Raw genomic sequence first — 56,420 nt, forward strand, 5'->3', positions numbered from 1 at the left:
TCTACGTCACCCGCCCCGAACTCGAGGGCGCGCCGCTGCAACCGATGCATCCGGTCGAGATCGCGAGCCGCGATGGCCTCACCCTGCCGTCTTACCTGACCCTTCCGCCGGGATCGGATACGAATGGCGACGGCCGCCCCGAAAGCCCGGTGCCTATGGTGCTTCTGGTTCACGGCGGCCCGTGGGCGCGCGACGGATACGGGTTCAATTCGAACCACCAGCTGCTCGCCAATCGCGGCTACGCAGTGCTGTCGGTGAACTTCCGGGGCTCGACCGGCTTCGGCAAGAACTTCATCAATGCAGGCAACAAACAGTGGGGCCTCGCGATGCACGACGACCTGATCGACGCGGTCGAATGGGCCATCGCCGAAGGTATCGCGCAGAAGGACAAAGTCGCGATCATGGGCGGTTCCTACGGCGGCTACGCAACGCTCGCCGGGCTGACCTTCACGCCCGATGTCTTCGCCTGCGGGGTCGATATCGTCGGCCCTTCCAATCTCGAAACGCTGCTCTCCACCATCCCGCCCTATTGGGCACCTATGGTGAAGATCTTCCACGAACGCATGGGTAACCCCGGGACCGAAGAAGGTCTCGCAATGCTCAAGGCGGCGAGCCCGCTCTACAAAGCCGACAAGATCACCAGGCCGCTGCTGATTGCTCAGGGTGCCAACGATCCGCGCGTCAAGCAGTCGGAAAGCGACCAGATCGTGGGCGCGATGAAGGAGGCCGGGATTCCTGTAACCTACGTCCTCTATCCCGACGAAGGCCACGGCTTCGCCAAGCCAGCGAACAACATGGCGTTTTACGGTATCGCCGAGAACTTCCTTGCCGAATGCATCGGCGGAAGGGCCGAGCCGCTGGGCGAGGTGCTCGAGCCCTCGTCTGCCGAGGTTCCCGAAGGCGCGCCCCACGTGAAAGGACTGGAAGCCGCTTTGGGTGGATGACAAGCGCGCTCACGCTCTCTAAAAAGGGTTGCAAATCGCAATCGGAGAGGGATCACATGAGCGCATCGGATCAGCGCCGCAGCATTTTCATTTCGGGCGGAGCCTCGGGGATTGGCCGCGCCACCGCGCGCTATTTCGGAGAGCGCGGCTGGTTCGTCGGGATCGGCGACGTCAACGAAACGGGCATGGAAGACACGCTCGGCCTGATCCCGGGCGGCTTCAAATACGCCCACAAGCTTGATGTCCGCGACCGTGAGGCATGGGAAACCGCCCTCGCCGCTTTCGCCACGGCTGCCGGCGGGCGGATCGATGTCGTGGTCAACAATGCCGGGATCGCCACCGGCGGTCCGCTGGCCGGGCTTGAAACCGAAGAGATCGAGCGCTGCCTCGACATCAATTTGAAAGGCGTGCTGTTCGGCGCGCAGGCGGCCTATCCCTACCTCCAGAAAACCGCGCCGGGATCGTGCCTCGTCAACATCGCCAGCGCAGCCGGGATCAACGGCGGATCCGGGCTGAGCGTCTACAGCGCAACCAAGTTCGCGGTGCGCGGGATCGCCGAAAGCCTCGATGCCGAATGGGCGCCGGAAGAGATCAAGGTCTGCTCGATTTGTCCGAGCTTTATCGAGACTCCGCTGCTCGACGGGACCGGCAACCGCAAGTCGAACGAACCGGTGCGCGATCGGGTGAAAGCGGCAGGTCTCGAAATTACGCCGGTGGAGGAGGTCGCTGAAACGATCTGGAACGCGGTGCACGGCCACGATCTGCATTATCTCGTCGGCAAGACCGCTCGGAAACTGAATTTCGCCAAGCGCTGGATGCCGGGCAAGGTCCGCAAGCAGGGCCGTATGTCGGCTTCGCTCCTGGGCAAGTAGTTACTCCACGATCCGGTCGATCGCCCGCGCCATCTTCGCATCGCGCTGCGACAGGCCGCCGCTGGTGCCCGCGTCGTGTGTGGTCAGCGTGATCTCGACCTTGGCGTAAACGTTGAACCATTCGGGATGGTGATCGTGGCTTTCCGCGATCAGCGCCACCCGGCTCATGAAACCCCATGCTTCGGAGAAATCCTCGAACTGGAAGGTGCGGGAAATCGCCTTGCCCTCTCGCGCCAGCTCCCAGTCCGGATGGTCCTTGAGCAGCTCTTCGCGTTCTTTCTCGTCGAGTTCGGGGACATTCGCCATGGCAGGCTTCCTCTTCATCTTGTTGTGAGCGGGCGTGCTTTTGCCTAACGCGTGAATGCATGCAAGGTTCTCAGACTCCTTCCCTCTCTGCAAACGATCTCGCGTGCCGTCGCGGCGACCGGCTGCTGTTTCGCGGGCTGTCTTTCGCGCTTGGTGCTGGCGAGGCGATGCACGTGACGGGCGCAAACGGGACCGGCAAGACGACGCTGATCCGCGCGCTGGCAGGGTTGCTGACGCCGTTTGCCGGAAGCGTCTCTATCGAGGGCGGACTCGGATTGCTCGACGAGCGCACCGGGCTCGATCCCGATCTGCAGTTGGGCAAGGCACTGGCGTTCTGGGAGCGGATCGATGGCTGCGGCAATCCCGCTGGCGCGCTGGCAGTGCTCGGGCTGGAGCCGCTGCTCGATGTCCCGGTACGGTATCTATCGACCGGACAGAGGAAGCGCGCGGCAATGGCGGCCCTGCTCAATCGCAGCGTGCCAGTGTGGCTGCTCGACGAACCGCTTGCAGGGCTGGACACCGAGACGATCGCCAAGGTCACGTCGCTGATCCAATTGCATATCGGCGCCGGCGGGATTGCGCTGATCGCCTCGCACCAGCCGCTCGCAATCGAGGGTCTGAAGACCCTCGCTATCGAGGACTTCGCGCCTGCACAGGAGCATGCAGGGTGATCGCCGCGCTTCTCAAACGCGACCTCGCCAAGTTCTTCCCCTTCACCGGGAGCGGCGCGGCGCTGCCGGTGGTGTTCTTCGTCGCGGTGGCCATGCTCTATCCCTTTGCCGTCGGGCCCGATCCGGCGATGCTCGCGCGGTCCGGCGGCGGAGTGGTGTGGATCGCGGCGCTGCTCGCGGCGGTGCTGCCGCTCGAAAAGCTGGTGGCGCAGGATATCGAGCTTGGCGTGTTCGACCAGCTCAAGCTGCGCGGGCTGACCGAAGAGGTGATGATGGCGGTGCGGCTGCTCGCGCACTGGCTGAGCTTCGGCCCGCCGCTGCTGCTCGCAACCTTTCCCGCTGCCGCACTGCTGGCGCTTGATGGAGACGCGTTGCGCCTGCTGCTGCTCGGCCTGCTGGCGGGCACGCCGGGCCTCGCCGCCATCGGCCTGATGATCGCGGCGCTCACCGCAACCTTGCGCGCCGGAGCCGCGCTGTCGGGCCTGCTGCTGATCCCGCTAGCATTGCCGATCCTGATCTTCGGCGCAGGCGCGCTGGCAAGGAGCGATGCGGCGAGTTTGGGCTTTGTGGCAGCGATCAGTTTGCTGCTGGTGGCGATCGCGCCCTTTGCAGCGGGGGCGGCGATCAGGGCTGCTCGGGAGGTTTGAAGTGAAAGCACCCCGGCATCAGCGAGCGGCCAACGTGCTGCTGGGCCGGATTGCCCTTGGCCTGCTGGTTTTCACCGTGCTCGCTTTCGGCGCCAAGTCGCTGATTCACACGGAAGTGCAGGCGCGCTTCACGCCAATCGTGGTCGTTCATGCCGCCGCCATGATCGCATGGCTCGGCCTGCTCGTGAGCCAGGCCTATCTTGCCGCCGCTAACAGATTCGTCGTTCATCGCGCTTTGGGACGAGCCTCGATTCTGCTCGTTCTGGTGATGCTGACCACCGGGGTCCTCATCTCGATTAACATCGGCGAGGAATTGGGGCGTATCGAGGTTACGATCGTCAATGTCGCCGCCTTCGTCACGTTCGTGCCGCTGTATATTCTTGCGGTGCACTATGCGAGGGGCAAGCGTATCCATGAGCACCGACAGGCGATGCTGATTGCTACGCTTGCGCTGATGACGCCCGCTTATGCGCGGGTGGTGCAAGTGCTGGGACTGCCGGACCCGATCGCTATCGGCATCCAGCCGCCGATCACAATTGCTATCGCGCTAGCTTATGACTGGCTGGTGTTGGCGCGACTGACGCGACCGGTGCTGTCGATGCTGGCCTTCTCGGTCACCGTAGTGATCGTAATGGCCGCTGGCTTGCTGCTGCTTGTCGGCCTGCCTCAATAAGGCGGCTTGTCCCGCCCCGTCGGGCTGGCTGTAAAAATCTCGTTCCCGTCCTCGGTGATCGCGATCGAGTGTTCGAACTGCGCCGACAGCGATTTGTCCCGCGTCACTGCGGTCCAGCCGTCGCCCAGCACCTTCGCCCACGGCTTGCCGAGGTTGATCATCGGTTCGATGGTGAAGAACATGCCGGGCTTCAGCTCCGGTCCGGTCCCCGCCCTCGCAGCGTGGACCACTTCGGGCGCATCGTGGAACAGGCGGCCAAGGCCGTGCCCGCAGAACTCGCGCACCACGCCATAGCGAAATTGCTTGGCGTGCTCTTCGATCGCGGCACCGATATCGCCCAGCCGAGCGCCTGGCTTCGCCGCCTCGATCCCGAGCATCAGGCATTCGTAAGTGACGTCGACCAGCCGCTTCGCCTTCAGCGGGGGCTCGCCCGCGAAGAACATCCGGCTCGTGTCGCCATGCCAACCATCGAGCAATGGGGTGACGTCGACATTGAGGATGTCGCCTTCCTTCAGCACCTTTTCCGACGGAATTCCGTGGCAGATCACGTGGTTGATCGAGATGCAGCTCGAGTGCGTGTAGCCGCGATAGCCCAGTGTCGCAGGCACCGCTCCGGCATCGAGCATCATCTCGCGGATCGCGGTATCGATGCTCTCGGTGGTGACGCCGGGCTGCACGAGGTCGGCCACTTCGTCGAGGATGGTCGCGGCAAGCCGTCCGGCCTTCCGCATTCCCTCGTACCCCTCTGGGGTGTGGAGCTTGATCGTGCCGTCGCGATAGACGGTCTCGGTGCCTTCGATGAGCTGGTATTCGGTCATGCGGCGCTATTTAGCGATTACCGCATCGAAATGCTACTTGATCGCGAATGCCGCGCGATACCCCGGCTCGACCGCATCCAACACCGCTTGCGTGACCGGCAGGGTGAACTGGAAATCCCCCTCGGCGTAGGCGCCTGCGACATACGGACCGTAATAGACCTCGATGCTGTCGAAAACCTGCCCGTCGGACGATCCGAGGAAGATCCCCGTCTCTTCCATGCTCACGCACTGGTTGGGCCATTCGCTCGCTCCGTCGGGGACCGGTTCGCCGCGCCGCTCTGCCCGCTCCTCGTTAAGCGCGTCGCAGGCCGCCGCGCCGATCGCATCATCGAGCGCCTGCGACGTGGTGAAGAATTCGAGCGGATTCATGGAGCGTTCGGCCTCGCGGTCCCACACCAGCGCGCCGCGGCCATACATGCCGTGCGCGCCGCCCGAATAGGTGTACATCCCGTTAGAAAGGCTCAGGAAGCGCGGCGTATCGGCGACCACCTTCCATTCAAGCTCGAACTCGCTGTTACGACAAGCGATCGCATCTTCGGGACAGCTCTCGATCGCATCGGCCCAGTAGTCCTTCTGCTCGGCGAGCGCATTCTTGCGTCTTTCGTCGAGTTCGGCCGCAAGCTTCGGTATGTCTGCGACTGTCTTCGGCCAGGCGTATAGGAAATTGCGCTCTCCGCCCTCGACCGTTTCGCTGTCCTTGAATTCGTAGCGACCGGATTCGGCCTCCGCCCCGCTCTCCTGCGCCGACGCGACGGCGACGCCGGTCTTTTCGGCGATCTGATCGGGCGCGGAACAGGCCGCAATGTTCAATGCCGCCGCTGCAAACGTCGATACTTTCATCATGGCCTACGCCCTCCCCAATGCCAATTCGCGCGTGACAACTGATAGATCGGTCTTAATTACCCCAGCATGACCGATATCAAAGATCTGATCCAGCCCGATCGCGGGCAAGACGCAATTGCCATCCACCTCGTCAACAAGGCGGGGTTCGACGATTTCGCCAAGACGCTCTCCGCCGGGCAGCGCGCGCAGCTGGCCGCGCAGAAATTCGATGGCAGTGGATATCAGGTCGGGATCGTGCCCGATGGCGACAGCTTTTTCGCAGTTGGCGGGGTGGCTGATCCGGAGGAGCTTTCGAGCTGGTGCCTTGCGAAACTGGCCGAGGATTTGCCCGAAGGCACCTACCGGGTCGAGGGCCGCCAGCCCGGCCCCGCGATGTTCGGCTGGCTCACTGGGCAATATAAGTTCACTCGCTACAAGGACGAGGACAAACCGGTCGGCCCGCGTGTGCTGCTGACCGATCAGGTCGGGCGGCTGCCCGGCTTCGTCGCTGAGGCCGAGGCCGAGATGTGGGTGCGCGATCTCGTCAACACGCCTGCCGAAGACATGGGCCCCGCCGCGCTCGAGGACGAGGTCGAGAAACTCGCCAAGGCGCATAACGCCAAGCTCGAAGTGACCAAGGGCGACGCGCTCGAGCAGGGTTACCCGATGGTCCACGCCGTGGGCCGCGCAGCGGATCGCAAGCACGCGCCGCGTCTCATGCACCTCACCTGGGGCAAGGAAGACGACCCGGTGCTCGCGCTGGTCGGCAAGGGGGTTTGTTTCGACAGCGGCGGGCTCGACATCAAGCCCGCGAGCGGCATGCGGCTGATGAAGAAGGACATGGGCGGCGCGGCGCATGCGATCGCGCTGGCGGGCCTGATCATGGGCGCAGGCCTGAAGGTGCGGCTGCACCTGCTTATTCCCGCGGTTGAGAACGCGATTTCGGGCCCGTCTTTCCGCCCGGGCGATATCCTCTCGACCCGCAAAGGGCTGACGGTCGAGATCCACAACACCGATGCCGAAGGCCGCCTGATCCTCGGCGATGCGCTCACCCGAGCGAGCGAAGAGGAGCCCGAACTCATCGTCGATTTCGCCACGCTGACAGGGGCCGCGCGGGTCGCGCTCGGCCCCGACTACGCGGCGATGATGACCCGCAAGGACGAGACCGCGCAGGCCATGATCGACGCCGGCAGGGAAAACGACGACGAGCCATGGCGGCTGCCCCTTCCGGACAGCTATCGCGAGTATCTCAGCTCCGACATCGCCGACATCTCGAACGCGCACACCAACCCCTATGCCGGAGCAAGCGTCGCCGGACTGTTCCTCGACAGGTTCGTCGGCGAAGGGATCGACTGGGTTCACTTCGACACCTTCGCCTGGCGCCCGTTCGCCAAGCCGGGGCGTCCCAAGGGCGGCGGTGCCTATGGCCTTCGGGCGAGCTGGCACATGCTCAAGGCGCGCTTCGGAAGCCCCTGACCGCTTGCCGCGTTGGGGACGTTCACCTGCCGACTGCTTGCCCACCGAGCATCGGGCGGCTAAGCGCGCGATCAGGGGCTAAGGATACAGTCTGAATGAGCGGCACTGACGTGCAAGCAAGCGAATACACAGTGCCGGAGGGCGTGCTGGGTCTGAAAGGCCCGGTCGAGAAGCCTGCGCCCGGAACGCTGCCGCTGCGCGGCGACCTTGCCCATATCGCGCTCGCGGGCACGCATCTCGCAGCGCATTACGTGATCCCGCATATCCGCACCGTCGGCGCGCAAGGCGTCGAGGTAATGGAGAACACCCGCGACGATTCCCCGGTGATCACCCGGTTCGAACCCGGCACCCGGATCGAGGTGCTGGATGTCGCGGGCGACTGGATCTGGGGCTGCCTCGGCCCGGACGGCCCGAGCGGCTACATGAAAGCGAGTTGCCTCGCCGACTGATCCGGCTACAAGCGCGGGCATCATGACGACGCGCATTTTCATCGACGGAGCCGCCGGGACGACCGGCCTCGAAATCCGCGACCGGCTGCAGGGCCGCGAGGAGTTCGAGCTGCTCGTGCTCGACGATGCGCAGCGCAAGGACGAGACCGCCCGCAGGGAAGCTCTGCACGAAGCCGACATCGCCATCCTGTGCTTGCCCGACGATGCGGCGCGCGAGGCGGTGAAGTTGGCGGAGGGATCCAACACTCGGATCATCGACGCGTCGAGTGCACATCGTGTGGCGGATGGCTGGACCTACGGTTTTCCGGAGTTGATCGGGCACGAGAAGATTGCCGAGGCTCGGTTCGTCTCCAATCCCGGGTGCTATCCAACCGGGTTTCTCGCGCTGGTCGCGCCTCTAGTAAGGGCGGGCCTGCTGCCTGCCGACTGGCCCTACACCGTTAATGCCGTCAGCGGTTTCTCAGGTGGCGGAAACGCTCTGATCGAGCGGTTCAATTCCCATCCCGACATCGCATTTCGGACTTACGGCCTTGACCTGGATCACAAGCACCTTCCTGAGATGAAGCGGCATGCTGGTCTAGAACATCCGGTCTTGTTCGCACCGTCGGTGGTCCCCGCCCATCGCGGCATGATCGTCGAGGTTCCCCTGCATCTGGGCGCGATGGCGGCCCGGCCACACTCGGACAGTCTGCGCCAGGCACTCGGCCAATTCTACGCTGAAGCGCCGGTGGTCAAGGTCGTCCAAGACGAGGCTGTGAGCGAGCTGTTGCTCCATAACGATGCTCAACCGCACGACGGTTTGGAGCTGCGCGTGTTCGGCAACGAAGGCGGTTGGAACGCCCGCCTCATCGCCCGGCTCGACAACCTCGGCAAGGGCGCCAGCGGGGCCGCGATCCAGAACCTCAACATCATGTGCGGACTGCCCGAGACGACCGGGCTGCGGCTCTGAAATCGGCAGTCTGCCTAAAAAACAGGCAGCAAAAGCCGCCGCTTTGTGCAGGTTCGCGCGGCGCAATCGATTGTTGCCAATTTCTGCGGCAGTGCAGCAAGACCCTTGCGCCTGCGTGCAGATCGACTAACCCCGTGTTGCGTGCCGCTTGGCACGATTCTTGGTTACAAGAAGGTCAAGAAACACATCAGGGGTGGGGAAACCACACGTGAAGAAGATCGAAGCGATCATCAAACCCTTCAAGCTCGACGAGGTGAAGGAGGCGCTGCACGAAATCGGCGTATCCGGCATCACTGTCACCGAAGCCCGCGGCTTCGGACGGCAGAAGGGCCACACGGAACTGTATCGCGGCGCCGAATATGTCGTCGACTTCCTCCCCAAGGTTAAGCTCGAAGTGGTCGTTTCCGATGACCAGGCCGATCGCGTGGTCGAGGCGGTAGCCGCTGCCGCACAGACCGGTCGGATCGGCGACGGGAAGATCTTCGTTTCGCCGATCGAAAGCGCGCTGCGTATCCGAACCGGCGAAACCAACGACGACGCTATCTGAACCTGCTTGAATCAACCCGCCGATCGCGGCGGGCACCTCTCGAACTACCAGCTGGAGATTACAACCATGTCCAAGACCAAAGACATCCTCAAGAAGATCAAGGACGAGGAAATCGAATGGGTCGACCTGCGCTTCACCGATCCGAAGGGCAAGTGGCAGCACCTTAGCATGGCGGCGAGCGCCATGGACGAAGACGCGCTCGAGGACGGCCTGATGTTCGACGGCTCTTCGATCGAAGGCTGGAAGGCGATCAACGAATCCGACATGATCCTGCGTCCCGACCTCGACGCCGCCTATGTCGATCCGTTCAGCGCCACGCCGATGCTGTCGCTGTTCTGCGACATCGTCGAGCCCTCCGACGGTCAGGATTACAGCCGCGACCCGCGCACCACCGCAAAGCGCGCCGAGGCCTATCTCGCTTCGACCGGCATCGGCGACACCGTCTATGTCGGCCCCGAGCCAGAATTCTTCATGTTCGACGATGTCCGCTTCGAAGACGGCTATGCCGGTTCGGGTTACGCCATCGACGATATCGAGCTGCCGACCAACACCGGCAAGGAATACGAGATGGGCAACATGGGCCACCGCCCGCGCGCCAAGGGCGGGTACTTCCCCGTCGCGCCGGTCGACAGCTGCATGGATATCCGCGCAGAAATGGTTTCGACCATGATGGAAATGGGCCTCAACATGGACAAGCACCACCACGAGGTGGCCGCGGCCCAGCACGAACTCGGCATCACTTTCTCGACGCTGACGAAGACCGCCGACCAGGTGCAGGTGTACAAGTATGTCGTGCAGCAGGTCGCCCATGCCTATGGCAAGACCGCGACCTTCATGCCGAAGCCGATCAAGGAAGATAACGGTTCGGGCATGCACACCCACATGTCGATCTGGAAGGACGGCAAGCCGACTTTCGCGGGCAACGAATATGCCGGCCTGTCGGAAACCTGCCTCTACTACATCGGCGGCGTCATCAAGCATGCCAAGGCGATCAACGCCTTCACCAACCCGACCACCAACTCGTACAAGCGTCTGGTGCCGGGCTTTGAGGCTCCCGTGCTGCTTGCCTATTCGGCGCGCAACCGTTCGGCATCGTGCCGCATCCCGTACGGCGCGGGTGAGAAGGCGAAGCGCGTCGAATTCCGCTTCCCCGATCCGCTCGCCAATCCGTATCTCGCCTTCTCGGCGCTGCTGATGGCGGGGATCGACGGGATCGAGAACAAGATCCACCCAGGCGACGCGATGGACAAGAACCTCTACGACCTGCCCCCGGCAGAGCTCGCCAATGTTCCGACCGTCTGCGGTTCGCTCCGCGAGGCGCTCGAAGCGCTCGAAGCCGACCACGAGTTCCTGCTCAAGGGCGACGTGTTCAGCAAGGACCAGATCGAGGCCTATGCCGAGCTCAAGTGGGAAGACCAGCTGCGCATGGAAACCACTCCGTGCCCGGTCGAGTTCGACATGTACTACAGTTCCTGATCGGGAGAGCGGGGGCCACCCGGCCCTCGCGTCCTCGCTCACGCGATCACAGATCGCGTCGCTGCGGGGGCCCGGACGGGCTTGCGAAACCTTCGGTTTCGATCAGCAAGACAACAGAAAGGGCCGCTCGGGAAACCGGGCGGCCTTTTTTGTTACCCGGCCCGCGCGTAAGCCTCGGCCATCCAGTCGCGCAGTTCGTCGTCGATCTCCTCGACGCTTTCGAGGCGGACGCGGTGTGAGCACATGGCGTTGTAGATTTCGAGCCGCCCGCCCGGCTCGTCGCCTTTAAGAGCCAATCCCAAATCCACGCGCGTCTTGGTGGCAGGGGTGATCAGCGCAAACTGCTTTTTTCTGCGCAGGCTTACGCTGGTCTTCTTGGGTGCGATCTCGACATCGCTGCCGAGGCACTTGGCGTAATCGACAAGCGAGTCGTGGATCGGCTTCAAGGCAGCCTTGGCTCCAGAATATTGCTCGGCCACCGGATCGTCCGGGCCGCGGGATTCAAGCGCTTTGGCCGCGATCAGGTTCGCAAACCCGTGGGTCACGCCGTGCTCGCCTTTGAGGAACTTCACGATCTGTCCGTGCTTCTCCAATCCCTCCGCGGCCACCAGCTTCAGCCATTCGTCGAGTGGCTTGCCGGTCTTGTCCGGCAGGTTTGCCAGCATTGTCGCGAGTTGTTCTTCCGGTGTCGCCATTCGTACTCCTCCCTCTCCTACATCAATTCATCGCGCTCGATCTTCTCGCTTCCGGCGGGCAGCGAGAACAGCATTCCGTCCTCTCCCATCACCAACTCGCCGTCGAACCGGTTTTCGGCATCGCCCAGAAAGGCCGGGTAAAGCGCGGTGCTGGGCAGCGGCGGCACGAGGTGGCTCAACACCAGCATCTTCGCGCCCGCCACCTTCGCGCTATCGGCGGCATCTTCGGGCGAGGCATGGTAATCGACGATATCCGCCATGATCTTCGCCGCATTCGCATTTCCGATCGAGGCGAATGCCCGCTCGACCTCGCCAACCAATGCGGGCTGCAACGCCTCGTGGACCAGCAGATCGACACCCTCGCAAGCCGTTTCGAGATTAGTCGATCGCACCGTATCCCCGCTGATACAGAGCGAGCGCCCCTTATAGTCGAACCGGTATCCAAGCGCCGGTTCGACCGGCGAGTGATCGACGGTGAATGCGGTGATCTTCACCCCGTCCTTTTCGACTACGACCATAGTCGGGGCCTCCATGACGAAAGGCCGGGCGATGCTGCCGCCACCGGTCGAAGGGACGACCTCTTCTCCATGATGCGCGATGCGGTATGTATAGTCGATCTCGTAGGCCCTGTTGAATCCCTCGACCACGGTCTCCACCCCGGTCGGGCCGTAGACCGACAGTGGTGCCTTGCTCGCCCCGCGGGTCCAGTGGAACAGCTGCAACGGTCCAAGACCGTCGATATGGTCGGAATGGAAATGCGTAAGAAACACCGCGTCGATATCCGCCGCGTTGAAGCCCATCTGCGCGATATTGCGGTTGCCGCCCTCGCCGATGTCGACGACGAACATCTGCCCGCCCGCGATCACGATGTTGCACGGACCGGCACGCTCGGGGTTGGGCATGGGCGACCCCGTGCCGCATAGGCCGATATGCAACCCGTCGGGCAGTCCGTCGGTCAAATTACGCGTTGCATTGGTCGCGACGGCGCGTTCGAATACCGCGCGCCCGATCTCCACCTGGAACAGAAGAAATGCGGCTGTGATCAGGACGAGGACGGCTGCAAAACCGATGCCCAACTTCTTGATCATCTTCGTGTCCCCCAGCGCCCCGCAGAACAGTGTAGCTTCAGGTGTAATTCCAATCCAGAATGTTCACCGCTTCGAGCGAGCCGGCTAAATCGGGATGCTCGCTGGCAATCGCTCTCTCCGCTTTCTTGAGGTCGCTGCGCAGATAAGGCTTTAATGCGTGAGTGGCACCGTCCGTCTCGTAGCCATGGAGTGCAGCAAACAGCGCCGTCGCGGTCACAAGTGCCTGCTCCGAAAGGTAACCATTTGCAGAGGACCGCCACCCCGCCCATTCGCCATCGGTCCATTGCTCGAAGGTTCGTGACGAATTGGCCAGAAAGACCCCGAATCCAATGTATGCCGCCGCACAATCGGTCGCGTGCTCCAACAAATCCGGTCCGCCTGGCGGATCGCCCGCCTGCAGAAGTAGGTAATGGCAAAGTTCATGCGCGAAAGTCGCAGTAAGCGCATCGGGATCGCGGAGCATTTGCGAGGAATAGCGAATGACAGCCTCGCCATTCTCGATAGAGAATGTGCCGCAAGCCGATCCTCCTTCGGTTCTGACTTGAGGATCTGCCAATGGATCGTCGACTTCGACTTTTTCAAGACGACACGGCCAATCCTCCATGCCGGCAAGGCCGCGCACTGCCTCGAACAGATCGGGACCGGTTCGGGCGGCCAAAAGAGACGGATTGCCCGGCAGCACGAATTCCGGCTTGATATGAGCATCGCCCAAAATTCTCCGCAACCAGGCAAAACAAGCGAGCAACCATTCGAACTCTTCTCGATCGATTGGCGGTTTCGGTTTGAAAAATCGCATCTTGGAGTGGTGAAACCCGGTCGAGTTGTGGTCAAGGCGTTTTCCTACTCACCACAATTGTGTCTAATTGGCGGGTCTCCTTTCCCGCTTTCCCGGAGACTCCACGATGCCAGAACAACGCAAACCGATCTTCGATACTGTTCGCGCCATCCTCAAGCGCAGTTTTCGCCCGTCCGAAGTTGCCGCGATCGATAAGGCGATCGATACCTCCTTGGGTGATGGTTCGGGATGTACTTCATCAAAAAGACCCGCCGCAGTCGGTGTTGAAGGAACAGCGCTGATCAAGCGTTTCGAGGGCTGCGCCCGGTTGCGGCGCGACGGGCTGGTCGAGGCCTATCCCGACCCGGGCACCGGGGGCGAGCCGTGGACGATCGGCTGGGGCGCGACCGGCGATGGACTGCATGGGCGGATCGGGCCGGAAACGGTGTGGACGCAGGCGCAGTGCGACCAACGGCTGGAACAGGACCTGAAACGCTATGCCGCCGATGTCGCGCGCGCGCTCGGCGACGCGCCGACGTCGCAAGCGCAGTTCGACGCGATGGTAAGCTTCCACTACAATACGGGTGCAATCGCCCGCGCGACGCTTACCCGGAAACACCGCGCGGGCGATTTCGAAGGCGCCGCCGCCGAGTTTGCCCGCTGGAACAAGGCGGGTGGCCGGGTGCTCAAGGGGCTGGTCCGCAGGCGCGCAGAGGAAGCCAGTCTCTATTCGGCTCAGTAATCCTTGCTGACCTCGACCAGCACACTGTCGCGACCGATAGTCGAAACCGTACCGAGCAAAGCAAGCCACTGAGTGACGCGGTACTCGACAGACGTTGCGCTGTAGCCGCGCCCATCGGTGACGATTTCGACATACACCCGGCGACCGATATTCTTGCCCAGGGCGACCCCCGTGCCGCGGCCGATCGCAGGGTCCGCGCTGACGATGCGGAGCTGGTCGAGCCCGATCGAGCGCCTCAGGTCGCCGATCGGATCGAGCCCGCCTTGCCCGCCGCGCAAGGCCGTGACCGCTGCGGCAAGCTGGAGTGCATCGGTCTCGGACAACGAAGTGACCGACCCGCCGAACAGCAGCCGCGCAAGGATCTCCTCGTCGGGCAGCGCGGGCACCGAGGTGAAAGCGATCTGCGGCGTTTGCGCGTTGCCGGTTATCGTCACGGAGACGTCGGTGCCGTTGGCCTCGGTCTCTGCTATAATGTCAAGCCGCGGATCGATCGGAACACTGGCGTCGAAGGCGATGCGTCCGCGGGTCAATTCGAACCGGGCTCCGGCGAAGGTGTAACTGCCGCGCACCAATCGCGCCTCTCCTCCGATGCGCGGATCGTTGACCGTGCCGCGCAAGGCGATGTCGATCCCCCATTCGCTGTCGAGACCCATGCCATCGACCGCGACCCGGCTCGGGGCCGAGGCGTTGATCAGGTAACGCCACGATCCGTCAGCGACCCGCTGGGTCGGGCCGGTGCTGTCGGGACGATTGACCTCGCGCGTGGCGATTTGCGGCAGCGAAAGGTCCTCTGCCGCGACGCCGAGTTTCCAGCTTGCGCGATCAACCGAGACACGGCCGGCGATCGTGCCGCCCACCCCGTCGGAGACGATCCGCAGCGGGCCGGTGATCGTTGCATCTAGCCCGTTGGCGGCGAGCAGGTTGGCGTTGTTGGCGGCGGCGCGCAGGTCGATCTGCGGCCCCCGCGTGCTGCTCATCGCGGCGAAGTCCACCGTGCCGCTGCCGCTCACGGTTCCGCCGCCGCGGGTGGTCCCGGCAAAGCGGGTGAGCTCGAGCCGCGATCCGACGAAGCGCCCGCGAGCGGTGACATCATCGATGTCTGTTCCCGAAACCGCGCTCTGCAACCGCAGGTCGTCGCTGGCGAGATTGCCGGTGATGCGCGGGTTGTTGGGCGTGCCGGTGGCCTTGGCGTTGAGCGAGACCGGGCCGGTGAGGTCGAAGGTTTCGATCGCGGCGAGACGCCACAGCGAACTCGCCGCACCGTCATAGGCGAAGCTCGCATCGAGCCGCCCATTCATGATCCTGGCCGCCAAATCGCTACCGCCACCGAGCCGGGCGACTTTTGCATCGAGCCGACCGAGCGGCTCGCTGTCCTCACGCAGCCGCGCCCCGATCGTAAGCTGCGAGGGCGTCAGCTCGGCGACCGCCAGCACGTCTATCGGCTTGGAAGACAGGACAAGACCCGAACGGGTAAAGTCGTCGATCCGCACCCTCGCGCTGGCGCTCGGCGGCGCCGAGCCGCTCTGCCGCCAGTCGAGAATCCCCGAGAGCCGGCCGCCCAGGCCCAGCTCGCTCCCCGCAAGATCAGCCAGCCGCAGCGGCATGCGGGAAAGCTGTGCTTTCAGCGCCGTCTCTTCGTCACCGAGCGTACCTTCGACGATGGCAAACCCGCGCCCGTATCCGATCTGGGTCGGGGCGAGGTTCCAACCGCCTTGCTCGCGCGCGGTAAGCACCGCGCGGCGCGGCATGGTGATGCGCCGTCCGCCATATTCTCCGCGGGCGAGCACGGCGATGCGCTCGGGTGCAATGTTTCCGTCGAACTTGAGCGCGAACCGATCGCTGCGCCGACCGGCAATCGAACCGGTGACATCCCCGCGTCCGTCGACGATTTCCGCCTTGGCGGCGAACTGCGCGACGCTGAGCTCGCCATATTCAAGCCCCGAACCCGAGACATCGGCATTGATGCGGCTGCTTCCTTCGCGGAAAGTGCCACTTGCATCGATATCGGCGACTGCCAATCCGATCACGGTTTCGCCGCCGAACCTGGCCTGTCGTGCACGAAGATCGAGATCGAATGCCTGCGCTCCATCAGCAGCCGGAGCGAGCGAGGCGGTTCCGTTGAGTCCCCCTCCCTGAAGCGCGAGGTCTCCCGATATTCCGCTGTCGCGCAGCACCAACGCTCCGTTGATATTGGTGCGAAAAACCCTCAGCCGGTTGATCGCGAGGCGGGTCGGCGCATCCGCGGGGAGGACAAGGTCGAGTTCCCCTTCGAACGGGCCGAGCAACGAGCCGCCTTCGGTGTCGATCGCGAACCCGTCATCGTTCGGGGCGATCGCCAGGCGGACATTGCTGAGACCGGCAGCGGGCAGCGGATCGGCAAGCACCAGCGTGGCGCGCGGGCCGTCTGCCGCGATCTCGGCATCGACGGTGAAGGGGCCGTATTGACTGTGTCGCCCGCTTCCTGCCAGCGTCGTCCGTTCGCCGACCAACTCGCTGTCGAACTGCGCGCTCAGCCGCTCGCTTTCCAGCGTCGCGTCGCGCAGCACGACCGGTTCGTTTGCGGCGACGCCGAAGGCTCCTGCAAAGGTCAATTCCTCGCCCGCAATATTGGCAACGGTTGCATTGCTCACATTGCCGAGCCGTCCGGCGAGATTGGCGCGCACGCTCCAGGGGATGTCGCTCCCGAACTTGGCGAGCAGCTTGGCATTGGCATCGACCGTGCCGATGTCTTCAAGCGCGAGGCCGCGTGCAGCAACCGGCCCGGCGAGTGCATAGACTCCCTGCGCCGTATTTCCGCGCAGCGTAAGCTTCGCCGACAGGTCGGGAAAGGTCAGCCGCGCGTTGTCGGCGTCGAGTCGCGTCCCGCCATAGGTAAGCCTGCCGACCAGCGAGCCGCCTACGAGGCGAGGATCGATCAACTCGGATCCCGTAACGACACGCTCCACATCTACATCGAGCGGGACGGTAAATGTCGCGCCGTCGAAGCTTGCCGTTCCGGCTTGCGCGAGCCCTTCGAAAACGGTGGTGCCTGCCGCAAGCTCGGTAACGGTGAGGCGATGCTCGATCGCGAGATCGCGAAACCGGCCGTCGAGGGTTGCGCTCGCGGTTGCGCCGCGAAGCAAAACGCTTTCGCCCAGCAAAGCAGGATCGCGCAGCGCAGCGTCTGCAGAGAAATCGTCGAACCGGTTGCCGGCAAGATCGACCGCGCCAACTCCCCGCAGATCGAGTGCGGAAGTCACTGCAGCAAGGTTGCCATCGAAAACGCTGTCCTCGAGGGTTCCGCTGAGCGCGAGCGAGACCGCATCGCCAAGCGCGCGGTCGAGAATGCTGCCATCGCTCAGGGTCGGCCTGATTTGCCCGAGCAGGCTGTATGTGCCAGAATCGTTGGTGAGGGTGAATGCCGCGACCCGGCGGGGATCGTCGGCTCCGGGGTTTCGCGTGACGAGCGCGTGGCCAAGCCATTTGGTCCAGGTGCCCTCGCCCTCGACCCTTGCCTCGTATCCGGCGTCAAGTCCGGCAAGGCCCGCGATCGGTCCGTCCTCGGCTGCGCGGTAATCGAGCGCAAGATCGAAGCGGTCGCCATCGGGCTCGGCATCGAGCAGCAGCGTGATGCGATCTTCCGGACCGAACGCGCCTTGCGCATCGACCAGTGCCCGGCCCGACCGGATATCGATCTTGGCGCCGAGATTTACGAGTTGCGCATTTTCGCCAGCGATGCCGGGGGCGATGACGAGATCCTCGATCGCGAATTCGTCCACCCTGATGTCGAAGCCCGGGAGGAAAGGCGCATCCGGATCGCCCGGGAGCAATTCGGGCAGGCGCTCCAAGCGTCCTCTGCGTGCAATAAACTCGCGCACGTCGATCCCGCTCCACAACCAGGCGAGCGGGCGCCAATCGAGTTCGACTTCGGGAATGACAAGGAATTCACCCTTTGGGTCGCTCACCACCACATCGTGCAGCACCGCCGCACCGTAAATGTCTCCCTCGATGCGACCGACCTGAAACCGCAGGCCAGACGCGGGAGAAACCTGCGCGATCTGATCGGCGACCCAGCGCTTTCCGATCGGCGAACTCAGGAAGGCTGCGGCGGCCATGATCGGCAGCAGGATGATCGCGAGCAGCCAGCCAAACCGCTTCAACCACCGACGCTTGCGCTTGCGCGGCGGCGTGTTGTCTTCGTCGATAGGAATGTCCGGATCGTCCGCCATCAGAACGCCTGCCCAAGGCTGACATAGACCACCACCGGCGCATCAAACTGGGTCGGATTGAGCGGCGCAGCGACATCGACGCGGATAGGGCCGAATGTCGTCTTGTAGCGCACGCCGACGCCCGCACCGTACTGGATGAAACGGAAATCCGGAATCGATTCGATAGAGACCGAACCCGCATCGAAGAAGGGCACGATCTCGACCGCGCCGTCGAGCAGGCCGGTCTGGATTCGCGCTTCGACCGCGACCTCGACCAGCGACGCCCCGCCGGTCGCCTCGCCGAAATCGTTGCGCGGGCCGACCCCCTGGAACCCGTAGCCGCGCACCGATCCGCCTCCACCGGCATAGAGCCGCCGCGAAGGCGCAATGCGGAACACTTCGGCGCCCTGGATGGTGGCTGCCCGTATGCGTCCGGCGAGGACGGTGCTGCCGATCGACTGGTAGTAGCTCGCGTCGCCCTGCGCGCGCAGATAGAAGGTTTCCTCGCCGAGCGAACGCGAGACTTCGGGCGCGAGAAAGCCGGTCAGGCGGAAACCCTCCGACGGATCGAGCAAATCGTCGCTGGTATCGAGCGTCGCGCTGCCGAACAGACCGAAAATGGTGTAGGTCTGGCGCGGACGCGGGACGCCGCCGATGACCCGGTTGCGCTCGTCGCTGTAGAGCGCCTCGGCCCCGACCTGCCAGCTGAACGGTTTCTGGAACAGGAGGTTGGAGACCTTCTCGAACGAGCCGCGCACAGCGACGGTGCGGGCGTCGACCGCCTCGGTCACGATGTCACTGGCATAGGTATCGACGGTGAGTATCTGGTCGCGGCCGAGAAAGTTGTTCTTCTTGTAGGTGATACTCGCCAGCTGCTCGCGCGTGCCGAAAATGCCGCGCAGCCTCAGCGAACCTTCGGGCGGGAGGAGATTGCGATGTTCCCAGCTTGCCTCGACCTTGAAGCCGTCTTCGGTCCCATATCCGATCGCCCCAGCAATCGTCCGCAGCGGCGCGCGGTCGAATTCGATGTCGATTTCGACCTCACCCGGCTCCCCTTCCTCCGGCGGAACAATCTCGCGGGGGCTGACAGAAACGCTCGTCACCAGGCCGGTGGCAAGGATCGCCCGCCGCAAATCTGCCTGCAAGCTAGCCTGGTAGACTTCGCCCTCCTCGAAGCGGGCGATGCGGGCGAGGTGCCGGTTCGACAGGAAACGCGGGTCCTCGCTTGCAATGCCGCCGAAGACATACTTCCCGCCCGGTTCGACCGGAAGCGACAGGTCGCCCTCCTTGCGAGCGTGGTCGATCAGGAGTTCGGGCGCCTCGATCGTGGCGAACGGATAACCGGTCTCTCCGAGCGCAAGGCGCAGATCGGCTTCCTCGGCCACGATCAGGTCGGATTGCAGCGGGTCGCCTGTCTGAATCCCGAAGGCATCGCGAAGCGCATCGTAATCGGGCGCAGTGTCGAGGGCCCCGAGATCGATATCGGCAAAGGCATAGCGATCGCCCGGCAGGATATCGAACCGGACCTGCGGATCGGTATCGACCCGCTCGCCCTCGCCATTGTCTCCGCGCCGACCGCCCGAAAGCTGGCGCGCAACCTCGCCGTTGTAATAGCCGTAGGTGCGCAGCATGTCGGCAAGCAGCTGTTCGTCGGCCCGTGCCCGCGCCGCGAGTTGCGGCACCGTATCGGCGCGACTCTCGAGCGCCTCGATAGTGGAAAGTGCCCTGAAGCGGGTGACGAAATCGGTCCGCTCGGGGAAGCGATCATTGTCTGCCGGGAATGCCAGAATCAGCTCGTTGCTGACGCGGAATTCCTCGAGCTCGGGCAGTTCGATCAGATCCGGCGCATCGATCGCGACAAGCGCTTCGACTTCGGGATCGGTCTCCAGCCGCTCGATCTCCGGAATTTGGAAATCGTCGAAACTCGTTGCAACCGCCGGTCCAGCGGGCTCCTCGATCTGCGTTTCGACCGCTTCGGCCACGTCTTCGACATCAGCTTCCGCCTCTGGCTCCGGCTCCGCAGCCGAAGTCGCTGCGATGCCCTGCTGCGCCCATTCCTCGGTATTGCCGAGCGCGGCTTCGGGGATCAGCTCTTCGAGCGAACGCGGTGTCGGCGGCGGTACAGGTGGAGGTGCTGGTGCGGGAATTTGTTCGGCGGGAGCCTGTTCGACGACATCTTCCTCGACCTCGTCAGGCTCTTCCTGCTGCTCCTGCTGGCGAGCATACGCTTCGGCCGGGACAAGCGCCCCGACGGCGCATAGCCCAGCCATGAAGGCCAGATTCAATTGTAAGCGTGGCAAATATCAGCTCGCAGGAAATTTAACGGGTTGTCCGTCCTTACCCCTTGCCGCTCCCATGGTTCCACTGTTTTCGCCGCGCGGTGCCGTAGCTTCGGCGATCAGCTTGCTTTGTTCCTTGCGATCCATCCGCTGCCAGCCGTCGCGGGTAAGCCGTTCGAGCGGACGATACCGCACTTTGTACTGCATCCGCGGCGAACCTTCGACCCAATAGCCGAGATAGACATACGGCAGGCCATTCTGCGCGGCGCGCTGGATGTGATCGAGGATGATGTAATTGCCCAGCCCCGCCCGATCCGCGTGATCGGGATCGTAGAACGAATAGATCATCGACAACCCGTCACCCTGGCGGTCGGTGAGACAGGCACCGACAAGTGCCCCCGGTTCGCCGTTCTCGGTCGGTTCGCGATATTCGACCAGACTGCTCGTGACCGGCGTGTGCTCGACCATGTCGGCATAATCGAGTTCATCCATCTGCGACATACCGCCATCGGGGTGACGCACCGCAAGATACTTGCTGAGCAGTTCGAATTGCTCGTCGGTTGCCCAAGGACGGCACTCGGTGACCACGAGGTCGCGGTTGCGCTTGATGTCGCGCTTCTGCGTGCTCGACGGCTTGAACTCGCCCGTCACCACCCGCACCGATACACAAGCCTGGCAATCGAGGCAGCTCGGGCGATACGCGACCGTCTGGCTGCGCCGGAAGCCGATCCGCCCCAACGCCTCGTTCAGCTGGTCCGCATGCGGCCCCTTAAGCTCCGTAAACACCTTCCGCTCCTGCCGACCGGGAAGGTACGGACACGGCGCAGGGCTCGTTACAAAGAAGCGGGGAAAGCGGATCGGGGCCGTCACGGGTCTTGCTGGGTCCTCTTGGTTACGGGAATCGGCAGCGCGCCTGTTAAGACGGTGTTATGCCTTTTCGCCGCCCGCGGTAAAAGACCCTTAACCACAATTCACGGTGAATATAGGGTTACTTTGCACATCTCGAGCCGCCGGAAAGGTCCATATTGGAGCAATGCGGGACAGTCTCCGAACCGGTCCTGAACGAATTTGCGTGGGCGATTCGCCGGGCTAGCCGGTCAGTTGAGTTCGACCATCTGCACCTTGTAGTTCTTTGCCCGCAAAGCCGCGACCAGCCGCTCGACCTGCTCGGCATCGCGCGCCTCGCACTCGATATCGGTGATCAGGCCCTTCGCCGGAAGCGAGGTGAAGATGCGCTGGTGGTAGATCTCGATGATGTTTACGTTATGCTCGTTGAACAGGCTCATCACCTTGAACAACGCGCCGGGCCGATCCTGCAGGGTGATCCGCAGCCGCGCCAGACGACCCTGCCGCGCAAGATCCCGCAGCAGAACGTTGGCAAGCAATCGGGTGTCGATATTGCCGCCGCACAGCACGAGGCCGATGGTCTTCCCGGCGAACCGGTCGGGGTTTTCGAGCACGGCAGCAAGCCCTGCCGCGCCCGCGCCCTCGACCACGGTCTTCTCGATCTGGAGCAAAAGCGACACCGCCTTCTCGAGCGACGGTTCGTCGACCAAAAGGATGTCGTCGACCCGCTCGGCGATCACCCGCGCGGTGAATTCGCCAGGGTGCTTAACCGCGATCCCTTCGGCCAGCGTATCGCCGCCGCAGTCGTGACTCTCTCCCTTGATCCGGTCGAACATGCTCGGGAACAAGGCCGCCTGCACGCCGACAACTTCGACATCCGGATTGAGCGCCTTGGCGACCGTCGACATGCCGGAGATGAGCCCGCCACCGCCGATCGGCACGACCAGGCAATCGAGATCGGGCTTAACCTCGAGCATCTCGAGCGCAACGGTGCCCTGCCCCGAAGCGATCAGGGGATCGTCGAAGGGATGCACGAAGGTGAGGCCACGCTCGGCTTCAAGTTCGCGGGCATGGGCGTTGGCGTCGTCGAAAGTCTCGCCGTGCAGCACCACATTGCCGCCCACGCTTTCGGTTTGCATCACTTTCACGGTCGGCGTGGTCTTAGGCATCACGATGGTGACCGGCACGCCGAGCCGGGTGCCATGGTAGGACAGACCCTGCGAATGGTTGCCTGCCGACGCCGCGATCACTCCGCGCCGTTTCTGCTCGTCGGTCAGGTGCAGCAGCGCATTGAGCGCACCGCGTTCCTTGTAAGCCGCAGTAAATTGGAGGTTCTCGAACTTGAGCCAGATTTCCGCGCCGGTGATTTCCGAAAGCGTAATCGAGTGCATCATCGGCGTCTTGACCACCGCGCCTTCGATGCGCGCGGCGGCGGCGCGAACGGTTTCGAGGGTCAGCTCATCGAGGCTGGCGGTTGCGGCGCTTGTCTGCGCGGCTGAGGCGGACTGTGCGGTCATGATGCTTGGCGGATTAAGGCTTCAGCGCCGCAAGGGCAAACCGATTTGGGTATCGATGCGCAAGAATTGCCTGGCGGGATGCTGGAGTACCTTTCGTGGGAACGCCCCGCTCGCCTTGGCATTCAATCGGAAATCTGATTAGGGCTGCCGCAATGACTTCTCCGCAATCAATCGCTTTCATCGGACTGGGTGTCATGGGCGGCCCGATGACCGGTCACCTCGCCCGGGCGGGGCATACAGTCGCTGCCTACAACCGTTCGAAGGAGCGCGCGGACAAGTGGCGCGAGACATGGAGCGAGGAAGGACTGGAAGTCGCCTTTGCCGAAACGCCCGCCGAGGCTGCGGCAAAGGCGGACATCGTCTTCATCTGCGTCGGGAACGACGAAGACCTTGGCGAAGTGGCGCTTAGCGACACAGGGGTTCTCGCAACGATGAAAAGCGGCGCGCTGCTGGTCGACCATACCACGGTGTCCGCCGACATGGCGCGGCGACTGGCATCCGAAGCGCAAGCGCGCGGGATCGCCGCAGTCGATGCGCCCGTCAGCGGCGGCGAAGCGGGCGCGGTCAACGGCCAACTCGCGGTAATGTGTGGCGGCACCGAGAAAGCGGTCGAGCGCGCACGCCCGGTCATGGATTGCTATGCCAAGGCGATCGTCCATGTCGGCCCGAGCGGCGCGGGCCAGACCGCCAAGATGGCCAACCAGATGTGCATCGCAGGCGTTCTCGGCGGACTGTCCGAAGCGATCCGGCTGGCAGCCGCCGCGGGGCTTGATCTGGAAAAGACCTACGAGGCTATTTCGGGCGGCGCAGCGCAGAGCTGGCAGATGGACAACCGCTGGAAGACCATGATGCAGGACGAATTCGATTTCGGCTTCGCAATCGACTGGATGCGCAAAGACCTGGGCTACGCGCTCGACGAAGCGAAGCGGCTCGGCCTGTCCTCGCCGGTGAGTGCGCTGGTCGATCAGTTCTATGCCGAAGTGCAGGCCGCAGGGGGCGGGAGGCGCGACACGAGCGCGCTCATCACCCGCCTGCCCAAAGGAAGACCCGAGTAAGGAAAACGATGATTCGCACCGCATTCCGCGCCGTCGCGGCGCTCGCCGCATTCGCTTCCGTCCCGGCCATGGCCGACACGCTGGTCGACAATGTCGACGGTGTGACCATTGGCGAGGACGGCGAAGTCGTCCGCTTCACCGGGCTCGTCTTCGACGATGACGGAAAGGTCGTACAGATCCTCCAACGCGGCGAGGAACGCCCGCAGACAGATTACGGGATCGACGGGCGCGGACGGGTAATGCTGCCGGGTATGATCGATGCGCATGTCCATGTCATGGGCATCGGTTTCGGCGCGTTGCTGCTCGACCTGTCCGACACCAATTCGCTCGAAGAGGCGCTTGCCAAGATCAAGGCGTTTGCCGAGGAGAACCCGGGCCGCCCGTGGATCCTCGGGCGCGGCTGGAACCAGGAGAAATGGGGCCTCGGGCGCTTCCCGACCGTCGAGGAACTCGATGCCGTCGTTTCCGACCGCCCCGTTTGGCTCCAGCGCGTCGATGGCCATGCGGCCTGGGCCAACACCATGGCGATGGAGCGCGCGGGCGTGACTGCGGCCAACGCCGATCCATCCGGCGGGCGGATCATCCGCAAGCCGGGGAGCCGCGAACCCGCAGGGGTGTTCGTCGATGCGGCAGAAGAACTGGTCGCCAAAGTCGTTCCTGCTCCGCGCCCCGAAGACCGCGACGCCGCCCTCGCCAAGGCGCAGGAAATCCTTCTCGACAACGGCATAACCGCTGTTGCGGACATGGGCACCAGCATCGAGGACTGGCAGACCTTCCGCCGGGCCGGTGATGCCGGGAAGCTCGGCATCCGTATCATGTCCTACGCCACCGATGCCGACACCATGGACCTCATTGCGGGTCCCGGTCCGACCCCGTGGCTGTATGACGACAAGCTGCGGATGGGCGGAATCAAGCTCTATCTCGACGGCGCGCTTGGCTCGCGCGGAGCGACCCTCAAGGAGCCGTATTCCGACGAGCCGCAGACACGCGGCCTTCCGCTGCTTACCCCCGCGCAGCTGCGCAACATCATGAGTCGCGCGGCAATGGACGGCTTCCAGACTGCGATCCACGCAATCGGCGACGCCGCCAATTCGGACGTCCTTCGCGCGATCGAGGAGCTCTCCGAAACCTATGAAGGCGACCGCCGCTGGCGGATCGAACATGCGCAGGTCGTCGATCCCGCAGAGCTCGAAGAATTCGGCGAGCACGGGGTGATCGCTTCGATGCAACCGCTTCACCAGACGTCCGACCGGTTGATGGCCGAGGCACGGCTGGGGCCGGACCGTCTGGATGGAGCCTATGCCTGGCGCAGCGTGCTCAAGGTGGGCGGCATACTCGCCTTCGGCTCGGACGCTCCGGTCGAACCTGCGGATGCATTTGCCGGCTTCGCGGTCGCGATCAGTCGCACCGACGCCGACGGACAGCCTTTTGGAGGATGGTTACCGGATGAAACCGTCAGCCGCGAGGCCGCGCTCAAGGCGTTCACCGCCGATGCCGCCTTCGCGGGTTTCGCCGATGGCAAATTCGGACGCCTGATCCCCGGCGAACAGGCGGACTTCCTGTTCGTGGACCGCGATCCGCTGCTCGCCTCGCCGAGCGATATACGCAGCACGCAAATCCTCGAAGTGTGGGTCGGTGGGAAGCGAATGCGCTGATCTCCACGCCCCGAATTCGCCTCGCAAGTGCGCGAGCCTTACCGGATCGTATCGGCGGCCTAGGTGTTCGCACGTATCAGGTTGATTCGCCGACCAAGTTTAACCAAACAGCCATTTGCGGCCGCTATCAGGCGGTACGCCTTCGGTGATATGGGCAAACAAGCCTAAGGAACTGTCGGCGAAAGAGAATCAGGGTTGCAATTGTGCAACTGCGAGAAAGTCTTTCGCGCTGCAATCGTATTCGGTCTGGCGGGAATTCCGGGTGTCCGATATAAAGCTCTGAATACGAATCGTACTCGAACCGCGACGAACGGTTTCGGAATACAAATTAGGGGGTTGTCACGACCGGAAGGCTGCGCTATCCCAAGATGGAAATAGACTTAGTTAATACCTACAGGAGACGATCCGATGAAATTCCGCACTCTCGCACTGGCAACCGCTGCAGTTTCTCTCGCTGCATCGCCCGCCATCGCTGAAGCCGCCTATGATCGTGCAAACGCACCGGTCGAAGGGGAAAGCGAACTGGAAGGTGAGAGCGGTATCCTCATCGCGATCCTCGCGTCCGCCGCTATCATCGCCGGCATCATCATCGTAGCCGACGGTGGCGAAGACGCTCCGACCAGCCCGTAAGCTCGGTCGAAAAGAGATTCGAAAGGGCTCCTTCGGGAGTCCTTTTTTTGTCCGCGATAGACAGGATCGCGACCGGGTGGACGTGCTCTTACTTAAAAGCGCGCCTCCGTCGGCACAGGATTAATCCGACCCAGCTTCGGCTTCGGCCGTGGTCTGCTCTTCATCCGCATCGGCCTGTTTCTTCTTCGTTCTCTCCTGGAAACGCATCAGCAGAAGCGAACCTTCGAACAGGACGAGCAGCGGCAGAGCGAGAATGATCTGCGATCCCGGATCCGGCGGCGTCACGATTGCCGCCAACGCAACCACCCCGACGATCACGTAACGCCGCGCGCCAGCCATCTGTGACCGGGTGACGATCCCCGCGCGGTGCAGCAGCATCAACAGCACGGGAAGCAGGAATGTCAGTCCGAAGGCGAGGATGAACTGCATCACGAGATCGAGGTAATCGCCCGCAGCGGGCAAGGCCTCGACCGCAAGTCCGCCCGCATCCCCGCCGAAGCCGAGGAACCAGCGAAATGCCGTCGGCATGACGACGTAATAGGCCAGCGCCGCACCGCCCAGAAACAGCACCGGTGTTGCGATCAGGAAAGGCAGGAATGCCTTTTTTTCCTTGGCATAGAGGCCTGGCGCGACAAACGCCCACAGCTGGTTGGCGATAATCGGGAAGCTCACCATGAAGCCCGCGAACAGCGCGACCTTGAGGTCGACGAAGAACAATTCGGGCAGCCTTGTAAAGATCAATTGCCCCTTCCCCTCGGGGAAGGCGTCCTTCAGTGGCTGGACGAGATAGGCGAGGATCGGATCGGCGAAGTAGAGGCAAACCCCGAAGCCGATCGCGAGTGCGATGACCGACCGCACGAGCCGGGTGCGCAGCTCGACGAGATGATCGAGCAGCGGGGCACGGGTTTCGTCGATATCCTTGATCTCGAACGCCATCGCGCGCCTAGTCCTTCGGTTCTTGGCGCGGGGGCAGCGGGAGTTCAGGTGCCGCCTCGTCGGCCTTCTTCGGCGCAGGCTGAGTGTCGGGAGCCGGATCGTCGGCCATGGGATCGGGCCCGGTCTCTCCTGTCTCGATCGGCGGTGGGCCGGTCATGACCGGTTCGCCGGCATCCTTCTCGGCGTTGATCGCGCTGCGACGCATGATCTCCTCGTTCTGCGCCTTCCATTTCTTTTCCATGTCCTCGAGCTCGGCCTCGCGGACCATGGCGTCGATACCAGTGCGGAAATGTGCAGAGACCTTGCGCACCTGTCCGATCCAGCGCCCGGCGGTGCGCATCGCACGCGGCATCTCTTTCGGCCCGATCACAATGATCGCGACGATGACGATAACCAGGAGTTCAGCTGCGCCGATATCGAACATGATGTGCTTTCAAGCGCGCCGGTTCTGGCGCGTCCGAGAAAAGTCAGTTGGACGAATCGGAGGTTTCGCCGGTCTTGGTCTCGGTCGCGGCAGGGTCCTTTGCAGGAGCTTCGATCTGGGCCTTTGAAGCGGGCTTTTCAGCCTCTTCTTCGCTCATGCCCTTCTTGAAGCTTGAAATGCCCTTGCCGAAATCGCCCATCATCTCCGAAATGCGGCCGCGCCCGAACAGGATCAGGACGACCACCGCCACGATGATGATTTGCCAGATGCCGATACCGCCCATGCGAAGTCTCTCTCATTGAAGTGCTGAGCGTAATATAGGAGCGAAGCGGCCCGAGCGCCAGTCGAGACTAAGCCGGCGCTATTCCTCGCTGTCCTCGTCGGACGACGATTCGCAGGATTCTTCTGATTGCCCGACGGATTCCATTGCCTCTTCGAGGGCATCGTCGACCGGATCGAGCAGGCCGGCCGCACGCAATTCGTCGATGCCAGGCAGGTCCCGTCGCGAAGACAGGCCGAAATGATCGAGAAATTCGGGCGTGGTGGCGTAGATCACGGGGCGGCCCGGAACCTCGCGCCGGCCCGCAAGCTTGATCCAGCCTGCCTCCATCAGCACGTCGAGCGTGCCCGCGCTGGTCTGCACCCCGCGGATCGATTCGATTTCGGCGCGGCTCACCGGCTCGTGATAGGCGATGATCGCGAGTACCTCGGTCGCGGCGCGACTGAGGCGGCGGACTTGTTCGCGCTCGCGGCGAAGCAGGTGGGCCAGGTCAGGCGCAGTCTCGAAGTGCCAGCGCTTGCCGCGCTCGACCAGATGCACGCCGCGTTTCTCATATTGCTCGCCCAGTGCGTTCAGCCCCTCCCGCACGGCAGTATTCTCCAGCCCGCCAAGATGCTTGGCCAGCTGATCGACACTCATCGGCTCTTCGGACGCGAACAGCGTCGCCTCGAGCGCCCGCTCGATCTCGTCGGTGGAGCGTTGTGGGGAAACGTCGTCGCTCGGCACGCTGTCCTCGACCAAGTCCTGGCTCATGCCTTTGCTCCCTCCTTCAGCCGCCGAATGCGCAGCGGCGCGTAGGCCTCTTCCTGTTCGATCTCCGCCCTGCCCAGCCGCGCGAGCTCGAGCGCCGCGACGAAACTCGACGCGAGTGCAGACTTGCGCAGCGCCGGTCCGGCATGCGCGGGCAGGAAGTCGCGGATATCCATCCAGTCGAGCGTGACGCCGAGCATCGCCGAAACTCGATCCAGCGCGCTGTCGAGCGTCATCACCGGGCGGTTCGAGACATGGTAGATGCGCGGTGCGGTACGCGCCTTGACCTGGCCATAGGCCTGGATCAGCGAATAGGCGTCCGACTTCCACTGCGTCTTGCGGTCGATCCGCAGGCCCTCGGGCTTGCCACGCAGGAAGATATCGCGCCCGATCCGGTCGCGCGCCATCAACCGCGCCGCCGCCTCGCGCATCGCGCCAAGGCGCTGGAGTCGCAATTGCAGCCGCAGCGCGAGTTCTTCGGGGCTTGGGTCTTCCTGCTCGTCCTTGGGCAGCAGCAGCGCCGATTTGAGGTATGCGAGCCACGCCGCCATGACGAGATAGTCGGCGGCGAGTTCGAGCCGCAGGTTTTGCGCGCGCTCGATGTAACCGAGATACTGGTCGACCAGCGCGAGGATCGAAATCTGTCTCAGGTCGACCTTCTGCCGCCGCGCGAGGTCGAGCAACAGGTCGAGCGGCCCTTCCCACCCGTCGAGTTCGAGATACAGTGCCTTGTCGCCCGACTTGGCGCCCTGCTTTCCGACCTCGTCCTCGGGCCATGCTTCCCCCATGTCGGCGGTCGGCTCGGCAGCACCGAGGGATTCGCCGGAGATCATGAAGCCGTCATCCGAAGGTTCGCTTTCGCTCATGCGGCTTCTCCCGCGAGCGCCAGCAAAGCGTCGCGTTTCGCAAGCAGTTCGGGCTGCTCCTCGGCCATCGACGGCGCGATCCGCGTATCTTCCAGTGCGCGTTCAAGCCGGGCTGCGGTTGTTTCGGACATGGTCGGGAGCACCTCGCAGATGCCCTGCATGTCGTCCATCTTCGCCCAGCAATTGAGGATAATATCGCATCCGGCGGCGTGCGCGCGAGCCGAGCGCTCGGGGATGGTCCCGTCGAGCGCTTTCATGTCGATGTCGTCGGTGAGCAGGAGTCCATCGAAGCCGATCTGCGCGCGAATCACGTCGCGGATGACCGTTTCCGAAAGCGTCGCGGGATTGTCAGCATCCCACACAGGAAACAGCAGGTGCCCTGTCATACCGATCTTCGCCGAGTTGAGCGCACGGAACGGAGCGAGATCGCTTTCCAGTTCCTCGGCGCTGGCATGAACCGTGGGCATTTCCTTGTGCGTGTCGACAGTGCTCCGCCCATGCCCCGGCATGTGCTTGATGCAGCCCGTCACTCCGCCCTTCGCCAGCCCGTCGAGCACCGCTCTGCCGATTGCAGCCACCTGCATCGGATCGCTGCCTAGCGAGCGGTCTCCGATCACGTCGTGCGCGCCCTCCTGCCGCACGTCGAGCGGCGGATGGTAGTCGACCGTGATCCCCATCGCCGAAAGCTCGAGCGCCATCGCGTGGGCGTTGGCGCGCGCCGCCTCGATCGCGCTGGCGGGTGCCACCTTGTAGAGCAGGTCGAACGCTTCGCCCGCCGGATAGGGCGACCAGTGCGGCGGACGCAGCCGCGCCACGCGGCCGCCCTCCTGATCGATCGAAACGAGCAGGCGGTCGCGCCCGTGGATCGAGCGCAGATCGTCGGTCAGCGCGCGCAATTGCTCGGGGCCCGCGCAATTCCGACCGAACAGGATGTATCCCGCCGGATCCGCATCGCGGAAGAAGGCGCGCTCGTCGGCCGTCAGTTCGAGGCCGCTGCATCCGAAAATCGCCGGAATCATGCGCCGAGAGTTACAGCTGGCTGTGCCCCGTGCAAGCGCGCTAACCACCTATAGTGGGGGAAAACGCCCGCAAGGCACGACAGGTTGTGGATCGCCCGTGGTTTATTTGACGGCGCAGTCGAGCCCGTCGGCCTTGATCGCCTGGCACAATTGCGTCGCCTCGGAACGGTTTCCGGCGACCACCTGCAGGCGATAGACCGTCGCCCCGCCGACTACGGCCTCTACGACGCGATAGCGTTTCCCAGAGAGCGCACCCGTCTGGCGAGACAGGTCATTCCAACCCTTTTCGGCGCGATCGCGGGTGCCATAGGCAGCCAGCTGGACATAGGCACCACCTGTTGCTGGAGGAGCGGGGGGTTCCGATGCCGCCGTGCCGGTGGCGGTTTCGCTTGCGGTGGGAGCAGAGGTCGTACTGTCGCCGCTGTCGATCTGCGCCTCGCGGGTCTGCCCTTCGCCCACGGCAGGCGCGACATTGCCGGTCCCGGCAAATTCCTTCCCGCCCGGATCCTCGGGCCGCTCCTTGATCGGGCCTTCGGGCGCTTCGATCGTGCTGCCATCGGCAACCAGCGCCGGGTCGGTTGTGCTTTTGGTCAGCATGTAGATCGCGCCGACCACGCCGAGCAGCACCGCAAGCAGGATCGCGCCGAAGGCAAAGATTTGCGCGGTATCGACACCGCCAGCGTCCTCGTCCTCCTCGTCCGCCTCAAGCCACGGCAGGCTGTCGGCACCGGTCAGGTCGAGCTCGCTTTCGGCATCACTCCCGTCGTCTTCGATTTCCTCGAATTCAGCGTCGATAACCACTGCTTCGCGTCCTTGTTTTCAAAACTCTAGCCTAGCGCCAAGTTAGCTTACCGTCACATCGATTCGACGGCTTCTACCCCGAGGACGGCCAGCCCGTTGCGGATAACCTGCCCGATTGCGTTAGCCAGGAAAAGCCGCGCCTCCGACAAAGCCTTGTCCTGTTCCACGATGAAGCGCTTTTGCGGGTTATCGTTACCCAGGTTCCAGAAGGCGTGCAGTTCGGCTGCGAGGTCGTAGAGATAGAACGCCACACGGTGCGGTTCGCGCGCCTTGGCAGCTGCCTCGATGATGCGCGGGAATTGCGCAGCCATGCGGATAAGCGCGATTTCTTCGTCGCCTAGTTGAGCAAGGTTGTCCGCCGAGGGCGCAAATCCCGCCTCCGCCGCCTTGCGCAGCGTCGAGCGAATCCGCGCATGCGCATACTGCACATAGAAAACCGGATTGTCCTTCGAGGCTTCGACCACCTTGGCGAAGTCGAATTCCATCTGCGCCTCGGGCTTGCGGGTGAGCATGGTGAAGCGCACCACGTCCTTGCCTACTTCCTCGACCATGTCGGCGATGGTGATGAAATTGCCCGAACGCTTGGACATCTTCACCGGCTCGCCGGCGCGCATCAGCTGGACCATCTGGACGAGCTTGACGTCGAACGGGACCGGTTCGCCCTTTCCTTCGGATAGCGCGGCAACCGCAGCCTTGATCCGTTTGACCGTACCCGCGTGGTCCGCGCCCCAGATATCGATCAGTTCGTCGGCGTCCTCGGCCTTCTGCATGTGATAAGCGAGATCGGCACCGAAATAGGTCCACTTGCCGTCCGACTTCTTTATCGGGCGATCCTGGTCGTCGCCGAATTTGGTCGAGCGGAACAGCGGTAATTCGACCGGCTCCCAGTCCTCCGGCGGGGCCTTGCCCTTGGGCGCTTCAAGTACGCCGTCGTAAACGAGATCGTGCTGGCGGAGCCACGCCTCGGCCTCTTCCGGCTTGCCCGCCGCCTGCAGCGCCGCCTCGGAGGCGAACACATCGTGGTGGATACCGAGCAGCGCGAGGTCGGACTTGATCAGCTCCATCATCTGCTCGACCGCCTCGGCGCGGAAATAGGGGAGCCATTCCTCCTCGGGCTCGTCCTTGTGCTTGTCGCCGAGTTCCTGCGCGAGATATTCGCCGATCGGCTTGAGGTAATCGCCGGGATAGAAGCCCTCGGGAATCTCGCCGATATCCTCGCCCAGCGCCTCGCGATACCTGAGGTGCGCCGAGCGCGCGAGCGTATCGACCTGCCCGCCGGCGTCGTTGATGTAGTATTCGCGGATCACTGTGTGCCCAGCGTTTTCGAGCAGACTGGCGAGCGCATCGCCGACCACCGCGCCGCGGCAATGGCCCATGTGCATCGGCCCGGTCGGGTTGGCTGAGACGTACTCCACGTTCACGGTGCGCCCGGAGCCCATCGAAGAGCGACCGTAATTGGTGCCGAGATCAGCGATGGCGGCCAGTTCACCTAGCCATGCGGCGGGATCGAGCCGCAGGTTTATAAAGCCCGGCCCAACCACTTCGGCGCTAGTTACTGTTGGTGGGCTATTCAGCAATTTGTCGACAATTCCGATCTTGCCTACAATCGCCTCGGCCAGCGCGCGCGGATTGGTCTTGGCGGGCTTCGCCAAAACCATCGCCGCATTGGTGGCAAGATCGCCATGCGAGGGATCGCGCGGCGGCTCGACGGTCACATTCGAGAAGCTCGCGTCGGCAGGCAGAACTCCATCGGCCTGCAAGCCGATAAGAGTCTTCTCGACGATGGCCGCATAGGCGGCGTAGAGGGTTGTGTTATCGGTCATCACTATCTCGTGGATTTCCGCGAAAATTCAGCGGTTGCAAGAAAGGAAGCGGGGTCCCGGGTCAAGCCCGGGACGACTAATCGATTGGTTCGTTTCTCGGTCGCCATGCGACCGCAAGGCCGACTGGCCGTCCGCAGCCGCTCCGTAGCGAAGCGAAGGAGACGAGGCGAGGAGGCAGCCCGGATGGGCTGCCACAAACGTCAGCGCGTCGCGTTATACGCCAGCTGGTCCTCAGTCAGCTGGAAGCCGACCAGCACTTCGAAGCGCGTGCGCTGGATCGCAGCCTTCACTTCCGGATCGGCCAGCGGATCGAGCGCGGCATCGACATCCCCGGGGCGGCGGCGGCGGGTGATCTTTTCGCGGATATCCTCCGGCAGCGTCGCCGCCGAACGATCGACAAACGCCCCAGCCCGACCGCTCGCGCTGGCGCGTTCCTGCCCGTCGGCGAAGGTGAGCGTCACCTGCCCCACGCGCTTGGTCACGACGGCGCTGCCGCCGCGTAGCACTGTCACGAAATACGGCAGCGTTACCGTGCGGCTACCGCGCACGTCGGTCCGGCGCGCATGCACGTCGAAAGTCGCCTCGCTGTAGACCCGCTCTGCGGTGTCGTTGCAAGTCGAACGCAGGTTGGTCATCGAAGCGGTCATATCGAGATTGGCGAAGCTCGAATCCCCGGCGGTGCGAAAGACCGTCACGTCTCCGGTATAATCGGGAATGCCGACCGCAGGGCACGAGGAAAGCACCGCGGTGATGCCGACACCCTGGTCCACCACCAGCTCGCCTTCGCTGGCACACCCGGCAAGGCCGGCGGCAAGTGCGAGGGCAGGAAGAACTCGGGTGCGAAACAGCATGGGAAATGACGTCCTTGATTATTCGATCCACTCGGCTGCGACACAAGCGGGGCAGCCATCGATCACGCCCTAGCGGTGCGCGCGGCAAAGCGCTAGAGGGTGACATATGAACGCGCCATTTCCCACGTCAGAGACCGCCGCAGAGCGGAAACCGCTCAACCTCCTCATCGCCGCACCGCGCGGCTTTTGCGCCGGGGTCGATCGCGCCATCGAGATCGTCGAGAAGGCGCTCGAACGCTATGGCGCGCCGGTCTACGTCCGGCATGAAATCGTCCACAACAAATACGTCGTCGAGGGGCTGAAGGCCAAAGGCGCCATTTTTGTCGAGGAACTGGACGAGGTGCCCGACGATGCGCCGGTGGTTTTCAGCGCGCATGGCGTCCCCAAAAAGGTGCCAGCCGAGGCCCAGCGCCGCAAACTGCTCTATGTCGATGCGACCTGCCCGCTGGTCTCCAAGGTGCACCGCCAGGCCGAACGCCAGATCGAAAAGGGGCGGCATATCATCTTCATCGGCCACGAAGGCCATCCCGAAGTGATCGGTACGATGGGCCAGGTCGAGCCCGGACAAATGACGCTGGTCGAAACGATCGAGGACGTCGACAAGCTTCCGTTCGAGAGCGACGAACCGCTCGCCTATCTCACGCAGACGACTTTGTCGGTCGATGACACGCGCGAAGTGATCGAGGCGCTCGAATGGCGGTACCCGAATATCCGCGGACCGAAGGCCGAGGACATCTGCTACGCAACATCGAATCGTCAAGCTGCGGTCAAGGACCTCGCGCCCGATTGCGACCTGGTGCTGGTAATCGGCGCGCCCAATTCCTCAAACTCGCTGCGGCTGGTCGAAGTGTCCGAACGGCTCGGTACCCCGGCGAAGCTGATCCAGCGCGCCGGAGAGATCGATCCGGCATGGCTGGAAGGGGTCGAGACGCTCGGCCTGACGGCAGGCGCCTCCGCTCCCGAAGTGCTGGTGCGCGAAGTGGTCGATGCAATCGGAAAGCTTCGCAACGTCGAGGAGCGGACGATAACCGCCGCCGAAGAGAAGATGGTCTTCAAGCTGCCACGCCAGCTGACCGAGTAACAGCGCACAGGCGGGCGGATTGGCAGTCTACACCCATCTCGGTGCCGAAGAGCTTGCCGATCTGGTGGCGCAATACGATGTCGGCGAGCTGGTTTCGGCCAAGGGCATCGCGGAGGGCGTTTCCAATTCCAACTGGCTGATCGAAACGACCGGCAAGGGCGGCAGCGGCGCACGCTTCATCCTCACCATGTACGAGCGGCGGATCGAATTGTCCGATCTCCCGTATTTCCTTGGACTGCTGGACCACTTGTCGTCCAAGGGTAGCCCCGTGCCGCAGACGATCCATGATCGCGACGGTGCAGCTTTTCGCATGGAGCAGGGAAAAGCGGTCGCGCTGATCGAATTCCTGCCCGGCGTTTCGCCAACCCTACCCTCACCCGCGCAGGCGCGTTCGGTCGGTGAAGTGCTTGCCAAGATGCATCTCGCCAGTGGGGACTTCGCGCTCACCCGCGCGAACACGATGGGCTTTGCCGACAATCTAGCGCTGCTCGAACAATGCGGCGAGGCCGGACTGGCCTCGATCCATGCCGATCTTCCGGCGATGATCGGCCCGGCCCGCGCCGCTGCCGCGCTCGATCTCGCCGCCCTCCCACAGGCGAATATCCATGCCGACCTGTTTCCCGACAATGTGCTGATGCTCGGCGACCGGGTCACCGGCCTGATCGATTTCTACTTCGCCTGTACCGGAGCGATGGCGCTCGACCTTGCGACCACCCACGCAGCCTGGTGCTTCGGCAGCGACAACGCTTTCCGGCCCGAACTGGGCTCGGCAATGGTCGCCGGATACGAGAGCGCCCGCCCCCTTGAGCAAGCGGAACGCGAGCTGCTGCCCCAGATCGCCAAGGGGGCCGCGCTGCGCTTCGTCGCCAGCCGGGCGGAGGACTGGCTCGATACCCCCGAGGATGCGCTGGTCACCCGCAAGGACCCGATGCAATTCGTCGCACGCTGGCACGTTTACGACGAATTGGGCCAAAAGGCGTTTGCCTGATGCTAGGCCTGCGGCCATGAAGCGCCCGATGAAACAGGTCGAGATTTTCACCGACGGTGCCTGCAAGGGCAACCCCGGCCCGGGCGGCTGGGCGGCGCTGCTGCGAATGGGTCAGCACGAGAAAGAGCTGACCGGGGCCGAAGCCGACACGACAAACAACCGGATGGAAATGACGGCGATCATCCAAGGGCTCTCCGCGCTGATCGAGCCGTGCAAGGTCGATCTCTACTCCGATAGCAAATACGTGATCGATGGGATCACCAAGTGGGTCGAAGGCTGGAAGCGCAAGGGGTGGGTAACCGCCAGCAAGAAGCCCGTGCGCAATGCCGACCTTTGGCACGAGCTGATCGACGTCGCAGGCCGTCACGATATCGAATGGCACTGGGTCAGGGGCCACAACGGCCATGAGGAAAACGAACGGGTCGATCAGCTCGCCAGTGCCGAAGCCGAGCGGATCGCGCGCGAAGGCTGAATCGAAGCGGGCGCACCCCGCAAAGGGCACGCCCGCTCAATCCATGAACTGGACCGTGGCTTAGGTGTTGTCTTCCACCGGAGCGTCCGGGCCGTTCTTCTTGATCGAATCGATCGCGTTCTGCGCGCTCGACTTGCTCGAATAGCCCTGGGTCGAGAACATCACTTCGGAATTGTAGCTGAAGCGGACGCGATACTCGTCGGCCTTGTCCTTATAGATTTCAAACTTGTGAGCCATGGGTCGTCTCCCCTTGATTGGTGTCGTTGAACACGCGAGCCACCTTACAGATTGAATTGCGATTGGCTAGCCATCGGCGCCCACTTCGGCTTCGAAAAATCGCGCCGGCGCATAGGCTTGGCGATCGATACCGGCGGTCAGCGCATCCGCGCTCTGACCTAGCATGATCTGCGCCCCGAGCCGTGCCGCCGCCGGCGAGGTCTGGATTCCGAAGCCGCCCTGCCCCGCGAACCAGTAAAAGCCTTCGACCACCGGGTCGGGCCCGTAGACCGGGAGGCGATCGGGGGCGAAGCTCCTGAGACCCGCCCAGCGCCGCTCGACCGCTTCTATGTGCCAGTCGGTCACTTTCTGGAACCGGTCGATCACGCGAGCGACATCGATTTCTTCCGGTGCAGCATCGCATGGCTCCGTCGGAATCTCGTCATGCGGGCTGAGCCACAGTCGACCGTTGTCGGACTTGAAATAGAATGCCCCGTTGATGTCGAGCACCAGCGGGAGGTCTCCCGGTGCCTCGGGGAAAACCCGAAGCTGCGCGACGGTACGGCGCTTGGGATCGATCCCGAGAGGCCTGGCCCCGGCCATTCGAGCGACAGTATCGGCCCAGGCACCCGCCGCATCGACAATGGCCGCCGCGCGAAATGCCTTCCCGTCTTCGGTGGCGATCGTCCACCCGCCAGCCGTGCGATCCAGCTTGGCGACGCGCGCCCGGCAGACCAGATCCGCTCCGGCTCGCCTCATCGCCTTGAGGTAATGCTGGTGAACGCCGGCAACGTCGATATCGGCACAGGCAGGCTCCCAGATCGCATCGCACCAATCCTCGCGAATGGCCGGGACCCGCTGCTTCAGGCCTGCGCCGTCGAGCCGCTCGATTGTCACGCCGGTTCCGCTGAAGGTCTCGACGAAATCGTCCATTTTCGCTTTGTCGGAGGATTGCCCGACATAAAGCGCCCCGCGCGGAGACAGGAAGCCATGCTCGCGCAGGTAGGTGCCCGAAGCCAGTGTGAGCGGCACGACTCCCGGCCCGCCATAGCATTCCTCCCAGAATGCCGCCGAGCGTCCGGTCGAGTGATATCCCGGCGCGTCCTCGGCTTCGAGCACGAGCACTCTCGCATGCGGCGCGAGTTCGGCGGCGATGCTCGCGCCTGCAATGCCTGCGCCAATGACGGCGAAATCGTAGATTGTGGAGTCCATCAGTCTTCAGCCGGTCTGCGCAGGAGCCTCGCGGTCGAGGAAATCGGCGATCGCTTCCATCACCTGATCGCGCACGGAATCGGTCTCGCGCAGCACTTCATGCGCAGCTTCATTCCCCAGTTCGAGGAGCTCGCCATGCGGCAAACGTTCTGCCGCCCGGACATTGGCTGCGTGGCTGACAAGCTTGTCCGCCGGGGTCGATACGATCAGCACCGGAATCACGATCGCTTCTAGCGCCCCCGGGGCCTCGAGGATCTTCCATGAGGCATAGGCACGCTCGACCCAGCGCCAGCTTGCCGGTCCCATGACCAGTTCCGGGCGGTGTTCGCGCCACCACTGTTCATCGGCATAGCGATCTTCGTCATGGGTCAGCAGGACCTTGCGGCCGATCGGAAGTTCGCCCGGCTTCTCGCTCCACTTCCATGCTTGCCGTGTCGGATCGCCAACCTTGGTCATCATCGTCGCCACGCCATGGAGTATGGTCAACGGCAGGGGCGGACCGCTCATCCCCAGCATCGGGGCGCTCAGGAACACCGCATCCGGATCGACCTGTTTCTCGACCAGAGCCCGCATCACGACATGCCCGCCCATCGAATGCGCTGCCAGCACATGCGGACCCGGAGTCTCGGCTTTCCATGCCTGCCACAGCTCGGCAAGGTCTTCGACCCAGATCCCGAAATCCTCGATATGTCCGGTGACCTCGTCGCTGCCGAGCCGGCCGCTGCCGGCCTGGCCGCGCCAGTCTGCAGCCGTGACCCGCCAGCCGTCGCGGTGCCATTGCTCGAGGCTTTCAAGGTACTTTTCGTAATTGTCCCCGCGCCCGGGAAGGAACAGGATCGATCCGCGCGGATGCGGTTCACCGCCCGGCCAATCGATCCGCCGCAACTTGTGCCCGTCCTTCGCCTTCCACCAGCTTTCGCGCGCGGCGGGGGGGATCGCCCGGCGATCGATCGGTAAACGGCTTTCGGAAACTGCTTCACTCACGTGGCTAACATCGCACCTTCGGGTTTGGTTACTGTTTGGTAAGCACTCCCCTGTAGCAAAGGCCTTAACAGGGACCTGGCGGGCAGTCCGGCAGGCGACCTTTGGGGGCCACATGCTTACGACGTATGTTCACTACGGCTTGCTGATTGCCTTGGCAATTGCACTGGTGTTTGCCGCGTTTACCGATATTCGCAGCCGTCAGATCAGCAACAAGCTGAACCTCGCCATCGCCATCGGTGCTCCGTTGTTCTGGTGGACCAGCGGTCTGGCGCTGTGGCCCGATATCGCAATCCAGCTCGGCGTCGCGCTGGCTGCCTTCGCAGTTCTCGCAGGAATGTTCGCCTTGGGCCTGATGGGCGGCGGTGACGTCAAGCTGCTGACCGCGCTGGCGCTCTGGATCGAACCCAACGCCTTTCTCCAGTTGCTTGTGATCATGGCGCTCGCCGGCGGCGTCCTCACCATCGTGATGGGCGGCTGGCATTTTCTGCGCCGGCAGAAGGAACGTCTCGCCATTCCCTACGGAGTCGCCATCGCTTTCGGCGGCCTGTGGGTGCTCGCCGTCAACTACATTCCCGACAACATTCAAGTGGCGTGAACTTCATTTTAACCAATTCGGACGTACGCATCGCAACCATACCCGCCCGCTAACCAATGTAAGGGCCGAAACGAGGGGGCTTATTAGCCATGGATAGGAAGAAGCTGGTTCTGCTGCTTGGAGCGCTGGTCATCGCGATCGGTACTGCATTTGCTGCACGGAGCATGTTCGCCGAGGGCACCGCACCGGAGGCCGTTGCGGCCGCCGAGCCACAGGGCCCGAAAGTTCTGGTTGCCAACCGGGCTCTGCCGGCCGGTACCATCATCACCGCCGACGCGCTGGGTTACCAGCAGTGGCCGGAAGAGCTCGTCCAGGATGCTTACTTCCTGGATGGCGAATCCGATGTGAACCAGTTGCTTGGCACAGTCGTGCGTTATCCGGTCACCGCAGGTGAGCCGGTCACGCAAGGCTCGCTCGTCAGCCCTGGCGACCGCGGCTTCCTCGCTGCGGCGCTTGGCCCGGGCATGCGCGCTGTCACCGTTCCGGTCTCGGCCCGCACGGGTGTTGCAGGCTTCGTCTTCCCGGGTGACCGCGTCGACCTCGTCCTGACCCAGACTGTCGAAGGCGAAGGCAAGGCGCTGAAGGCTGCCGAAACCGTGCTGCGCAACCTGCGCGTGCTCGCCACCGACCAGTCGACCGAACAGACCCAGACCGAAGACGGCAAGACTGTGGTTCGCGCGTTCCGTACCGTTACCCTCGAGGTGACGCCGAAGATCGCCGAAAAGGTCGCCGTCGCCCAGACTGTCGGCACGCTCAGCCTCGTGCTGCGCTCGATCGCCGACAACCAGGTCGAACTCGAACGCGCCATCGCGTCCGGCGATGTCTCGATCCCCGAGGGCGCCTCGCCCGAAGAGGAAGAGCGCCTGCTGCGCGCCGCGATGGGCCGTCCCAACGACAAGGGCACGACCTACGCGACCGGCGGCGACGTCTCGCGCTTCCAGCCGAAAAACCCGCCGCCGAGCGAAGGCTCGAAGGCACGTGTTACACCGGCCGCACCGGGCGTCTCGGCTACCCGAAACGGAGCTCCGGTTAACGTCGGACCGACGGTTCGCGTCACCCGTGGCAAGTCGACCACCGAAGTTCCGGTGAACGGCGGCGCGGCGGCAGCCAACTCGATGCTGCGCCAGCAGTCGGACAATGTCGGCGAAGCCGGTCGCACCGTCTCGTCAACCAGTTCGCTGATCGTGCGCTGAGGGGAATGACCATGCTTCGCACGAACAACCGCTCGAATTTCGCATCCGCGCAAACAGGGAAACCCATGGGGGGCCGGAAAATGAAACGCCAACTTACTGCCAAATTGCTGCTGGCATCTATCGCTGCGGCACCGCTCGCTGCGGTTCCGGCGGCCACCGCCACGGCGCAGCAGGTCGTCAAGCCCTCGCAGGAAATCGTCCTGTCGATCGGCAAGGGCGAACTGGTGACGATCCCCGGCTCGATGACCGATGTCTTCGTTGCCAACGAGAATGTCGCCGACGTCCAGGTGAAGTCGCAGCGCCAGCTGTACGTCTTCGGGAAGTCGGGCGGTGAAACCACGATCTACGCCAGCAACGCTCGCGGCGACGTGATCTTCGCAGCCAACATCCGCGTCGGCAGCAACATCGGCAGCGTCGACCAGATGCTCGCCCTCGCCATGCCGGAAGCCAAGGTAAACGTCGCCACTATGGGCACAAACACCGTGCTTCTGACCGGCACCGTTGCCGCCCCGGAAGACGCCGCCGAAGCGCAGCGTCTCGTCCAGGCCTTCCTTGGCGATGAAGCCAATGTCATCACCCGTCTGAAAACGGCGACCCCGCTGCAGGTCAACCTGCAGGTGCGGTTTGCCGAAGTCAGCCGCAGCCTTGTTCGCCAGATCGGCGGCAACCTTGCGACCTACGACTTCTCGACCGGCGGTTTCCGCGGAGCGATCGGTACAGGTCGCTCGCTCGGCAGCGGCGAGTTTCGTCTCGACGGGCCGCTTGCAGTCGGGAACGGCGTCCAAAACCCGGGCCTGATCGTCGGTGTCGATCCGACGACCGGCGAAAACATCGTGATTAAGGGTCCGGGCGTCGATAGCGCCGGCAACACCACGCTCGGCGGTCTGGGTCGCCTGTTCGGCCTCGACGTGCTCGGCGCGCTCGATCTGTCCGAACGCCTCGGCCTGATCACCACGCTTTCACAGCCCAACCTGACCGCGCTCTCGGGCGAAACCGCCACCTTCCTGGCCGGCGGCGAGTTCCCGATCCCGATCAGTCAGGGCCTTGGCAACGTTGCGATCGAATACCGCGATTTCGGTGTCAGCCTGTCCTACACTCCGACAGTGCTTTCGAACGGCCGGATTTCGCTCCGCGTCCGCCCGGAAGTGTCGGAGCTGTCGACCCAGGGGTCGGTCACGCTCAACGGCTTCCAGGTTCCGGCGCTGACGATCCGTCGCACCGAAACCACCGTGGAACTGGGTTCGGGCCAGAGCTTCATGATCGCAGGCCTGATGAGCAGCAGCTCGCAGAACGCGCTCGATAAGGCTCCGGGCCTCGGCGATGTGCCGATCCTCGGCAATCTGTTCCGTTCGCGCGATTTCCGTCGCGGCGAAACCGAGCTGGTTATCGTGGTGACACCGTATCTGGTGAAGCCTGTCGACGCCAAGGACATCAAGCTCCCGACCGACGGGTTCCGTTCGGCCAACGAGTTCGAGCAGCTGCTCGGATATCAGGAGCATTCCGGTGTCTCGGGCGAAGGTCGCCCCGGCCCGACCGCGAAGGATCAGGAGGCTCCGTCCCCTGATGTGAGCGATGCCGATCCGGCCGCGATCGTTCCGGGCAATCCGCAGCCGGAACAGCGCAGTGCGGACAAGAAGAACCGCAAGAAGAAGGACCGTTCGGCAGACGCCGCGGCTCCTGGCTTCAGCCTCTAATTCGAGAAAGGTGAGAACAATGCTCATGGCACGCAAAAGCAAACTCGCGGGAGCTCTCGCACTCTCGATCGGCCTCGCCGCCGCAGGCTGCGCAGGGATGCCGACCAACACGTCGCTCTACAGTCCGAACCAACCGGTGGTGGAGCGTACGAACTTCACGTTCGATGTGCAGACCGACTCGTCGGGCCTCCCGATCGGAGAGCAGTCGCGCCTGAACGGCTGGTTCGAAGCGATGGATCTTCGCTACGGCGACCGCGTCTCCGTCGAAGCTCCGGCGAATACCACCGCGGTCTCCGAAGCCGTGAACGAACTGGCGGGTCGATACGGGCTCATAGTCAGCAAGGTCGCACCGACGACTTCGGGCTATCTCGAGCCGGGCCAGGCGCGCGTGGTTATCACCCGCTCTTCGGCATCGGTCCCGAACTGCCCCAACTGGTCGGCTGCTTCGGACTCGAACTACATGAACGCCGGCAGCCCCGGCTTCGGTTGCGCCACCAACGGCAATCTCGCCGCGATGGTCGCCAACCCCGAAGATCTGCTCGAGGGCCAGAAAGGCTCGGGCGAGACTGTGATCTCGACCGGAACCAAGGCCATCGACACCTATCGTGAAGCCGAGCCTTCGGGTGCCGGCGGTCTCGGCAACGCTAATAGCGGAGGGAACTGATCCATGAACGCTCCTTGGAAATCGGGCCTGCCCGGCAATCGTGATCCGTTTGCAGCCTTCATCTGCGACGATGCCGCTCTGGACGTCCTGCGTCCGGTCGTCATCGAGATGGGCTGGCCGCCGGAGAAGTGCAACAAGGGTGGCCTTCGCAACGCGATCCAGTCGCTGTCCGTCAGCGCCAGCCCGGCGATCCTCGTGGTCGACCTGTCGGAAAGCGGCGACCCGCTGAACGATATCAATGCGCTCGCAGAAGTCTGCGAGCCGGGTACGGTGGTGATCGCCATCGGCCAGGTCAACGATGTGCGTCTCTATCGCGACCTGATCGCGAGCGGTATTCACGACTACCTGCTGAAGCCGCTCAACGCGCAGCAGCTGCACGATGCGCTCAATCAGGCGCTGAACGTGTTCACCTCGCCGCGCACTGCGGACGGTGAAGCCGTGAAACGCCACATCTCGACCGCAGTGGTCGGGACGCGCGGCGGGGCTGGCGCCTCGACGCTCGCGACTTCGCTCGCATGGCTGTTCAGCAGCGAGCACAATTCGCCGACTGCGCTGCTCGATCTCGACATCCACTTCGGGACAGGCGCGCTCGCGCTCGATCTCGAGCCGGGTCGCGGTCTCACCGATGCGATCGACAATCCGAGCCGTATCGACGGGCTGTTCATCGAACGCGCCATGACGCGCGCCAACGAAAAGCTCTCGATCCTTTCGGCGGAAGCTCCGATCAGCCAGCCGCTGATGACCGATGGTGCCGCGTTCGTGCAACTGGAGGAAGAATTCCGCCAGGCGTTCGAAATGACCGTCATCGACATGCCGCGCAACATGCTGATCAACTTCCCGCACCTATTGGCGGACGTGAACCTGGTGCTTCTCACCTGCGAACTCACGCTGGCTTCGGCGCGCGACACGATCCGCATCCTCTCGTGGCTCAAGACCAATGCCGCGCACGCTCATCCGATGATCGTCGCGAACAAGGTCCAGTCGAGCGCTGCAGAGATCAGCAAGGCCGATTTCGAAGCATCGATCGAACGCAAGATCGACTTCATTGTGCCCTATGACATCAAGGCCGCATCGAACGCAGCCAAGCTTGGACAGACCTTTGTCGAGGCAAACCGTTCGAGCCGCGCCAGCGCGACGATCCGACAGATCGGCGAGCGCATCATGGGTGCAAGCGAAGAGGATCTCTCCTCGATCACCGAAGAGAAGAAGTCGCTGCTTGGAGGGTTCGACCTCAAGTCGCTGCTCTCGAAGAAAGATAAGGTCGAAGAGGACGTTGCGGCCGAATAGCCCAACCCCGTTCTCGCCGGGGCGGTGCGATCACGCTCCGTCCCGGCGTCGACCAGCCACTCCGGTGGCGATGAAACGCAGTCGCGCCCGGCGCGGCACAAACTAGGAACCAGGCGGGAAGCAACAGCATGGACTTTACCCAAACCCTGCTCGTATCCGGTGGACTGTTCGCCGTGATCGTGGCCGCTTACACGGTCTTCACCGGCTTCGGCCCCGGAAAGGCACAGAAGCGCCGGCTTGATGCCCTGCGCTACCGCCACTCCGAAAGCACCGACACTAAGGTCGAATCGCAGCTGAAAAAAGCGATCGCCGCGCGCAAGCCCAAGGCACACCGCGTGAAGGGATCGGATTCGCGGCTCGAGGCGCTGGAAGTGCGGCTGGACCGCACCGGCAAGGGCTGGACCGTCACACAGTATGTCTACGCCTCGCTCGGCCTCGCCGTGTTGATTGCGATGGCAATGCTCCTGCAGACGGGAGCACCACTGCTGTCGATCGGAGTCGGCCTGCTGATCGGCGCCGGCCTGCCGCACCTGGTCGTCGGCTACTTCATCGGCAAGCGGACCAATGGCTTCAACGAGAAATTTCCCGACGGAATCGAACTGCTTGTGCGTGGCCTGCGCTCGGGCCTGCCGGTGACCGAAACCCTCGCGGTGGTGGCACAGGAAGTGCCTGGCCCGGTGGGCGTCGAATTCAAAGGCATCGTCGAGCGGATCAAGATCGGCAAGACCATGGAGGACTCGCTCCAGGAAACGGCCGACCGTCTCGGCATCCCGGAATTCAACTTCTTCTGCATCACGCTCGCGATCCAGCGCGAAACCGGCGGTAACCTCGCCGAGACGCTCTCGAACCTCGCAGACGTGCTGCGCAAACGCGCCCAGATGAAACTCAAGATCAAGGCGATGAGCTCGGAATCGAAGGCCTCGGCCTATATCGTCGGTGCCCTGCCCTTCATCGTCTTTGTCATGATCTACATGATCAATCCGGGCTATATTGACGGGTTCTTCTACGAAGATCGGCTGATCGTCGCAGGCCTCGGTGGCCTCGTGTGGATGGGTATCGGGGTCTTCATCATGGCCAAGATGGTCAGTTTCGAAATCTAGGCGGGGAAGGAATAGTCATGCTTGAACAACCCGCAGGACCAACGCTCCTCGGCTTCGACGTCATCCTCGTCGGGACCGTGCTGGCCGGCCTCGCAGCCTTTGCCGTGATCATGGCGATTTATGCCGCAGTCACGATCAAGGATCCGATGGCGAAGCGCGTGAAATCGCTCAACGAGCGGCGCGACGAGCTGAAGGCCGGCATCATCGCTTCGGGTACGAAGAAGCGCGCCAGCCTGGTGCGCAAGACCGAGGGTACGGACAAGGTCAAACAGCGGCTCGACAGCATGAAGGTGCTGCAGCAGAGCCAGCTCGAGGCCGTGCAGCAAAAGCTTGCCCACGCCGGGATCCGTAACAAGGAATTGGCGGTCTACATCATCGGTGCGCGCGCGATCCTTCCGATCGTGTTCGGGATCGTCGGCTTCCTGGCGATCTACGTTTTCGAAGCCTTCCCCGATTGGGGGCCGATGACGCGGCTTGGCGCAATGGCGGCTGTGCTTTTCCTGTCCTACAAGGGTCCGGAAATCTACCTGTCGAACATGGCGGCCAAGCGCACCAAAGAGATCCAGAAGGGCCTCCCCGACGCGCTCGACCTGCTCGTGATCTGCGCCGAAGCCGGTCTGACCGTCGACGCTGCGTTCAACCGCGTCGCCAAGGAACTGGGCCGTGCCTATCCCGAACTGGGCGACGAATTCGCCCTGACCGCGATCGAGCTGTCGTTCCTTAACGAGCGTCGCCAAGCGTTCAACAATCTCGCCTATCGCGTCGATCTCGAAGCGGTGAAGGGCGTGGTTACCACCATGGTCCAGACCGAACGTTACGGTACACCGCTGGCATCCGCGCTGCGTGTGCTTTCGGCGGAATTCCGCAACGAGCGGATGATGCGCGCCGAAGAAAAGGCCGCGCGTCTGCCCGCGATCATGACGGTTCCGCTGATCCTGTTCATCCTTCCGGTGCTGTTCATCGTGATCCTTGGGCCGGCGGCCTGCTCGATCAGCGATGCACTCATCAACAAGGATTAAACTCCGCGAGCGAATCGAGGCACGAGAGCTCGCAACCAGAAAGAGGGTCGGTCAGGTTCGCCTGGCCGGCCCTTTTTGCATCACGCGTCTTCGGACAGGCGCGCCGCGCGCGCATACATCCGGTCAAGCAGATCACGGAACTGCTTGCGCTCGGCAGGAGCGAAACCCTCGAACAATTCGCGCTCGGTCGCGATCGCCAGCGGCATGACTTCGCGATGGATCGAGCGGCCCTCTTCGGTCAGCTCGAGCAGGTGCGAACGACCGTCGCGTTCGTTCGGCACGCGCTGGATCAGGCGGCGTTCTTCGAGCACCTTGCACGCGCGGTTTACCGCGACCTTGTCCATCAGCGTGACCTGGGTCAGCGCCTGCTGCGTGCACGCCCGGTTCTCGCCGTCGCCGAGCACCGCCATGACCCGCCATTCCGGAACCTTGAGGCCAAATCGCTTGCGATAGCGTTCGGCAATCAGGCTGCTCACGGCGTTCGAGGCAATCGAAAGCTGGTAAGGAAGGAAGCCGGCGAGTCTCCAATCGCCATCGGTTTCGGTCGTGGTGTCGCTCATAGGCAAATGGTATCAGCTGAAACCATTGCGATTGGCAAGTCCCCGCAGACCGCTACCGCTGCTAGCTACCTGCTAGCTATAGGTCCGCTCGTCCCACCAGGGGTAGAAATCGGGCATGTCCTCGCTGACCTTGGCCGGGTAATCGGGCGCGCGCTTTTCGAGGAAGCTTGCGATCCCTTCCTTGGCATCGGCACCGCGCGAGAGACGATAGATCGCGCGACTGTCGATCTTGTGGGCTTCCATGGGGTGGTCGGTGTTCATCAGCCGCCACATCATGGCGCGGGTCATCGCGACCGACACCGCGCTGGTGTTCTGCGCGATTTCTCGGGCGAGTTCGCGCGCCGCGCTCAGGAGCGTTCCGGGCGCATGGACCGAACGCACGAGCCCGCCTGCTTTCGCCTCGGCGGCGTCGAACACCCTGCCCGAATAGCACCACTCGAGCGCCTGACTGATCCCGACGATGCGCGGCAGGAACCAGCTGGACGCCGCCTCGGGCACGATACCGCGCCGCGCGAAGACGAAACCGTAGCGCGCATTTTCGCTCGCGAGCCGGATATCCATCGCCAGCTGCATGGTAGCGCCGACTCCGACAGCAACGCCGTTGCACGCTGAAATCAGAGGCTTTTTCGATTCGAACAAACGCAGCGTCAGCATCCCGCCGCCATCGCGCACCTTGGGATCGGAGAGATCCTCGACCTCGGTCGGATCGGAAAACACATGGCCCCCTCCCTCCGGCGTCAAATCGGCTCCGGCACAGAAGGCGCGGTCCCCCGCCCCGGTAAAGATCACTGCGCGCACGCCGTCATCGGCATCGATATCGTCCATCGCCGCCATGATCTCCCGACCCATCCTCCGGGTGTAGGCATTCATCTTCTCGGGCCGGTTGAGCGTGATCGTGGCGATCCCGTCGGCCTTCTCGAGCGTGATCTGGGTGTATTCGGTCATCCCGGTTTTCTCCTTCTTGGCCCCACCATTGGCACAAGCAGCCGCAGGTTTCATCGACATATTCGATAGCCCGCGACCAACCTCGATTTAGCCATGGTTAACGAAGTTCTAACTTCGAAACAGTAAATTAACTCTCTGACATTATCCCCGACCTGATCCAGAGGAGGATAATGTGAAAATCGCTCTGATTGCGCTGCCGATTGCACTGCTTGCGACCCCCGCCATGGCGGAGACGGTCGAGCTTGAATGCTATCTCGATACCGAGCAAGGGCGGCAGGACTGGTCCGTCAACCTCAACGAGGGCTCGCGCACTGTCACCTTCGCCCACCAATACGGCAAACAAACCAATCCTGCGGTGTTCAAGGCGAACGAGATCCGGTGGGCCTTCGGAGATCTGAGGATCGACCGCACGACGCTCCAGTTCACCCGCCGCAACAGCTACGGCAAGCGCGATCTCGGAACCGACACCGGCCAGTGCCGCGTGGCACAGGCGGATGGACGGCTAGAGGTCACGTCGGACACCCGACGCGTCGCACGCGAGGGGTAGCTTCGCGGTTGCCAAAGCGCGACCAAACCATCGTTTAGCCCAGCGAGCTGCTAGCGAAGCCAGCCGTCCTGTAGTTAGGCGCCCCGCAGCGGATCACGCTCGGGCCCGAATTGAATGCGCCGCTCCAATCACTACTTCCGTAGTGCGATGGAACAGCCAGCGAGCCAGCACGCCCCGACGATCGCCTCCCTCGACCCTTCCCGAATTTCGATCATCGAAGCGTTCGGCGGCACGATCAAGCCACTCGACCCGATTGGTGCGGAAGTTTCCGGCATCGATCTTTCATCGCCGGATGCTCCGCCCGCCGATGTCCTGGAGGCTCTGGAAGCAGAAATGGCAAGCCGGGGTTTCCTGGTCTTCAAAAACGAGCAGCAGCTCGAACCCGACGATTTTCTTCGCGCAAGCTGCTGGTGGGGTGGCAGGCAGTTGCACAGCACTCACGGCGTCCATCCGGCCACTCCGGATATGAATCGCCATATTTTCCGGCTCTCCAACGATCGCCGCCACGGCATTCCAGCCGTGGGGCCGCAATGGCACAACGATGGCAGCTTTCTCGCCGAGACATTCTCGCACTCGGGCTACCACATCATCAGGCCGGCAGAGCACGGCGGCGGCACGCATTTCGCGCATCAGGGTGCGGCATACGATGCGATGTCGCCCGCCCAGCAAGAGCATTGGAGCCGACTGTCTTCGGTGAACTCCAATTCGGGCGTTGTGCATCCCATGGTGCACCGCCATCCGGTGTCCGGTCAGGAATGCGTGTGGCTGCATCTCGGGATGACTGGGGCTGTGATCGAACAGCTCCCCGATCGCGAGGGCTACAGGCTATTGAGTGCGAATGAACTCCGGGATCTGTGCGTCAGGTACAACGAGCTGCTGAATGAAGGGTTGGACCGCGGCTATGCGATCCGTTTCGAATACGAGGCGAACGATTGCCTGTTCATCGACAATCTGGCCGTTGCCCACCGCGCCGCGCCGGAAGCTCACGCGCCAGCGGACAAGCAAGGCCTTCGGATCATGCATCGAAGCACAATTCGCGGAGTTCACAACCTGTCTCCGCAAGACGCGCTTCCGCAATTTGTCGACATCTATGGGCCAAGCCCGTTCGGTTCCGATGGAGTATGGCAGGGCGGTGGCCTGGGATTCCGCTGGGACGAGCACGCACCGATGCAGAATTGATCCGGCGTCAACTCGCGGACACAAGCCAGAACGAAATCGCCGCCCGCGCACCGTGTGCACGAGCGGCGACTCCAATTTCTCGCGTCGATCAAGACGGAAGAAGAGCTTACCGCGGCGCCATCCGGATCGCACCGTCGAGGCGCACGTCCTCGCCGTTGAAGTATCCGGTTTCGATCATGCACATCGCCAGCTTGGCATATTCTTCCGGGTAGCCGAGGCGCTTGGGGAACGGGACCGATGCGGCCAGCGCTTCCTTCACCTGCGGCGGGGCGGCGTTCATCAGCGGAGTGTTGAAAATGCCCGGCAGGATCGTGTTCACGCGAATGCCTTCGCGCATCAGGTCGCGCGCGATCGGCAGCGTCATGCCGACCACCCCGCCCTTCGACGCCGAGTAGGCCGCCTGGCCCATCTGCCCGTCTTCCGCCGCAACAGAAGCGGTGTTGACGATCGCGCCGCGCGCGCCGTCTTCGTTGATCGGATCGAGCGTCATCATGCCCGCCGCCGACTTGGCGATGCAGCGAAAGGTGCCGATAAGGTTCACCTGGATCACGAAGTCGAACGCGCTGATCGGGAAGTGCTTGATCTCGCCGGTCTGCTTGTCGCGCGATGCGGTCTTGATCGCGTTGCCGATGCCCGCGCAGTTGACGAGGATCCGCTCCTGCCCATGCGCCTCACGCGCCTTGGCGAAACCGGCGTCGACGTCCCCGTCGCTGGTCACGTTGACCTTGCAGAACACGCCGCCGATTTCCTCGGCCATGGCGTTGCCCTTTTCCTCGTTCATGTCGAAGATCGCGACCTTTGCGCCCTTCGCGGCAAGCGCGCGGGCTGTCGCCGCGCCGAGGCCCGATGCACCGCCGGTAACGACAGCGGGGGTATTGGCTGAAACTTCCATTTTTCTTCTCTCCTAGAGGGTGAGCCCCAGCGCAGGCTGGGGCCTCTTTCAGTATCGCGGGAGGTCCCAGCCCTCGCTGGGACTCACATCGAATTAGAGGGCCTCGACGATGGTGACGTTGGCGACGCCGCCGCCTTCGCACATCGTCTGGAGACCGTATTTCTTGTTGTGACGCTTGAGTGCGTGGACAAGCGTCGCCATCAGCTTCGTTCCGGACGCGCCGAGCGGGTGGCCGAGCGCGATCGCGCCGCCGTGAACGTTGAGCTTGTCCGGGTCGGCGCCGGTGTGCTTGAGCCATGCGAGCGGGACCGGGGCGAAGGCTTCGTTGACTTCGTAAAGATCGATGTCGTCGATCTTCATCCCTGCACGCTCAAGAGCACGATCGGTCGCGAACAGCGGCTCTTCGAGCATGATCACCGGATCGCCAGCGGTCACCGTGAGGTTGTGAATGCGCGCCATCGGGGTGAGGCCGTATTTCTTGAGCGCTTCCTCGCTGACGACGAGCACCGCCGATGAGCCGTCGCAAATCTGGCTTGCGGAGGCGGCGGTAATCTTGCCTTCGGGCGAGATCAGCTTGACGCCCGCAATGCCTTCGAGCGTCGCGTCGAAGCGGATGCCCTCGTCCACCGTATGCATTTCGGTGCCATCGGGGGTTTCGATCTCGACCGGGACGATCTCGTTCTCGAACGCACCGGCCTGCGTCGCAGCGATGGCGCGCTTGTGGCTTTCGAGCGCGAATTCGTCGAGCTGTTCCTTGGAGAAGCCGTGCTTGTTCGCGATCATCTCGGCGCCCATGAACTGGCTGAACTGCACCTTGGGGTATTTCTCTTCGAGGCCCGGCGATTTGTAGTGCCCTAGCCCCTCCTTCATGTGGAAGGTCGCGTTGGTGCCCATCGGCACGCGGGTCATGCTTTCGACGCCGCTTGCGATCACCACGTCCTGCGTTCCGCTCATCACCGCCTGCGCGGCGAACTGGATCGCCTGCTGCGAGGAACCGCACTGGCGATCGATCGTCACGGCCGGGGTCGATTGCGGGAGGTGCTTTGATGCGAGCACACCCATGCGCCCGATCTGCATCGCCTGCTCGCCCGCCTGCGTAACGCAGCCGGTGACGACATCATCCACTGCGGCAGGGTCGATCCCGCTGCGCTCGACGATGGCATCGAGCGACTTTGCAAGCAGGTCGACCGGGTGGACTCCGGCAAGGCGACCACCGCGGCGGCCACCGGCGGTGCGGACGGCTTCGACGATGTAAGCTGTGGGCATGATCGGGGGTATCCTCTCGTTTACGTAAACGGTTGCTGTTTGCCACTCGCCTAAGGGTGCGCGGGGCCGGAATCAAGCGATCAAAATGGCTAATCGGCCGGGGCAACCCCTTGCCGGGCAAGGGCCGCCTGGCTAGCGGCAGAGGCCATGACCGGATCGACGCCCCAAGACTTTCTCGAGAAGGCTGCCGCCGCCTTGCAGTCAGGCGACCAAGCCGGGTCACTCCGAGCGCTGCGCAGCGGGATCCGGTCGCATCCCAAGAACGCCGAACTGCGGCACGCGGCAGGCCGCGCGCTGTTAACGCAGGGCAAGGCCGACGACGCGGCCGAACAATTTGCCGAGGCTTTCGCGCTTGCTCCGAACCATCACGAACACGCCGTCGATCAGTCGATCGCATTGACAGCAGCGGGACGCAGTCGCGAGGCGGTCGAGGTCCTCGCAACGATCGAGCAGCAAGCCAGGGGGGATGCGCAGTACTGTTCGACGCGCGGCAAGGCAGAGCGCAGCGCGGGCAATATGGAGGCGGCGGCGCAGTGGTACGATCGCGCGCTGCGGATAGAGCCCAACCGGCCCAAGGCGCTCACCGGGCGGGCCAATGTCGCGATCGAACGCGGCGAACCGCGGGCGGTGCGCCATTTCGACCGCGCGCTGAAGGTCGATCCCGGCAATCCCTATCTCTGGATGGGAATGGCGCAAGCGCTCGATGTCGAGGGCGACCATAAGGGCGCGCTCATTATCATGCGCCAGATCGCCGATCAGGCACCGGGCTTCACCGACGGGCTGCGCTATCTCGCGCAATTGCGTCATGCACGGGGCGACGAGGATTTTGCTTCGCATTTCGCAACCGCCGCGCAGCGAGTCCCGCAAGATCCCAACATTCCCGATACCTGGTGCAAGACGCTCGCCGCGCTCGACCTCACTGCCGAGGCCGCCGAAATTGCCGCCGCGGCGCAAAAACCCGGCGCGACCGAAGCGCATTTCGCGCTGCTCGAAGCAGTGTACGCCGGAGCGTCGGGCGACAACGAGCGCGCCGAAGCGATCTTCGCCGGGCTCGACAACGAAAGCCTCGACCGGGTGAGGCACGAGGCACGCCATCGCCTGCGCCTCGGTCAGTTCGACGCCGCCGGGCGCCTGCTCGACGCAGCGCTTCAGCGCGCGCCGGGAGACATAGGGGCGTGGTCCCTGCGCGATATCCTCTGGCGGCTGACCGGCGATGAGCGCGCGCAATGGCTGCACGGTCAGGATGGGCTCGTCCAACTGCGTGAGCTCGTCGGCAGGGATGGTCTTGTCGACGATGCGGTGGCCGAACTGCGCACTCTCCACGCGACTGCACCGATGCCGCTCGGGCAAAGCCTGCGCGGCGGCACGCAGACCCGCGGAACGCTGTTTCATCGGTCTGAGAGTATTCTGTTGGAACTGCACCGCGCCATCCTCGCAACGCTGGAAGAATACCGCTCCAACCTGCCGCAGCACGATCCCGCCCACCCGCTGCTGAGGCACCGCGATACCGGCTGGCGTCTCGCCGGATCATGGTCGGTGCGACTGACCGGCAGAGGCGATCACCACGCCGCGCATATCCATCCCCATGGTATCGTTTCCAGCGCGCTCTACCTTGTCTTGCCCGACGAGGTGCACGAACCGGGCAGCCGCAAAGGCTGGCTCGAACTGGGCCGCCCTCCCCGCGATCTCGGTCTCGACCTCGAACCGCTAATCGCAATCGAGCCTCGCCACGGCCACCTCGCGCTGTTTCCTTCGAGCCTTTATCACGGAACGACAGCGTTCGATTCCGCCGAACGCATCACGGTCGCATTCGACGTCGTGACAGATTGAGCGCGCCGCTCAGTTGATCCGGCGGACCCTAACCGCGCGCTTGCCGTCGACCTTGGCCTTGTAACTGCCGAGAGACGCCTGTTCGATCACGATCGTATCCCCAGCCTGGAACCGGCGGTAACCGGAGACGTCCTCGGTTTCGATCCACCGCGCGCCGTCCTCCAGCTCGAAGATGTGGCGACCGTTGCGCAGCTTGGTGGCACCAGCCAGCGTAGCCGAAATCTCGTTCAGGCCTTCATCGTCATCGCCTCCTCCGAACAGACGGATATTTGGCAGCTTCAAACCGAACAGGCCACGTCTGGCTTCATCAATATCCTCGCGTTCGGCGATGACCAGCTCGCGCGATTCCCGCGCTGCGTAGACGGCATCGGCTTCGCGGTCGAAGCAGGCGAGCCGAGCATCCGGATCGCTGATTTCACGACAGGCGAACAGCCTGTCGACCACTTCCGGCGTCTCGGAAAGCCCACTAGGATTGTCCTGCGCCCGGACGGCTGCAGGAGCGGACACAGACGCTGTCGCCACGATACCGGCGAACGCGAGGATTGCATATTTACAGTGAGTTGGTCGCATCGTCGTTCCTCTCGATCAAGGGCATCGTCGGAGCACTTCTGTCAGCGCTAGCATGATCACTGGTCGGCGAAACCCCTTATGAAGGGTATGTAAGCGCTGCACCACACCGTTTGGCGGCAAATTTGCCAGACACACCCACTGTTGCAAGTGCGCTACACCCATATTTCAATTTGGCGAAAACGCCTCGGATCGCTTTCTTGGTCGCTGTAATAGGCGTAGGCCCTGAGGTAGGGACTGGACGGGAGGACTCCGGGTAGCGAAACGCTCGGATTTCGCCCGATTTAGCCCGATGAAATGGATGGCAATTGGCTGTGTCGCGCTTGCGAAACGGGTCGGTGCCATCCTCAACGCGTCCTCGCTTCATGCGGGTCGCCTATCATGAGGGTAGAAACCATATGAAATTTTCCAAGCAGCTCCGACTGAGCGCCGGTACACTGGCGGTTGGTCTGGTTCTGTCGTCGGCACCGGCTTTCGCACAAGATGCGGATGAAGAAGTCGGTGTGGACGACACGACCGCCGCCAACCTCGAACAAGGCCAGCAGAACCAGATTCTGGTCACCGGCTCGCGTCTCAACGTCAACCCCAACCTCGAGGGTGCAAGCCCGGTCCTGAGCGTCAGCCAGGAACAGATCCAGCAGCAGGGTACGGTCCGTATCGAAGACCTCGTCAACCAGCTGCCGCAGGTTTTCGCCGGTCAGGCCGGTGAAGTCTCGAACGGTGCTTCGGGTACTGCAACCCTGAACCTGCGCGGTGTCGGCTCGGTCCGCACTCTGGTTCTGATCGACGGCCGTCGCCTGCCTTACGGTTCGTCGCAGATTTCGTCGGCCAACCTTGACCTCATCCCGACCCAGCTGGTCGAGCGCGTTGACGTGCTGACCGGTGGTGCTTCGGCTGTGTACGGTTCGGACGCAGTCGGCGGTGTTGCCAACTTCATCCTGCGTCGCGACTTCGAGGGCGTTGAACTGGATATCCAGGGCAACTTCCAGCAGACCGGCAACGGCAACGAGTTCTTCAACAACGTGACCGCAGCCGCTCTGCAGCCGGTCGCTCAGCCGATTACGGACGGCGCCGAGTACTCCTTCACGGGTATGATCGGCACCAACACAGCTGACGGTCGCGGTAACGTGACCATTTACGCAAACTACGAACGCCGCGAACAGGTTACGCAGAACAACCGTTCCTTCTCGGCATGTACCATTGGTGAGTCGGGTTCTTCGACGAGTTTCGGTGGTGCTGGTTGCGTTGGTTCGTCCAACTTCCGCCGCTTTGCAGACTTCTTCAACGGCGACGGCGTCAACGATGACGTCTTCCAGCTCGAAGACGGTACGCTTGTTCCGTTCGTTGGTGGACCTGCGCAGACCTACAACTTCGGTCAGCGTAACTTCTTCCAGCGTCCTTCAGAGCGTTTCACGCTGTATGGCCGCGGTCACTATGACATCACCGACAACATCGAGGCATTCCTCGACATCAGCTATACCGATGTCTTCTCGGACGCTCAGATCGCTGAGTCGGCTTCGTTCGGTGTCTGGAACATCAACTGCGACAACCCGCTGATCCAGGGCACTCCCGGTATCGACCTCGCAACCGAGGTGTTCGGCTGCTCGGCTCAGGACATTGCTGATGGCGTTATCAAAGCCAACCAGTTCATGTCGCACCGTAACGTCGAAGGCGGTCCGCGTAACTCGCGCCTCGAGAACTCGGCATTCCGTATCGTGGGTGGCCTGCGTGGCGACTTCGGTGACGGCGTGTGGTCCTACGAAGTCTTCGGCCAGTATGCCGAAACCTCAGACAGTTCGCTTTCGACCAACGACTTCATCATCGCCAACACGCAGCAGGCCCTGCTTGCTGTCGACGATGGCAACGGCAACGTGGTTTGCTCCGATCCGTCGGGCGGCTGTGTGCCGTACAACATCTTCCAGCGTAACGCCGACGGCACGAGCCGCGTGACGCAGGAAGCTCTGGACTTCATCCAGGGTGTCGGCATCGTGATCGGTGAAACGTCGCAGCTTGTGGTTGGTGCCAACGTTCAGGCCAACCTTGGCGAATACGGCTTCAAGTCGCCGTTTTCCGAAGAGGGCATCGGCTTCCTCGTCGGTGTCGAGTATCGAGAAGATACTCTCGAATCGATCCCTGACGAAATCAGCCAGGTTCCGGGCGGTGGCTTCACCGGTGTGGGCGGCGCAACGCTTCCTGTCGCCGGCGCGGTCGATGTCTACGAACTGTACTCGGAACTCCAGATCCCGCTCGTGACCGACGT

Annotated in this window: 55 protein-coding genes (2 of these 55 only partly in view); 28 read left to right on the forward strand and 27 right to left on the reverse strand. The window is 63.2% G+C overall.

Annotation, left to right across the window (positions count from 1 at the left end; translation table 11 throughout):
* A protein-coding gene (locus tag ACI5KX_RS12745) for a S9 family peptidase (protein ID WP_406811036.1) crosses the window boundary here: on the forward strand, positions 1-944 show its end. The gene continues 1,021 nt to the left of window position 1, outside the view; only the last 944 of its 1,965 coding nucleotides appear in the window; the start codon falls outside the window, past its left edge; it ends in the stop codon at positions 942-944.
* Between the two features lie 56 nt (positions 945-1,000).
* Complete coding sequence (locus ACI5KX_RS12750) at positions 1,001-1,816, forward strand: SDR family oxidoreductase (RefSeq protein ID WP_406811037.1); 816 nt, start codon at positions 1,001-1,003, stop codon at positions 1,814-1,816.
* On the opposite strand, the gene ACI5KX_RS12755 is transcribed toward ACI5KX_RS12750, so the two are convergent.
* The gene (locus ACI5KX_RS12755) at positions 1,817-2,122 is read right to left on the reverse strand and encodes a 4a-hydroxytetrahydrobiopterin dehydratase (RefSeq protein WP_406811038.1); all 306 of its coding nucleotides are present in this window, start codon (positions 2,120-2,122) and stop codon (positions 1,817-1,819) included.
* A gap of 59 nt (positions 2,123-2,181) precedes the next feature.
* Here ACI5KX_RS12755 and ccmA point away from each other — a divergent pair, with 59 nt between their 5' ends.
* From ccmA to ACI5KX_RS12770, 3 genes are read left to right on the forward strand one after another with little or no spacing between them, the layout of a single operon-like run.
* Entirely contained in the window at positions 2,182-2,793 is a 612-nt protein-coding gene (ccmA, locus tag ACI5KX_RS12760) for a heme ABC exporter ATP-binding protein CcmA (RefSeq protein WP_406811039.1), read from the forward strand.
* Positions 2,790-3,440, forward strand: a complete 651-nt coding sequence (locus tag ACI5KX_RS12765) for a heme exporter protein CcmB (RefSeq protein ID WP_406811040.1) — start codon at positions 2,790-2,792, stop codon at positions 3,438-3,440. The genes ccmA and ACI5KX_RS12765 overlap by 4 nt, the downstream gene beginning before the upstream one ends.
* Position 3,441: 1 nt before the next feature.
* The gene (locus ACI5KX_RS12770) at positions 3,442-4,113 is read left to right on the forward strand and encodes a hypothetical protein (protein ID WP_406811041.1); all 672 of its coding nucleotides are present in this window, start codon (positions 3,442-3,444) and stop codon (positions 4,111-4,113) included.
* Here the strand turns inward: ACI5KX_RS12770 and map are convergent.
* Complete coding sequence (gene map, locus ACI5KX_RS12775) at positions 4,107-4,931, reverse strand: type I methionyl aminopeptidase (protein ID WP_406811042.1); 825 nt, start codon at positions 4,929-4,931, stop codon at positions 4,107-4,109. The genes ACI5KX_RS12770 and map overlap by 7 nt on opposite strands.
* A 33-nt stretch (positions 4,932-4,964) precedes the next feature.
* Positions 4,965-5,774 carry a DUF3298 and DUF4163 domain-containing protein gene (locus tag ACI5KX_RS12780; protein ID WP_406811043.1) on the reverse strand — a complete coding sequence of 270 codons (810 nt, stop codon included), beginning with the start codon at positions 5,772-5,774 and terminating at the stop codon, positions 4,965-4,967.
* Positions 5,775-5,840: 66 nt separating this feature from the next.
* Between ACI5KX_RS12780 and ACI5KX_RS12785 the strand changes: the two genes are divergently transcribed.
* The 5 genes from ACI5KX_RS12785 (at position 5,841) to glnA (ending at position 10,650) form a co-directional block, all read left to right on the forward strand.
* Positions 5,841-7,229 carry a leucyl aminopeptidase family protein gene (locus ACI5KX_RS12785; protein ID WP_406811044.1) on the forward strand — a complete coding sequence of 463 codons (1,389 nt, stop codon included), beginning with the start codon at positions 5,841-5,843 and terminating at the stop codon, positions 7,227-7,229.
* Positions 7,230-7,324: 95 nt separating this feature from the next.
* On the forward strand, positions 7,325-7,678 hold the full coding sequence (locus ACI5KX_RS12790; protein ID WP_406811045.1) for a hypothetical protein: 354 nt from the start codon (positions 7,325-7,327) through the stop codon (positions 7,676-7,678).
* A gap of 22 nt (positions 7,679-7,700) precedes the next feature.
* Positions 7,701-8,627, forward strand: coding sequence for an N-acetyl-gamma-glutamyl-phosphate reductase (argC, locus tag ACI5KX_RS12795; protein ID WP_406811046.1), 927 nt, complete (start codon positions 7,701-7,703; stop codon positions 8,625-8,627).
* Positions 8,628-8,835: 208 nt separating this feature from the next.
* On the forward strand, positions 8,836-9,174 hold the full coding sequence (locus ACI5KX_RS12800; RefSeq protein WP_406811047.1) for a P-II family nitrogen regulator: 339 nt from the start codon (positions 8,836-8,838) through the stop codon (positions 9,172-9,174).
* A gap of 66 nt (positions 9,175-9,240) precedes the next feature.
* Positions 9,241-10,650 (forward strand): type I glutamate--ammonia ligase, encoded by a 1,410-nt coding sequence (gene glnA / locus ACI5KX_RS12805; protein ID WP_406811048.1) that lies wholly within the window; start codon positions 9,241-9,243, stop codon positions 10,648-10,650.
* 152 nt (positions 10,651-10,802) lie between these two features.
* Here the strand turns inward: glnA and ACI5KX_RS12810 are convergent, their stop codons facing one another.
* The 3 genes from ACI5KX_RS12810 to ACI5KX_RS12820 are packed head-to-tail and all read right to left on the reverse strand — an operon-like array spanning position 10,803 to position 13,229.
* Entirely contained in the window at positions 10,803-11,345 is a 543-nt protein-coding gene (locus ACI5KX_RS12810) for a DUF4287 domain-containing protein (RefSeq protein ID WP_406811049.1), read from the reverse strand.
* Positions 11,346-11,362: 17 nt separating this feature from the next.
* Entirely contained in the window at positions 11,363-12,433 is a 1,071-nt protein-coding gene (locus ACI5KX_RS12815) for an MBL fold metallo-hydrolase (RefSeq protein WP_406811050.1), read from the reverse strand.
* 37 nt (positions 12,434-12,470) lie between these two features.
* Positions 12,471-13,229 carry a hypothetical protein gene (locus ACI5KX_RS12820; RefSeq protein WP_406811051.1) on the reverse strand — a complete coding sequence of 253 codons (759 nt, stop codon included), beginning with the start codon at positions 13,227-13,229 and terminating at the stop codon, positions 12,471-12,473.
* A 106-nt stretch (positions 13,230-13,335) separates the two neighbouring features.
* Here ACI5KX_RS12820 and ACI5KX_RS12825 point away from each other — a divergent pair, with 106 nt between their 5' ends.
* Positions 13,336-13,950 carry a lysozyme gene (locus tag ACI5KX_RS12825; protein ID WP_406811052.1) on the forward strand — a complete coding sequence of 205 codons (615 nt, stop codon included), beginning with the start codon at positions 13,336-13,338 and terminating at the stop codon, positions 13,948-13,950.
* On the opposite strand, the gene ACI5KX_RS12830 is transcribed toward ACI5KX_RS12825, so the two are convergent.
* The 4 genes from ACI5KX_RS12830 to ACI5KX_RS12845 all read right to left on the reverse strand — a co-directional run bounded on the left by ACI5KX_RS12830 (position 13,944) and on the right by ACI5KX_RS12845 (position 22,779).
* Entirely contained in the window at positions 13,944-18,158 is a 4,215-nt protein-coding gene (locus tag ACI5KX_RS12830; protein ID WP_406811053.1) for a translocation/assembly module TamB domain-containing protein, read from the reverse strand. The genes ACI5KX_RS12825 and ACI5KX_RS12830 overlap by 7 nt on opposite strands.
* Complete coding sequence (locus ACI5KX_RS12835) at positions 18,158-20,407, reverse strand: autotransporter assembly complex protein TamA (RefSeq protein WP_406811054.1); 2,250 nt, start codon at positions 20,405-20,407, stop codon at positions 18,158-18,160. Before ACI5KX_RS12835 ends, ACI5KX_RS12830 begins: the two co-directional genes overlap by 1 nt.
* Before the next feature lie 33 nt (positions 20,408-20,440).
* Positions 20,441-21,286, reverse strand: a complete 846-nt coding sequence (locus ACI5KX_RS12840) for an arginyltransferase (RefSeq protein ID WP_406811055.1) — start codon at positions 21,284-21,286, stop codon at positions 20,441-20,443.
* 227 nt (positions 21,287-21,513) lie between these two features.
* Positions 21,514-22,779, reverse strand: coding sequence for a threonine ammonia-lyase (locus ACI5KX_RS12845; RefSeq protein ID WP_406811056.1), 1,266 nt, complete (start codon positions 22,777-22,779; stop codon positions 21,514-21,516).
* Positions 22,780-22,931: 152 nt separating this feature from the next.
* Here ACI5KX_RS12845 and ACI5KX_RS12850 point away from each other — a divergent pair, with 152 nt between their 5' ends.
* The 3 genes from ACI5KX_RS12850 (at position 22,932) to ACI5KX_RS12860 (ending at position 26,119) form a co-directional block, all read left to right on the forward strand.
* Complete coding sequence (locus ACI5KX_RS12850; protein ID WP_406811057.1) at positions 22,932-23,834, forward strand: NAD(P)-dependent oxidoreductase; 903 nt, start codon at positions 22,932-22,934, stop codon at positions 23,832-23,834.
* 8 nt (positions 23,835-23,842) lie between these two features.
* Entirely contained in the window at positions 23,843-25,489 is a 1,647-nt protein-coding gene (locus ACI5KX_RS12855) for an amidohydrolase (protein ID WP_406811058.1), read from the forward strand.
* Positions 25,490-25,897: 408 nt separating this feature from the next.
* Complete coding sequence (locus tag ACI5KX_RS12860; RefSeq protein ID WP_406811059.1) at positions 25,898-26,119, forward strand: hypothetical protein; 222 nt, start codon at positions 25,898-25,900, stop codon at positions 26,117-26,119.
* Between the two features lie 120 nt (positions 26,120-26,239).
* Here ACI5KX_RS12860 and tatC read toward each other — a convergent pair whose 3' ends face one another.
* The 9 genes from tatC to ACI5KX_RS12905 all read right to left on the reverse strand — a co-directional run bounded on the left by tatC (position 26,240) and on the right by ACI5KX_RS12905 (position 33,869).
* Positions 26,240-27,055 carry a twin-arginine translocase subunit TatC gene (gene tatC, locus ACI5KX_RS12865; RefSeq protein WP_406811060.1) on the reverse strand — a complete coding sequence of 272 codons (816 nt, stop codon included), beginning with the start codon at positions 27,053-27,055 and terminating at the stop codon, positions 26,240-26,242.
* Between the two features lie 7 nt (positions 27,056-27,062).
* Entirely contained in the window at positions 27,063-27,479 is a 417-nt protein-coding gene (gene tatB / locus ACI5KX_RS12870) for a Sec-independent protein translocase protein TatB (protein WP_406811061.1), read from the reverse strand.
* A gap of 43 nt (positions 27,480-27,522) precedes the next feature.
* Positions 27,523-27,762 (reverse strand): twin-arginine translocase TatA/TatE family subunit, encoded by a 240-nt coding sequence (locus ACI5KX_RS12875; RefSeq protein ID WP_406811062.1) that lies wholly within the window; start codon positions 27,760-27,762, stop codon positions 27,523-27,525.
* Positions 27,763-27,840: 78 nt separating this feature from the next.
* A complete protein-coding gene (gene scpB, locus ACI5KX_RS12880) occupies positions 27,841-28,398 on the reverse strand; it encodes an SMC-Scp complex subunit ScpB (RefSeq protein WP_406811373.1) in 558 nt (185 codons plus the stop codon).
* A gap of 110 nt (positions 28,399-28,508) precedes the next feature.
* Entirely contained in the window at positions 28,509-29,297 is a 789-nt protein-coding gene (locus ACI5KX_RS12885; protein WP_406811374.1) for a segregation and condensation protein A, read from the reverse strand.
* 74 nt (positions 29,298-29,371) lie between these two features.
* Positions 29,372-30,394 (reverse strand): beta-N-acetylhexosaminidase, encoded by a 1,023-nt coding sequence (gene nagZ, locus ACI5KX_RS12890; RefSeq protein ID WP_406811063.1) that lies wholly within the window; start codon positions 30,392-30,394, stop codon positions 29,372-29,374.
* A gap of 102 nt (positions 30,395-30,496) precedes the next feature.
* The gene (locus ACI5KX_RS12895; RefSeq protein WP_406811064.1) at positions 30,497-31,195 is read right to left on the reverse strand and encodes an SPOR domain-containing protein; all 699 of its coding nucleotides are present in this window, start codon (positions 31,193-31,195) and stop codon (positions 30,497-30,499) included.
* Positions 31,196-31,248: 53 nt separating this feature from the next.
* On the reverse strand, positions 31,249-33,018 hold the full coding sequence (gene argS, locus ACI5KX_RS12900) for an arginine--tRNA ligase (RefSeq protein WP_406811065.1): 1,770 nt from the start codon (positions 33,016-33,018) through the stop codon (positions 31,249-31,251).
* A gap of 200 nt (positions 33,019-33,218) precedes the next feature.
* Entirely contained in the window at positions 33,219-33,869 is a 651-nt protein-coding gene (locus ACI5KX_RS12905) for a hypothetical protein (protein WP_406811066.1), read from the reverse strand.
* Between the two features lie 106 nt (positions 33,870-33,975).
* Between ACI5KX_RS12905 and ispH the strand changes: the two genes are divergently transcribed.
* The 3 genes from ispH to rnhA are packed head-to-tail and all read left to right on the forward strand — an operon-like array spanning position 33,976 to position 36,410.
* Positions 33,976-34,950: a 4-hydroxy-3-methylbut-2-enyl diphosphate reductase gene (ispH, locus tag ACI5KX_RS12910; protein WP_406811067.1), complete on the forward strand. Its 975-nt coding sequence runs from the start codon at positions 33,976-33,978 to the stop codon at positions 34,948-34,950.
* Between the two features lie 19 nt (positions 34,951-34,969).
* A complete protein-coding gene (locus tag ACI5KX_RS12915; protein WP_406811068.1) occupies positions 34,970-35,938 on the forward strand; it encodes a homoserine kinase in 969 nt (322 codons plus the stop codon).
* 28 nt (positions 35,939-35,966) lie between these two features.
* Positions 35,967-36,410, forward strand: coding sequence for a ribonuclease HI (gene rnhA / locus ACI5KX_RS12920; protein ID WP_406811069.1), 444 nt, complete (start codon positions 35,967-35,969; stop codon positions 36,408-36,410).
* A gap of 60 nt (positions 36,411-36,470) precedes the next feature.
* Here the strand turns inward: rnhA and ACI5KX_RS12925 are convergent, their stop codons facing one another.
* From ACI5KX_RS12925 to ACI5KX_RS12935, 3 genes are all read right to left on the reverse strand, one after another.
* Entirely contained in the window at positions 36,471-36,647 is a 177-nt protein-coding gene (locus ACI5KX_RS12925; protein ID WP_406811070.1) for a YegP family protein, read from the reverse strand.
* A 66-nt stretch (positions 36,648-36,713) separates the two neighbouring features.
* On the reverse strand, positions 36,714-37,838 hold the full coding sequence (locus ACI5KX_RS12930) for an NAD(P)/FAD-dependent oxidoreductase (protein WP_406811071.1): 1,125 nt from the start codon (positions 37,836-37,838) through the stop codon (positions 36,714-36,716).
* Between the two features lie 6 nt (positions 37,839-37,844).
* The gene (locus ACI5KX_RS12935; protein WP_406811072.1) at positions 37,845-38,822 is read right to left on the reverse strand and encodes an alpha/beta hydrolase; all 978 of its coding nucleotides are present in this window, start codon (positions 38,820-38,822) and stop codon (positions 37,845-37,847) included.
* A gap of 112 nt (positions 38,823-38,934) precedes the next feature.
* Here ACI5KX_RS12935 and ACI5KX_RS12940 point away from each other — a divergent pair, with 112 nt between their 5' ends.
* From ACI5KX_RS12940 to ACI5KX_RS12970, 7 genes are all read left to right on the forward strand, one after another.
* Positions 38,935-39,417 (forward strand): prepilin peptidase, encoded by a 483-nt coding sequence (locus ACI5KX_RS12940; protein WP_406811073.1) that lies wholly within the window; start codon positions 38,935-38,937, stop codon positions 39,415-39,417.
* A gap of 89 nt (positions 39,418-39,506) precedes the next feature.
* Positions 39,507-40,610: a Flp pilus assembly protein CpaB gene (cpaB, locus tag ACI5KX_RS12945; protein WP_406811074.1), complete on the forward strand. Its 1,104-nt coding sequence runs from the start codon at positions 39,507-39,509 to the stop codon at positions 40,608-40,610.
* 80 nt (positions 40,611-40,690) lie between these two features.
* The gene (locus ACI5KX_RS12950) at positions 40,691-42,304 is read left to right on the forward strand and encodes a type II and III secretion system protein family protein (RefSeq protein WP_406811075.1); all 1,614 of its coding nucleotides are present in this window, start codon (positions 40,691-40,693) and stop codon (positions 42,302-42,304) included.
* A 25-nt stretch (positions 42,305-42,329) separates the two neighbouring features.
* Positions 42,330-42,968: a CpaD family pilus assembly protein gene (locus ACI5KX_RS12955; protein ID WP_406811076.1), complete on the forward strand. Its 639-nt coding sequence runs from the start codon at positions 42,330-42,332 to the stop codon at positions 42,966-42,968.
* A gap of 3 nt (positions 42,969-42,971) precedes the next feature.
* Entirely contained in the window at positions 42,972-44,255 is a 1,284-nt protein-coding gene (locus ACI5KX_RS12960; protein ID WP_406811077.1) for a pilus assembly protein CpaE, read from the forward strand.
* A 128-nt stretch (positions 44,256-44,383) separates the two neighbouring features.
* Positions 44,384-45,355 carry a type II secretion system F family protein gene (locus ACI5KX_RS12965; protein WP_406811078.1) on the forward strand — a complete coding sequence of 324 codons (972 nt, stop codon included), beginning with the start codon at positions 44,384-44,386 and terminating at the stop codon, positions 45,353-45,355.
* A 17-nt stretch (positions 45,356-45,372) separates the two neighbouring features.
* A complete protein-coding gene (locus ACI5KX_RS12970) occupies positions 45,373-46,374 on the forward strand; it encodes a type II secretion system F family protein (protein ID WP_406811079.1) in 1,002 nt (333 codons plus the stop codon).
* A gap of 80 nt (positions 46,375-46,454) precedes the next feature.
* Here ACI5KX_RS12970 and ACI5KX_RS12975 read toward each other — a convergent pair whose 3' ends face one another.
* Both ACI5KX_RS12975 and ACI5KX_RS12980 read right to left on the reverse strand, forming a co-directional pair.
* The gene (locus ACI5KX_RS12975) at positions 46,455-46,934 is read right to left on the reverse strand and encodes a MarR family winged helix-turn-helix transcriptional regulator (RefSeq protein ID WP_406811080.1); all 480 of its coding nucleotides are present in this window, start codon (positions 46,932-46,934) and stop codon (positions 46,455-46,457) included.
* A gap of 72 nt (positions 46,935-47,006) precedes the next feature.
* Positions 47,007-47,879 (reverse strand): crotonase/enoyl-CoA hydratase family protein, encoded by an 873-nt coding sequence (locus tag ACI5KX_RS12980; protein ID WP_406811081.1) that lies wholly within the window; start codon positions 47,877-47,879, stop codon positions 47,007-47,009.
* 172 nt (positions 47,880-48,051) lie between these two features.
* Here ACI5KX_RS12980 and ACI5KX_RS12985 point away from each other — a divergent pair, with 172 nt between their 5' ends.
* Both ACI5KX_RS12985 and ACI5KX_RS12990 read left to right on the forward strand, forming a co-directional pair.
* Positions 48,052-48,426 carry a hypothetical protein gene (locus ACI5KX_RS12985; RefSeq protein ID WP_406811082.1) on the forward strand — a complete coding sequence of 125 codons (375 nt, stop codon included), beginning with the start codon at positions 48,052-48,054 and terminating at the stop codon, positions 48,424-48,426.
* 114 nt (positions 48,427-48,540) lie between these two features.
* Positions 48,541-49,605: a TauD/TfdA dioxygenase family protein gene (locus ACI5KX_RS12990; protein ID WP_406811083.1), complete on the forward strand. Its 1,065-nt coding sequence runs from the start codon at positions 48,541-48,543 to the stop codon at positions 49,603-49,605.
* A 106-nt stretch (positions 49,606-49,711) separates the two neighbouring features.
* Here ACI5KX_RS12990 and ACI5KX_RS12995 read toward each other — a convergent pair whose 3' ends face one another.
* Together ACI5KX_RS12995 and ACI5KX_RS13000 are read right to left on the reverse strand one after the other, a co-directional pair.
* Complete coding sequence (locus ACI5KX_RS12995; protein ID WP_406811084.1) at positions 49,712-50,497, reverse strand: SDR family NAD(P)-dependent oxidoreductase; 786 nt, start codon at positions 50,495-50,497, stop codon at positions 49,712-49,714.
* A 93-nt stretch (positions 50,498-50,590) separates the two neighbouring features.
* Positions 50,591-51,763 (reverse strand): acetyl-CoA C-acetyltransferase, encoded by a 1,173-nt coding sequence (locus ACI5KX_RS13000; protein WP_406811085.1) that lies wholly within the window; start codon positions 51,761-51,763, stop codon positions 50,591-50,593.
* 147 nt (positions 51,764-51,910) lie between these two features.
* On the opposite strand from ACI5KX_RS13000, the gene ACI5KX_RS13005 reads away from it, so the two are divergent.
* A complete protein-coding gene (locus ACI5KX_RS13005; RefSeq protein WP_406811086.1) occupies positions 51,911-53,593 on the forward strand; it encodes a tetratricopeptide repeat protein in 1,683 nt (560 codons plus the stop codon).
* 9 nt (positions 53,594-53,602) lie between these two features.
* On the opposite strand, the gene ACI5KX_RS13010 is transcribed toward ACI5KX_RS13005, so the two are convergent.
* Entirely contained in the window at positions 53,603-54,100 is a 498-nt protein-coding gene (locus tag ACI5KX_RS13010) for a hypothetical protein (RefSeq protein ID WP_406811087.1), read from the reverse strand.
* A 458-nt stretch (positions 54,101-54,558) separates the two neighbouring features.
* Here ACI5KX_RS13010 and ACI5KX_RS13015 point away from each other — a divergent pair, with 458 nt between their 5' ends.
* Positions 54,559-56,420: the 5' portion of a TonB-dependent receptor domain-containing protein gene (locus ACI5KX_RS13015; RefSeq protein ID WP_406811088.1), read on the forward strand. It continues 1,174 nt past the right edge of the window; the window shows 1,862 of its 3,036 coding nt (coding positions 1-1,862); its start codon is at positions 54,559-54,561; its stop codon lies off the right edge, out of view.

This window comes from Erythrobacter sp. GH1-10, assembly GCF_045363165.1.
In the GTDB taxonomy this organism is placed as follows: Bacteria; Pseudomonadota; Alphaproteobacteria; order Sphingomonadales; family Sphingomonadaceae; genus Erythrobacter.

Bases quoted from the DNA above. Each gene is read 5' to 3' on its own strand.
- ACI5KX_RS12750 (WP_406811037.1), top strand. From the start codon at position 1,001: ATGAGCGCATCGGATCAGCGCCGCAGCATTTTCATTTCGGGCGGAGCC.
- ACI5KX_RS12755 (WP_406811038.1), bottom strand. From the start codon at position 2,122: ATGGCGAATGTCCCCGAACTCGACGAGAAAGAACGCGAAGAGCTGCTC.
- ccmA (WP_406811039.1), top strand. From the start codon at position 2,182: ATGCAAGGTTCTCAGACTCCTTCCCTCTCTGCAAACGATCTCGCGTGC.
- map (WP_406811042.1), bottom strand. From the start codon at position 4,931: ATGACCGAATACCAGCTCATCGAAGGCACCGAGACCGTCTATCGCGAC.
- ACI5KX_RS12780 (WP_406811043.1), bottom strand. From the start codon at position 5,774: ATGATGAAAGTATCGACGTTTGCAGCGGCGGCATTGAACATTGCGGCC.
- ACI5KX_RS12785 (WP_406811044.1), top strand. From the start codon at position 5,841: ATGACCGATATCAAAGATCTGATCCAGCCCGATCGCGGGCAAGACGCA.
- ACI5KX_RS12790 (WP_406811045.1), top strand. From the start codon at position 7,325: ATGAGCGGCACTGACGTGCAAGCAAGCGAATACACAGTGCCGGAGGGC.
- argC (WP_406811046.1), top strand. From the start codon at position 7,701: ATGACGACGCGCATTTTCATCGACGGAGCCGCCGGGACGACCGGCCTC.
- glnA (WP_406811048.1), top strand. From the start codon at position 9,241: ATGTCCAAGACCAAAGACATCCTCAAGAAGATCAAGGACGAGGAAATC.
- ACI5KX_RS12810 (WP_406811049.1), bottom strand. From the start codon at position 11,345: ATGGCGACACCGGAAGAACAACTCGCGACAATGCTGGCAAACCTGCCG.
- ACI5KX_RS12815 (WP_406811050.1), bottom strand. From the start codon at position 12,433: ATGATCAAGAAGTTGGGCATCGGTTTTGCAGCCGTCCTCGTCCTGATC.
- ACI5KX_RS12820 (WP_406811051.1), bottom strand. From the start codon at position 13,229: ATGCGATTTTTCAAACCGAAACCGCCAATCGATCGAGAAGAGTTCGAA.
- ACI5KX_RS12825 (WP_406811052.1), top strand. From the start codon at position 13,336: ATGCCAGAACAACGCAAACCGATCTTCGATACTGTTCGCGCCATCCTC.
- ACI5KX_RS12830 (WP_406811053.1), bottom strand. From the start codon at position 18,158: ATGGCGGACGATCCGGACATTCCTATCGACGAAGACAACACGCCGCCG.
- ACI5KX_RS12835 (WP_406811054.1), bottom strand. From the start codon at position 20,407: ATGGCTGGGCTATGCGCCGTCGGGGCGCTTGTCCCGGCCGAAGCGTAT.
- ACI5KX_RS12845 (WP_406811056.1), bottom strand. From the start codon at position 22,779: ATGACCGCACAGTCCGCCTCAGCCGCGCAGACAAGCGCCGCAACCGCC.
- ACI5KX_RS12850 (WP_406811057.1), top strand. From the start codon at position 22,932: ATGACTTCTCCGCAATCAATCGCTTTCATCGGACTGGGTGTCATGGGC.
- ACI5KX_RS12855 (WP_406811058.1), top strand. From the start codon at position 23,843: ATGATTCGCACCGCATTCCGCGCCGTCGCGGCGCTCGCCGCATTCGCT.
- ACI5KX_RS12860 (WP_406811059.1), top strand. From the start codon at position 25,898: ATGAAATTCCGCACTCTCGCACTGGCAACCGCTGCAGTTTCTCTCGCT.
- tatC (WP_406811060.1), bottom strand. From the start codon at position 27,055: ATGGCGTTCGAGATCAAGGATATCGACGAAACCCGTGCCCCGCTGCTC.
- tatB (WP_406811061.1), bottom strand. From the start codon at position 27,479: ATGTTCGATATCGGCGCAGCTGAACTCCTGGTTATCGTCATCGTCGCG.
- ACI5KX_RS12875 (WP_406811062.1), bottom strand. From the start codon at position 27,762: ATGGGCGGTATCGGCATCTGGCAAATCATCATCGTGGCGGTGGTCGTC.
- scpB (WP_406811373.1), bottom strand. From the start codon at position 28,398: ATGAGTGTCGATCAGCTGGCCAAGCATCTTGGCGGGCTGGAGAATACT.
- ACI5KX_RS12885 (WP_406811374.1), bottom strand. From the start codon at position 29,297: ATGGGGGAAGCATGGCCCGAGGACGAGGTCGGAAAGCAGGGCGCCAAG.
- nagZ (WP_406811063.1), bottom strand. From the start codon at position 30,394: ATGATTCCGGCGATTTTCGGATGCAGCGGCCTCGAACTGACGGCCGAC.
- argS (WP_406811065.1), bottom strand. From the start codon at position 33,018: ATGACCGATAACACAACCCTCTACGCCGCCTATGCGGCCATCGTCGAG.
- ACI5KX_RS12905 (WP_406811066.1), bottom strand. From the start codon at position 33,869: ATGCTGTTTCGCACCCGAGTTCTTCCTGCCCTCGCACTTGCCGCCGGC.
- ispH (WP_406811067.1), top strand. From the start codon at position 33,976: ATGAACGCGCCATTTCCCACGTCAGAGACCGCCGCAGAGCGGAAACCG.
- rnhA (WP_406811069.1), top strand. From the start codon at position 35,967: ATGAAACAGGTCGAGATTTTCACCGACGGTGCCTGCAAGGGCAACCCC.
- ACI5KX_RS12925 (WP_406811070.1), bottom strand. From the start codon at position 36,647: ATGGCTCACAAGTTTGAAATCTATAAGGACAAGGCCGACGAGTATCGC.
- ACI5KX_RS12930 (WP_406811071.1), bottom strand. From the start codon at position 37,838: ATGGACTCCACAATCTACGATTTCGCCGTCATTGGCGCAGGCATTGCA.
- ACI5KX_RS12940 (WP_406811073.1), top strand. From the start codon at position 38,935: ATGCTTACGACGTATGTTCACTACGGCTTGCTGATTGCCTTGGCAATT.
- cpaB (WP_406811074.1), top strand. From the start codon at position 39,507: ATGGATAGGAAGAAGCTGGTTCTGCTGCTTGGAGCGCTGGTCATCGCG.
- ACI5KX_RS12950 (WP_406811075.1), top strand. From the start codon at position 40,691: ATGAAACGCCAACTTACTGCCAAATTGCTGCTGGCATCTATCGCTGCG.
- ACI5KX_RS12955 (WP_406811076.1), top strand. From the start codon at position 42,330: ATGGCACGCAAAAGCAAACTCGCGGGAGCTCTCGCACTCTCGATCGGC.
- ACI5KX_RS12960 (WP_406811077.1), top strand. From the start codon at position 42,972: ATGAACGCTCCTTGGAAATCGGGCCTGCCCGGCAATCGTGATCCGTTT.
- ACI5KX_RS12965 (WP_406811078.1), top strand. From the start codon at position 44,384: ATGGACTTTACCCAAACCCTGCTCGTATCCGGTGGACTGTTCGCCGTG.
- ACI5KX_RS12970 (WP_406811079.1), top strand. From the start codon at position 45,373: ATGCTTGAACAACCCGCAGGACCAACGCTCCTCGGCTTCGACGTCATC.
- ACI5KX_RS12975 (WP_406811080.1), bottom strand. From the start codon at position 46,934: ATGAGCGACACCACGACCGAAACCGATGGCGATTGGAGACTCGCCGGC.
- ACI5KX_RS12980 (WP_406811081.1), bottom strand. From the start codon at position 47,879: ATGACCGAATACACCCAGATCACGCTCGAGAAGGCCGACGGGATCGCC.
- ACI5KX_RS12990 (WP_406811083.1), top strand. From the start codon at position 48,541: ATGCGCCGCTCCAATCACTACTTCCGTAGTGCGATGGAACAGCCAGCG.
- ACI5KX_RS12995 (WP_406811084.1), bottom strand. From the start codon at position 50,497: ATGGAAGTTTCAGCCAATACCCCCGCTGTCGTTACCGGCGGTGCATCG.
- ACI5KX_RS13000 (WP_406811085.1), bottom strand. From the start codon at position 51,763: ATGCCCACAGCTTACATCGTCGAAGCCGTCCGCACCGCCGGTGGCCGC.
- ACI5KX_RS13005 (WP_406811086.1), top strand. From the start codon at position 51,911: ATGACCGGATCGACGCCCCAAGACTTTCTCGAGAAGGCTGCCGCCGCC.